At 48.5% G+C, this 54131-nt stretch carries 53 protein-coding genes (1 of these 53 cut by a window edge); 48 read left to right on the plus strand and 5 right to left on the minus strand.

Annotated features, from left to right (window positions below; translation table 11 throughout):
* The 4 genes from AC0MA3_RS05385 to AC0MA3_RS05400 all read left to right on the plus strand — a co-directional run.
* A protein-coding gene (locus AC0MA3_RS05385; protein ID WP_379161811.1) for a hypothetical protein crosses the window boundary here: on the plus strand, positions 1 to 694 show its 3' portion. It extends 8 nt beyond the left edge of the window; the window shows 694 of its 702 coding nt (coding positions 9-702); the start codon falls outside the window, past its left edge; the stop codon is at positions 692 to 694.
* Positions 695 to 908: 214 nt separating this feature from the next.
* The gene (nirB, locus tag AC0MA3_RS05390) at positions 909 to 3335 is read left to right on the plus strand and encodes a nitrite reductase large subunit NirB (RefSeq protein ID WP_379161814.1); all 2427 of its coding nucleotides are present in this window, start codon (positions 909 to 911) and stop codon (positions 3333 to 3335) included.
* Between the two features lie 30 nt (positions 3336 to 3365).
* Positions 3366 to 3686, plus strand: a complete 321-nt coding sequence (nirD, locus tag AC0MA3_RS05395; protein ID WP_379161817.1) for a nitrite reductase small subunit NirD — start codon at positions 3366 to 3368, stop codon at positions 3684 to 3686.
* A gap of 48 nt (positions 3687 to 3734) precedes the next feature.
* Positions 3735 to 4553: a formate/nitrite transporter family protein gene (locus AC0MA3_RS05400; RefSeq protein ID WP_379161820.1), complete on the plus strand. Its 819-nt coding sequence runs from the start codon at positions 3735 to 3737 to the stop codon at positions 4551 to 4553.
* A 213-nt stretch (positions 4554 to 4766) separates the two neighbouring features.
* Here the strand turns inward: AC0MA3_RS05400 and AC0MA3_RS05405 are convergent, their stop codons facing one another.
* The gene (locus tag AC0MA3_RS05405) at positions 4767 to 5486 is read right to left on the minus strand and encodes a Crp/Fnr family transcriptional regulator (RefSeq protein WP_379161824.1); all 720 of its coding nucleotides are present in this window, start codon (positions 5484 to 5486) and stop codon (positions 4767 to 4769) included.
* A 385-nt stretch (positions 5487 to 5871) separates the two neighbouring features.
* Here AC0MA3_RS05405 and AC0MA3_RS05410 point away from each other — a divergent pair, with 385 nt between their 5' ends.
* From AC0MA3_RS05410 to AC0MA3_RS05505, 20 genes are all read left to right on the plus strand, one after another.
* Positions 5872 to 6669, plus strand: coding sequence for an alpha/beta hydrolase (locus tag AC0MA3_RS05410; RefSeq protein WP_474655417.1), 798 nt, complete (start codon positions 5872 to 5874; stop codon positions 6667 to 6669).
* Positions 6670 to 6830: 161 nt separating this feature from the next.
* Positions 6831 to 7457 carry a hypothetical protein gene (locus tag AC0MA3_RS05415; protein ID WP_474655418.1) on the plus strand — a complete coding sequence of 209 codons (627 nt, stop codon included), beginning with the start codon at positions 6831 to 6833 and terminating at the stop codon, positions 7455 to 7457.
* A complete protein-coding gene (locus AC0MA3_RS05420) occupies positions 7450 to 7974 on the plus strand; it encodes an accessory gene regulator B family protein (RefSeq protein WP_474655419.1) in 525 nt (174 codons plus the stop codon). The genes AC0MA3_RS05415 and AC0MA3_RS05420 overlap by 8 nt, the downstream gene beginning before the upstream one ends.
* On the plus strand, positions 7971 to 8081 hold the full coding sequence (locus AC0MA3_RS05425; RefSeq protein ID WP_379161836.1) for an AgrD family cyclic lactone autoinducer peptide: 111 nt from the start codon (positions 7971 to 7973) through the stop codon (positions 8079 to 8081). Before AC0MA3_RS05420 ends, AC0MA3_RS05425 begins: the two co-directional genes overlap by 4 nt.
* A gap of 823 nt (positions 8082 to 8904) precedes the next feature.
* A complete protein-coding gene (gene adhE / locus AC0MA3_RS05430) occupies positions 8905 to 11526 on the plus strand; it encodes a bifunctional acetaldehyde-CoA/alcohol dehydrogenase (protein ID WP_379161843.1) in 2622 nt (873 codons plus the stop codon).
* Between the two features lie 262 nt (positions 11527 to 11788).
* The gene (gene pflB, locus AC0MA3_RS05435) at positions 11789 to 14050 is read left to right on the plus strand and encodes a formate C-acetyltransferase (protein ID WP_474655420.1); all 2262 of its coding nucleotides are present in this window, start codon (positions 11789 to 11791) and stop codon (positions 14048 to 14050) included.
* Positions 14051 to 14181: 131 nt separating this feature from the next.
* Complete coding sequence (gene pflA / locus AC0MA3_RS05440) at positions 14182 to 14919, plus strand: pyruvate formate-lyase-activating protein (RefSeq protein ID WP_379161849.1); 738 nt, start codon at positions 14182 to 14184, stop codon at positions 14917 to 14919.
* A gap of 251 nt (positions 14920 to 15170) precedes the next feature.
* The gene (locus AC0MA3_RS05445) at positions 15171 to 16574 is read left to right on the plus strand and encodes an extracellular solute-binding protein (RefSeq protein WP_474655421.1); all 1404 of its coding nucleotides are present in this window, start codon (positions 15171 to 15173) and stop codon (positions 16572 to 16574) included.
* Between the two features lie 97 nt (positions 16575 to 16671).
* The gene (locus tag AC0MA3_RS05450) at positions 16672 to 17556 is read left to right on the plus strand and encodes a carbohydrate ABC transporter permease (protein WP_474655422.1); all 885 of its coding nucleotides are present in this window, start codon (positions 16672 to 16674) and stop codon (positions 17554 to 17556) included.
* Positions 17556 to 18386 carry a carbohydrate ABC transporter permease gene (locus tag AC0MA3_RS05455; protein WP_474655423.1) on the plus strand — a complete coding sequence of 277 codons (831 nt, stop codon included), beginning with the start codon at positions 17556 to 17558 and terminating at the stop codon, positions 18384 to 18386. The genes AC0MA3_RS05450 and AC0MA3_RS05455 overlap by 1 nt, the downstream gene beginning before the upstream one ends.
* 28 nt (positions 18387 to 18414) lie before the next feature.
* Positions 18415 to 20277 carry a cache domain-containing sensor histidine kinase gene (locus AC0MA3_RS05460; protein WP_474655424.1) on the plus strand — a complete coding sequence of 621 codons (1863 nt, stop codon included), beginning with the start codon at positions 18415 to 18417 and terminating at the stop codon, positions 20275 to 20277.
* Positions 20255 to 21046 carry a response regulator transcription factor gene (locus tag AC0MA3_RS05465; protein ID WP_379161863.1) on the plus strand — a complete coding sequence of 264 codons (792 nt, stop codon included), beginning with the start codon at positions 20255 to 20257 and terminating at the stop codon, positions 21044 to 21046. Before AC0MA3_RS05460 ends, AC0MA3_RS05465 begins: the two co-directional genes overlap by 23 nt.
* A gap of 299 nt (positions 21047 to 21345) precedes the next feature.
* Positions 21346 to 23613 (plus strand): copper amine oxidase N-terminal domain-containing protein, encoded by a 2268-nt coding sequence (locus AC0MA3_RS05470; protein ID WP_474655425.1) that lies wholly within the window; start codon positions 21346 to 21348, stop codon positions 23611 to 23613.
* A gap of 159 nt (positions 23614 to 23772) precedes the next feature.
* Positions 23773 to 24234, plus strand: coding sequence for a Fur family transcriptional regulator (locus tag AC0MA3_RS05475; RefSeq protein ID WP_379162525.1), 462 nt, complete (start codon positions 23773 to 23775; stop codon positions 24232 to 24234).
* 2 nt (positions 24235 to 24236) lie between these two features.
* On the plus strand, positions 24237 to 24500 hold the full coding sequence (gene yidD, locus AC0MA3_RS05480; protein WP_379161869.1) for a membrane protein insertion efficiency factor YidD: 264 nt from the start codon (positions 24237 to 24239) through the stop codon (positions 24498 to 24500).
* A gap of 374 nt (positions 24501 to 24874) precedes the next feature.
* A complete protein-coding gene (metG, locus tag AC0MA3_RS05485; RefSeq protein ID WP_474655426.1) occupies positions 24875 to 26899 on the plus strand; it encodes a methionine--tRNA ligase in 2025 nt (674 codons plus the stop codon).
* 175 nt (positions 26900 to 27074) lie between these two features.
* Positions 27075 to 28049: a metal ABC transporter solute-binding protein, Zn/Mn family gene (locus tag AC0MA3_RS05490; protein WP_474655427.1), complete on the plus strand. Its 975-nt coding sequence runs from the start codon at positions 27075 to 27077 to the stop codon at positions 28047 to 28049.
* Positions 28050 to 28081: 32 nt separating this feature from the next.
* Positions 28082 to 28831 (plus strand): metal ABC transporter ATP-binding protein, encoded by a 750-nt coding sequence (locus tag AC0MA3_RS05495; RefSeq protein WP_379161878.1) that lies wholly within the window; start codon positions 28082 to 28084, stop codon positions 28829 to 28831.
* Positions 28832 to 29177: 346 nt separating this feature from the next.
* Positions 29178 to 29981, plus strand: coding sequence for a metal ABC transporter permease (locus AC0MA3_RS05500; protein ID WP_474655428.1), 804 nt, complete (start codon positions 29178 to 29180; stop codon positions 29979 to 29981).
* A 63-nt stretch (positions 29982 to 30044) separates the two neighbouring features.
* Positions 30045 to 30758, plus strand: a complete 714-nt coding sequence (locus AC0MA3_RS05505; RefSeq protein WP_379161884.1) for a cytochrome c biogenesis CcdA family protein — start codon at positions 30045 to 30047, stop codon at positions 30756 to 30758.
* A gap of 13 nt (positions 30759 to 30771) precedes the next feature.
* Here AC0MA3_RS05505 and splB read toward each other — a convergent pair whose 3' ends face one another.
* The gene (gene splB / locus AC0MA3_RS05510) at positions 30772 to 31848 is read right to left on the minus strand and encodes a spore photoproduct lyase (RefSeq protein ID WP_474655429.1); all 1077 of its coding nucleotides are present in this window, start codon (positions 31846 to 31848) and stop codon (positions 30772 to 30774) included.
* A 193-nt stretch (positions 31849 to 32041) separates the two neighbouring features.
* Between splB and mntR the strand changes: the two genes are divergently transcribed.
* From mntR to AC0MA3_RS05525, 3 genes are all read left to right on the plus strand, one after another.
* Complete coding sequence (gene mntR / locus AC0MA3_RS05515) at positions 32042 to 32467, plus strand: transcriptional regulator MntR (RefSeq protein ID WP_019909637.1); 426 nt, start codon at positions 32042 to 32044, stop codon at positions 32465 to 32467.
* Between the two features lie 235 nt (positions 32468 to 32702).
* Positions 32703 to 34352: a family 10 glycosylhydrolase gene (locus tag AC0MA3_RS05520; RefSeq protein ID WP_474655430.1), complete on the plus strand. Its 1650-nt coding sequence runs from the start codon at positions 32703 to 32705 to the stop codon at positions 34350 to 34352.
* Between the two features lie 59 nt (positions 34353 to 34411).
* The gene (locus tag AC0MA3_RS05525) at positions 34412 to 35359 is read left to right on the plus strand and encodes a patatin-like phospholipase family protein (protein WP_379161895.1); all 948 of its coding nucleotides are present in this window, start codon (positions 34412 to 34414) and stop codon (positions 35357 to 35359) included.
* An 84-nt stretch (positions 35360 to 35443) separates the two neighbouring features.
* Here the strand turns inward: AC0MA3_RS05525 and AC0MA3_RS05530 are convergent, their stop codons facing one another.
* Positions 35444 to 35785, minus strand: coding sequence for a hypothetical protein (locus AC0MA3_RS05530; RefSeq protein ID WP_379161898.1), 342 nt, complete (start codon positions 35783 to 35785; stop codon positions 35444 to 35446).
* A gap of 7 nt (positions 35786 to 35792) precedes the next feature.
* The gene (locus AC0MA3_RS05535) at positions 35793 to 36740 is read right to left on the minus strand and encodes a DUF1385 domain-containing protein (RefSeq protein ID WP_379162528.1); all 948 of its coding nucleotides are present in this window, start codon (positions 36738 to 36740) and stop codon (positions 35793 to 35795) included.
* A gap of 206 nt (positions 36741 to 36946) precedes the next feature.
* On the opposite strand from AC0MA3_RS05535, the gene AC0MA3_RS05540 reads away from it, so the two are divergent.
* The 4 genes from AC0MA3_RS05540 (at position 36947) to AC0MA3_RS05555 (ending at position 40632) form a co-directional block, all read left to right on the plus strand.
* A complete protein-coding gene (locus AC0MA3_RS05540; protein ID WP_379161901.1) occupies positions 36947 to 37438 on the plus strand; it encodes a YqhR family membrane protein in 492 nt (163 codons plus the stop codon).
* A 74-nt stretch (positions 37439 to 37512) separates the two neighbouring features.
* Complete coding sequence (locus AC0MA3_RS05545; protein WP_379161904.1) at positions 37513 to 38580, plus strand: M24 family metallopeptidase; 1068 nt, start codon at positions 37513 to 37515, stop codon at positions 38578 to 38580.
* Positions 38581 to 38625: 45 nt separating this feature from the next.
* Positions 38626 to 39183, plus strand: a complete 558-nt coding sequence (efp, locus tag AC0MA3_RS05550) for an elongation factor P (RefSeq protein ID WP_379161907.1) — start codon at positions 38626 to 38628, stop codon at positions 39181 to 39183.
* A gap of 195 nt (positions 39184 to 39378) precedes the next feature.
* Entirely contained in the window at positions 39379 to 40632 is a 1254-nt protein-coding gene (locus AC0MA3_RS05555; RefSeq protein ID WP_379161910.1) for an aspartate kinase, read from the plus strand.
* A gap of 55 nt (positions 40633 to 40687) precedes the next feature.
* On the opposite strand, the gene AC0MA3_RS05560 is transcribed toward AC0MA3_RS05555, so the two are convergent.
* Positions 40688 to 41554: a YitT family protein gene (locus AC0MA3_RS05560; protein WP_379161913.1), complete on the minus strand. Its 867-nt coding sequence runs from the start codon at positions 41552 to 41554 to the stop codon at positions 40688 to 40690.
* Between the two features lie 316 nt (positions 41555 to 41870).
* On the opposite strand from AC0MA3_RS05560, the gene AC0MA3_RS05565 reads away from it, so the two are divergent.
* The 17 genes from AC0MA3_RS05565 to xseA form a co-directional block, all read left to right on the plus strand.
* On the plus strand, positions 41871 to 42134 hold the full coding sequence (locus tag AC0MA3_RS05565; RefSeq protein WP_379161916.1) for a YqhV family protein: 264 nt from the start codon (positions 41871 to 41873) through the stop codon (positions 42132 to 42134).
* A gap of 83 nt (positions 42135 to 42217) precedes the next feature.
* Positions 42218 to 43222 (plus strand): stage III sporulation protein AA, encoded by a 1005-nt coding sequence (spoIIIAA, locus tag AC0MA3_RS05570; RefSeq protein WP_379161919.1) that lies wholly within the window; start codon positions 42218 to 42220, stop codon positions 43220 to 43222.
* A complete protein-coding gene (spoIIIAB, locus tag AC0MA3_RS05575; protein WP_379162531.1) occupies positions 43215 to 43733 on the plus strand; it encodes a stage III sporulation protein SpoIIIAB in 519 nt (172 codons plus the stop codon). The genes spoIIIAA and spoIIIAB overlap by 8 nt, the downstream gene beginning before the upstream one ends.
* A 13-nt stretch (positions 43734 to 43746) precedes the next feature.
* Positions 43747 to 43950: a stage III sporulation protein AC gene (spoIIIAC, locus tag AC0MA3_RS05580; protein WP_020426549.1), complete on the plus strand. Its 204-nt coding sequence runs from the start codon at positions 43747 to 43749 to the stop codon at positions 43948 to 43950.
* A 9-nt stretch (positions 43951 to 43959) separates the two neighbouring features.
* Complete coding sequence (spoIIIAD, locus tag AC0MA3_RS05585) at positions 43960 to 44349, plus strand: stage III sporulation protein AD (protein ID WP_039875230.1); 390 nt, start codon at positions 43960 to 43962, stop codon at positions 44347 to 44349.
* 51 nt (positions 44350 to 44400) lie between these two features.
* The gene (gene spoIIIAE / locus AC0MA3_RS05590) at positions 44401 to 45654 is read left to right on the plus strand and encodes a stage III sporulation protein AE (RefSeq protein ID WP_379161924.1); all 1254 of its coding nucleotides are present in this window, start codon (positions 44401 to 44403) and stop codon (positions 45652 to 45654) included.
* Positions 45655 to 45731: 77 nt separating this feature from the next.
* Positions 45732 to 46523 (plus strand): stage III sporulation protein AF, encoded by a 792-nt coding sequence (gene spoIIIAF / locus AC0MA3_RS05595; protein ID WP_379161927.1) that lies wholly within the window; start codon positions 45732 to 45734, stop codon positions 46521 to 46523.
* Between the two features lie 30 nt (positions 46524 to 46553).
* On the plus strand, positions 46554 to 47198 hold the full coding sequence (spoIIIAG, locus tag AC0MA3_RS05600) for a stage III sporulation protein AG (RefSeq protein WP_379161930.1): 645 nt from the start codon (positions 46554 to 46556) through the stop codon (positions 47196 to 47198).
* Positions 47199 to 47314: 116 nt separating this feature from the next.
* Complete coding sequence (locus AC0MA3_RS05605) at positions 47315 to 48205, plus strand: SpoIIIAH-like family protein (RefSeq protein ID WP_379161933.1); 891 nt, start codon at positions 47315 to 47317, stop codon at positions 48203 to 48205.
* A 179-nt stretch (positions 48206 to 48384) separates the two neighbouring features.
* On the plus strand, positions 48385 to 48891 hold the full coding sequence (gene accB, locus AC0MA3_RS05610) for an acetyl-CoA carboxylase biotin carboxyl carrier protein (RefSeq protein WP_379161936.1): 507 nt from the start codon (positions 48385 to 48387) through the stop codon (positions 48889 to 48891).
* Positions 48892 to 48947: 56 nt separating this feature from the next.
* Positions 48948 to 50291, plus strand: coding sequence for an acetyl-CoA carboxylase biotin carboxylase subunit (accC, locus tag AC0MA3_RS05615; RefSeq protein ID WP_379161939.1), 1344 nt, complete (start codon positions 48948 to 48950; stop codon positions 50289 to 50291).
* A 115-nt stretch (positions 50292 to 50406) separates the two neighbouring features.
* Positions 50407 to 50823, plus strand: coding sequence for an Asp23/Gls24 family envelope stress response protein (locus AC0MA3_RS05620; RefSeq protein ID WP_379161942.1), 417 nt, complete (start codon positions 50407 to 50409; stop codon positions 50821 to 50823).
* Positions 50824 to 50896: 73 nt separating this feature from the next.
* The gene (gene amaP, locus AC0MA3_RS05625; RefSeq protein ID WP_379161945.1) at positions 50897 to 51436 is read left to right on the plus strand and encodes an alkaline shock response membrane anchor protein AmaP; all 540 of its coding nucleotides are present in this window, start codon (positions 50897 to 50899) and stop codon (positions 51434 to 51436) included.
* Between the two features lie 15 nt (positions 51437 to 51451).
* The gene (locus AC0MA3_RS05630; protein WP_379161948.1) at positions 51452 to 51685 is read left to right on the plus strand and encodes a DUF2273 domain-containing protein; all 234 of its coding nucleotides are present in this window, start codon (positions 51452 to 51454) and stop codon (positions 51683 to 51685) included.
* A gap of 197 nt (positions 51686 to 51882) precedes the next feature.
* Positions 51883 to 52332 (plus strand): transcription antitermination factor NusB, encoded by a 450-nt coding sequence (gene nusB, locus AC0MA3_RS05635; protein WP_379161951.1) that lies wholly within the window; start codon positions 51883 to 51885, stop codon positions 52330 to 52332.
* A gap of 63 nt (positions 52333 to 52395) precedes the next feature.
* On the plus strand, positions 52396 to 53259 hold the full coding sequence (gene folD, locus AC0MA3_RS05640) for a bifunctional methylenetetrahydrofolate dehydrogenase/methenyltetrahydrofolate cyclohydrolase FolD (RefSeq protein WP_379161954.1): 864 nt from the start codon (positions 52396 to 52398) through the stop codon (positions 53257 to 53259).
* A gap of 9 nt (positions 53260 to 53268) precedes the next feature.
* Positions 53269 to 54131: exodeoxyribonuclease VII large subunit (xseA, locus tag AC0MA3_RS05645; protein WP_474655431.1), on the plus strand; the 863-nt coding region annotated here is incomplete at its 3' end.

Consider the following 54131-nt stretch of genomic DNA (forward strand, 5'->3'; position numbering starts at 1 on the left):
GAAGTGGGTGTGGCGTATTTTGCTGGGAATGATGATCATGGCAGCTTTGAGCAGTTGCTCTTCAGTTCTGGAGTCCCAGACCGATGGCAGCAATGCAGGAACCGGTAATGCCGGACCGGCGCTTTCGGTTCTGGTCGGCAACAGTGAGCTTGCCTCAAGCTCGGGCAGGCAGCTAAGCGAGGCCTATACAGAAGGATTGACGCTTATTGAACTGTTTAAGAGAAGTGGGGTAGTCACCTTTGCGGATGACGGCTACAATATCCTGGCAGTCAACAAAGTATCTTTAAGCCCGGAATGGGTCTGGGAGATTGAATTGAACGGCAAAAAAATAACGGATTGGAACACCCGCGTTGACCGCGTGGATAGCATTGTTGCTGAAGCAATCCCAGCAGCAAGCGGGGCCGAGCTGCAGCCGGTTATTTTCACGGTGAACGGTGGCAGTGAGCAGCCACAGATGACGCATTCTTACGTGCTGCCTTATTCCAGAGAGTTGTCTGTCCGGGGTGTGCTGCAGACCAGCGGAATGGTACAGCTCTCCGAGGACAATAAAACAATAATCAGCATCATGGAGTACAAGCCGCTCAGTAAGGAGGCATGGACGCTGAAGGTTAATGGGAAGCAATTGCTGGACACCGGGATTGATATGAAGCTTAGACCCCAGGATACTCTGGAGGTTGAGCTGGTACTGCGTTAAATTTAAGATCACTTCGCCATTTTCCCTAGTTTTACGACATAGGGGAAATGGCGATTTTTTTGTATCCAAACGTATGGGGAAGCAGTTAAGAAATTATGTGAAATACTTCACAAATAATGTGATTACAATCACAAATCCCTTTCAAATTTAAACAGTATAATTTCACTATAAAGTATGTTGTGAGGAAGTTCAGAGCTTGAAGGAGGTCATTACAGTGACAGTGGAGAGAGAAAAACTAGTACTCATAGGTAACGGTATGGCAGGGGTAGGCACAATCGAGCAGATTTTGAAGCTTGGCGGCGCTTATGATATTACTGTATTCGGAAGTGAGCCACATCCCAATTACAATCGCATTATGCTGTCATATGTTCTGGAAGGCAGCAAGACGATGGAGGATATTGTCCTGAATGACCGCCAGTGGTACGCGGATCATCATATTACTTTGCATACAGGAACTACTGTTATCCGTATTGATGAAGCATCCCGGCAGATTATCACGGATAATGGGCTGTCAGTTGCCTATGACAAAGCCATAATCGCCACAGGCTCGAACTCGTTCATTCTACCTGTACCGGGAAGCGACAAGGAAGGTGTAGTCGGCTTCCGCGATATCGCGGATTGCGATGCGATGCTTGCAGCAGCGAAGCAGTACCGTACGGCAGCGGTTATCGGGGGCGGACTCCTGGGACTGGAAGCGGCTAAGGGACTTGTGAATCTCGGTATGGATGTTACGGTTGTACATTTGCTGGAGGATCTGATGGAGCGTCAGCTGGATCATACAGCTTCCTCCATGCTTCAGGCGGAACTGGCCCGTCAGGGTGTGAAGTTTGCTATGGGTAAGCAGACTGTAGAGCTGACCGGAGAAGAACGTGTGAACGGATTACGCTTCAGTGACGGAACAGAGCTGGCGGCAGATTTTGTAGTGATGGCAGTAGGAATTAAGCCGAATACTCAGCTTGCCAAAGAAAGCGGTATTACGGTGAATCGCGGGATTGTTGTCGATGATTATCTGCAAACCTCGATGCCAGGTGTATATTCCGTTGGTGAATGTACGGAACACAGAGGGACCTGTTACGGTCTGGTAGCACCGCTGTTCGAGCAGGGGATGGTGCTGGCCAAACATCTGTGCAATGTGCCGACTCAGCCGTATGAAGGTTCTGTCGTAGCCACCAAGCTGAAAATTTCCGGAGTGGATGTCTTCTCTGCCGGTGAGTTCACGGAAACTCCAGAACATACCGTCATCTCTTCCAAAGATGAATGGAAACGGACCTACAAGAAGATTCTGCTCAAGAATAATACCATTGTTGGGGCCGTACTCTTCGGCGATGTCACGGAATCAGCCAATCTGCAGAAGCTGGTGAAGCAGGGTTCGGAAATGACGGATGAGATCTACGGCGAAGTTATGGGTACTGGTTGCTGCGGTGGAGGCGGAGCCAAAAAGGGCTTGTCGGTGGAAACGATGGCCGATGAAGAGATCGTCTGCGGCTGTAACGGTGTGACTAAAAAAGCCATTGTCGATGCCGTAACGGAGAATGGATTCACCACTGTGGATGAGATCAAGGCCTGCACCGGGGCTACCCGTTCCTGCGGCGGCTGTAAACCTGTAGTGGAACAAATCCTGCAATTTGTCCTTGGGGACAGCTTCCAGCAGAGCGCCAAGCAGGGAATCTGCGGCTGCACCACCCTGAGCAGGGACGAGATCGTAGCCGAAATCACCTCTAAAGGGCTGAAGACAACCAAAGAAGTCATGAATGTACTGGACTGGAAGCAAGCCGAAGGCTGCTCCAAATGTCGTCCGGCAGTGAACTATTATCTTGGCATGATCTATCCTGACACTCATGAGGATGAGAAGGAATCCCGTTTTGTCAACGAACGGATGAGTGCGAACATCCAGAAAGATGGTACCTTTACAGTTGTACCTCGTATGTATGGCGGTGTTACGACACCGGAGGATCTGAAACGGATAGCTGATGTCTCTTTGAAATATGATGTTAAGGTTGTGAAGGTCACCGGCGGACAGCGTCTGGACTTAATCGGCATCAAAAAAGAAGATGTGCCCAAGGTGTGGGAGGAGCTGGACATGCCATCCGGCTATGCCTACGCAAAATCCCTGCGTACCGTGAAGACCTGTGTAGGCTCGCAGTTCTGCCGTTTTGGCACACAGGATTCGATGGGAATGGGAGCAATGCTTGAACGCAAATACGAGCGCCTTGATTTTCCAGCCAAGTTCAAAATGGCAGTCAACGGCTGCCCGCGCAACTGTGCAGAATCCTGCACAAAGGATATCGGCATCGTCGGTAACGATGGAGGATGGGAGATCTTCATTGGCGGTAACGGCGGAATCAAGCCGCGTATTGCTGACGCCTTCTGCAAGGTGAAAACTGATGAGGAACTGGTAGAGGTCTGCTCCGCAGTCATGCAGTATTACCGTGAAACCGGCAACTACCTGGAACGGACTTCCGAGTGGGTGGAACGCATGGGACTTGAGCAGATTCAGAAGGTGATTCTGGAGAACGAAGAGCAACGTAAAGAGCTTGCTGCACGTATAGATTTTGCCCTGGCACAGGTTTCGGATCCCTGGAAAAAAATGTTGGATGACCAGGAGACACGTACCGCACTTTTTGAGCAGGCAAGAGTCTGACCTATACCCACTATGAGAGGAGAGAGCTTAATGCAAACCACTACACAAGAATATGCTGTAGGCACGGTGGAAGAGTTCCTGCTGCAGATCGGCCGGGTTGTTACCACCGGTGAGATTGAATTAGCCATTTTCCGTACCTCGGATGGGGCCGTTTATGCCCTGGAGAATCGCAGTCCGCATCCCAAAGGCGGTCCGCTGGCTGAAGGGATCGTCTCCGGCTACTATCTGTACGATCCATTGTATGACTGGAAAATTGACCTGCGAAGCGGCGAAGTGCAAGCCCCAGACCATGGTCAGGTGAAGGTCTATCCGGTTCTACTGGACGGCGGTATTGTAAAGGTCAGCCTGTAAATATATTGGATGAATAAATAATTATTTGGAGAATGGCGGGGTGGACGTGTGTTTACGCAAAGTGTAGAGAATATCGTAGAGACGGCAGTATCCAAACGGGATAAGATGAATGAAAGTCTGCCGAAATACTTTCTTGCCGCATTGCTGGCTGGAGCCTATGTAGGCATTGGTATTATTCTGATTTTTTCGCTCGGGGCGCCACTGGCAGCAGTGAAATCTCCTTTTCAGCCGCTGATTATGGGTATGTCCTTCGGGATAGCCCTGACACTGGTAGTCTTCGCGGGCTCGGAGCTGTTCACCGGGAACAATATGTTTTTCACTGTAAGCACACTTGCGGGAAGAACCAGTGTATGGGATACGGTTAAGAATTGGGTTCTCGTATTTATCGGGAATGTTGCCGGTGCGGTGATTCTGGCATTGCTGATCCGGGGGACAGGATTATTTTCAGCCGCTCCGGCTGAACATCTGATTTTTACAGCAGCGGCTAAAAAAATGAGCCTGCCGTTCTCTGAGCTGTTTTTCCGCGGTATTCTCTGTAACTGGCTAGTCTGTCTGGCACTGTGGATGTCCTCCCGTGCCAAAAGTGAGACAGCTAAGCTAGTGCTGATCTGGTGGTGTTTGTTCGCATTCATAGCAAGTGGCTATGAGCATAGTGTTGCGAATATGACGCTGCTGAGCGTAGCCCTGCTCCTGCCTAACCACCCAGAGACCATCACCCTAGCCGGATGGATGCACAACATGATTCCAGTTACCTTGGGTAATATTATCGGCGGCGGTGTGTTTGTCGGCATGGCGTACTGGATGATCTCCCCGGTACGGGCTGCACGGACTGGTGTTATTAACAAGACGAAAAAGCAAGTCAGCTAGATTCTTAGAGAGCCCTGTGGTCAATGACTGCAGGGCTTTTTTGCATGAGTGAATAAAATGAACGTGGCACGAAATTTGTATGAATAGCGAAACTGCCCTGGCAAGAAAAAAAGACGCCGGACAGGGCGTCTTTGACCACTCTATTAATTTATGCGAATTCTCCGGGTCATATATGATTCATTGAGGTGAATAGAGGGTATTAGTATTAGGACATTAAATGCGGCAAATTTCGTTAGGACACAATTCACAGTGGCAGATGTCTTGAAGCATCGACAGATCCTTAATCACAATCATGCCATTCTCATATTCCACAGCATCTTTTTTACGCAAATCGCTCAGCATCCGGTTGACGCTCTCACGGGTTGCGCCGATCATGTTGGAGAGATCCGTATGCGTGATTTTTTTGTTGATCAGAATGCTGTCCCCGGTCTTCTCGCCATAGGTATTGCCCAGTCGAATCAGGGTGGAGCAGAGTGCGCCAGGCTTGCCGTACATCATCAGATCACGGAATTTCGTCTGTGTGAGACGGTGATGGATACCCATCCATTTCATAAAGTCGATGGCAAAATCACAATGCTGGCAGATCAGAATCTCCAGATCCTTCTGCTCGATAACGCCAACTTCGCTTTCTTCAATCACTTCAGCGGTGAAGCTGTGCTTGGTGCTGAAGAAAGGATCTGCCTGACCTACCATATCCCCTGCCTGATACATATACAGAATGAGTTCTTTGCCTTCGTCAGTAGATTTGGTAAGCTTCACACGTCCACGTTTGATATAAAACAATTTATCCGAGTAGTCACCTTCCCAGAACAAATGAGAGCCCTCAGGTACCATACGCTCTTTCATTGTAACCAGAAGCCGGTTAAAGTTCTGTTCGGAGAAACAGTTTGTATTGCCGTGGGCCTCGATAACATTATAATGTTCCTTTATCATAATCGATATCCCCTTTATTCCCTCAGTTTTTCAGTAAATTTTAAATTAATTATACCTTGAAATTCCTCTTTATGGGTGATAATTTTCGTTAAAAAGTGTCGATTTTTTAACATTGTGATAATTTTCACTTCAAAGGTGTGAGATTTAATATTCTTTTGAGCTGAAATAGGGATCAAAAGCATTAATCACTCACTATTATAGCAGTAGTCACCTATTATGGACAGATAATGGGTGCTGCTGTTATTTTCTTTTTTAGCGAATATTGATTTTTTAGGATGCAACCCCAGGATTGCATGAATGGTAAGACCTTGATAGACTTGTTGCAGGGAAAGAAAGCGATTTCCTGAATGATTCTATCATAATGAGGAAAGCTTGAGGGATGAGTATGGAGACTTTATTGTTATGGCCTGAGGGGGCACCAGGGGCACAGGGGACAAGTGATGAGGATTGTCCGGCGATTACGCCTTATCTGGTGGAAGGTGATAAGAATGCTGCTGTGATCGTCTGTCCGGGCGGGGCCTATGCTATGCGGGCGGATCATGAAGGCGGGCCGGTTGCAGAATGGTTGAACTCGCTGGGAATATCAGCCTTTGTGCTGCGTTACCGTGTAGCACCTTATGGTTATCCACATGCATTACTGGATGCACAGCGCGCGCTCCGGATGATCCGGCACCATGCAGACGAGTTCGGAATTGATTCTGGCAGATTGGGCATTCTGGGATTTTCGGCAGGGGGACATTTAGCTTCTGCTGCTGGTGTATTATTCGATAAAGGTGATGAAGATGCTTTAGACCCTATGGAACGACAGTCCAGCCGCCCTGATCTGCTGATCCTGTGTTATCCGGTAATATCTATGGCTGAAGGTGTAACTCACCAAGGTTCAAAAGAAAATCAGTTGGGAAGCCATCCTGATCCCGAGCTTGAAGAACGGCTCAGCAGTGAGCTTCAGGTAACGTCAGCAACGCCACCAGCGTTCCTGTGGCATACCTCGGACGATGAGGCAGTGCCGGTGGAGAACAGCCTCCGATTTGCCGCAGCGTTAAGCCGTCATCATATTCCGTTCGATCTTCATATATATGCGCATGGAGAACATGGGCTTGGTCTGGCAGGCGATGAGCCTCATACCCGAAGCTGGACGGAGGCATGTGCCTCCTGGCTGGATTTACAAGGATATTGCAAATAGTTTTAACAGAAGAAGCTTTTCATGGGCCGATGCGGTTCTATGGAAGGTTTTTTTCTTTTGGTTCTATACTTTGTCATTTTCCAAAAATTAACTATACCAATGGGATAAAATTCAATATAATGGAAAATAAAAGGCGATAAATTGCAAGGCGGTGATGCTTTTTGTCATGGGGTCCGGCGGGATTTATATTCTTCTCGACTATTGAGGGGGTTGGGATTTTTGCCATGATGATGTCGTTCTTCAGGTTAAGGGCGACGGATTATATATGGCCTGCACTATTTACAATTTTGCTGATGAACCTCGAGAGCTTTGTACTGAGGAATAATTTTGATATAGGCTATCTGGTACCTCTGGTAAACATGCTTATTTTTATCTTTTTGCTGACTGCGATCATTAAAGTACCTCTTATTTGGTCATCGATTATAGTGATTTCCGGCTATCTTGCCTTTAGTATGATCCAGCTTACTTTGATCCTCTTCCTATTTGGCTCTATTTCTCATTCACAAACTTCATTGCTTAATGAATATTATGGGCAATTCATATCCGGCTTTGTCAGTATGGCTCTAGCATGGTTTCTTTATAAATTCGGCATAGGGTTTACATTTGATTTTGAAAAGCTGCGCTCCCGTTGGGAGGTTGTACTAATGATTGGTTGGATTTTACTGTTTTTACTGCTGTTTTCACTCATTATGTACAAGAGTGAGACTAGCTGGTGTCTTCTTTTTTTTCCCAGCGCTTTTGTATTCTTAATGTACTATTCCATGAAAAAGGAGAAAATGAATGATTGAAATGCTTGCGGCAAGAATGGCTGTAACTTTAAAACGCTCTGTACCAGATCATCCTTCTTCTGTTGAAGTTTTTACATTTGCCATTTCCATGATGCTCAACCTGTTATTTATTGTCGCAGCGACACTGGGCATATCCCTATATAACGGACGGACGGTAGATGTGGTTATTACACTGATCTCGTTTGCTATTCTTCGCCAGTTGACCGGAGGTATGCATCTGAGATCCAATCTGCGATGCGCTATAGCTTCCACCTTGCTTTTTACAGGTATTTCGCTTCTTTCACTGGGGCAGTTTTGGATTCTTACGGCAACAGCAGCAGCTATCATTATCATCTGTATTTTTGCACCGGTCGGTATTAGCCAGCAATCAACGATACCCTCCAAATACTATCCATATATGAAGCTGGCAGCGATAGTGCTTGTCGCCTTCAACTTTCTGATATTGTCACCTGCTCTGGCGTTCAGCTTTTTGGCCCAGAGCATTACACTCGTGCTGGGAAAGGTGGTGAGATCATGAATCTGGTTGCAAATGTACTGACCAAGGTTGCAAGTGCTGCTGTAAGCACAAACAGCTTTTTGTTTTTTTTCAAAGGCAATATTCCCGCTGAACTGTTAAAAAAATAAATAAGAAGGCAGGTTGATTCCATTGCGAACGTTATCCGTTACCGCAACCGCTGACGGATCTACCGGGATCATCGCTGTTTACTTCGAACACATCCTGTTTCTTAAATGCAATTCCAACGAATCACAGTCTATCCTGGTACATACGAGGGAAGGCGTATACTACATCATGGGACCCTTGCGGTACTGGGTGAACGCGCTTAACAGCACCGGATGCATTTTTAGCATCGTAGATCGGGGAACGGCGGTCAACATCGCTAACGTGGCATGTCTAGACAGGACCTTCAAGGTTGCTTATTTCGATCCTGTGAGCAGCCAGAACTCTCTAAGCTGCACAATAGCCTATCATCGTTACAGAGTTGTTGAACAAGAACTGACCCGAATGAATCCTAATATTATATTGTGCTAGATAATCTTGTGAGGGGACTGTCCGATGACAGTCTCTATTTTTTATTTTCACCTCAGTTCCTTACTATAGAATATAAATTTCACAAAGACAGACTGGTGAACCAACGATCTGTACTTAACGGAGGTGAAACCCTGTAGATGGATAGAGATAAGATAGAGGAGCAACAACAAGAAAAGCAGTATTACAGTGAAATATGTCAAGTGAAAAAATTCACGTTCGCATAAACGACAAAAATAGCGCTGATTATAAACATAATATGTAAGTAAAACCTTAATATGATCGAATGAAAGCGCTTTGAAAACAAATCAAAAAAAACTTTATACTTTGTGAAAGATTTCACTATACAACCCGTAAAGGATGTGATAAGATAAATGTGTAGAGAAAAACAACCTAAAAATTGACAGGAGGACGAGGGAGATGGCAGTTAAAAACGAAGTCGCCGCCCAAGTGAAACAAACCACCGCTGAAGAGTATATTCAGGCTTTGGTGGATAAAGCAAAGAAAGCTCAAGAGGCTTACATGGAGCTGGATCAAGAGCAGGTTAACACAATCGTTCATGCAATGGCGTTGGCAGGACTCGACAAGCATATGTACTTGGCAAAGCTGGCTGTTGAAGAAACAGGCCGCGGCGTCTACGAAGACAAAATTACGAAGAACATCTTCGCAACAGAATATATCTGGCACGGCATTAAGTATGATAAGACAGTAGGCGTAGTTGAAGACAATCAATACGAAAGTTTCCAGAAGATTGCTGAACCAGTCGGAATCGTAATGGGTATCACACCGGTAACCAACCCAACATCCACCACGATGTTTAAAGCATTGATCGCCGCTAAGACACGTAACCCTATTATATTCGGTTTCCATCCATCTGCGCAAGAGTGTAGCGCTGCAGCAGCTAAGATTCTTCATGACGCAGCTGTAAAAGCTGGTGCTCCTGAAAACTGCATTCAATGGATCGAACTTCCTACAATGGACAAAACAAACGCACTGATGAACAATCCGGACGTTGCACTAATCCTGGCAACAGGCGGTTCGGCAATGGTCAAAGCAGCTTACAGCTGTGGCAAACCAGCTCTCGGCGTAGGCCCTGGTAACGTACCTGCCTTCATTGAAAAGAGTGCTGATATCGATCAGGCAGTAACCGACATTATCCTTTCCAAAACATTCGATAATGGTATGATCTGTGCTTCCGAGCAAGCGGTTATCATTGAAGAAGCAATTTTTGACCAAGTGAAAAAGAAAATGATCGCTAATGGCTGCTACTTTGTTAATAAAGAAGAAGCTGCCAAGCTGACAAGCGGCGCAATGAACGTCGAAAAATGCGCAGTAAACCCTGCTATCGTAGGTCAATCCGCAGTGAAAATTGCTGAAATGTGCGGAATTCAAGTTCCTGCCGGCACTAAGATTCTGGTTGCTGAACTTGAAGGTGTAGGTACTAAATATCCGCTGTCCGCTGAAAAATTGAGCCCGGTTCTTGCTTGCTACAAAGTTAAAAACGCAGACCAGGGTATCGAACGTGCAGCACAGATTGTTGAATTTGGCGGTATGGGTCACAGCTCGGCCATTCACTCCAACAATGAAGAAGTTATTATGAAGTTCTCGCACCGTCTGCAAACCGGACGTATTCTCGTCAATTCGCCTTCCACACATGGCGCAATCGGCGATATCTACAATACGAATATCCCTTCACTGACTCTGGGCTGCGGATCTTACGGCCGCAACTCTGTATCGCAGAACGTAACTGCCATTAATCTGATCAACGTGAAAAGGGTGAACCGTCGTACCGTGAATATGCAATGGTTTAAAGTACCTGACAAAATTTACTTCGAAAAAGGATCCACTCAGTACCTGGCTAAAATGCCTGACATCACACGGGTAGCTATTATCACTGACCCAATGATGGTTAAACTGGGCTATGTAGAAAGAGTTGAGCATTACCTGCGTCAACGCCAGACTCCAGTAGCGATCGAAGTGTTCTCGGAAGTTGAACCAGATCCATCGACTACTACTGTAGAAAAAGGTACTGCAATGATGAACAGATTCCAACCGGACTGCATCATCGCACTCGGTGGCGGTTCCCCAATGGATGCTGCCAAAGGCATGTGGTTGTTCTACGAACACCCAGACGCTGACTTTAACGGTTTGAAACAGAAATTCATGGATATCCGCAAACGCGTATACAAATTCCCTAAGCTTGGTAACAAAGCGAAATTCGTAGCGATTCCAACTACTTCGGGTACTGGTTCGGAAGTAACTTCTTTCGCGGTTATCACTGACAAAACAACTGCAAATAACACGAAATATCCATTGGCTGACTATGAGCTGACACCAGACGTAGCTATCATCGATCCTGAGTTTGTATACAGCTTGCCAAAAACAGCTGTAGCTGATACAGGTATGGACGTATTGACTCACGCTATCGAAGCATACGTATCCGTAATGGCAAGTGATTATTCGGATGGTCTGGCTATCAAAGCTATCCAATTGGTGTTCCAATACCTTGAAAAATCAGCATTGCAAGGCGACAAGCTTGCTCGCGAAAAAATGCACAACGCATCTACGCTTGCTGGTATGGCATTTGCTAACGCCTTCCTGGGTATCAACCACAGCTTGGCGCACAAATGGGGCGGACAGTACCACACCGCTCACGGCCGCACCAACGCCATTCTGATGCCGCACGTTATTCGTTACAACGCTAAAAAACCTACAAAGTTCGCTTCGTTCCCTAAATATTCGCACTTTGTAGCTGACGAACGTTATGCCGAAATCGCACGCATTCTGGGATTGCCAGCACGCACTACTGAAGAAGGCGTAACAAGCCTGATCAACGCAATCCGCGACATGAATAAAAAACTCGGCATTGAAGAGTCGTTCCAAGCACTTGGTTTCGATCCTAAGGATTTCGAATCCCGCGTAGACTACTTGGCTGACCGTGCATTCGAAGACCAATGCACCACTGCCAATCCTAAGCTGCCGTTGGTTAGTGAACTTGCTGATGTATACCGTAATGCTTTCTACGGCAGATTCGATAACTAATTGCCGGTTGTATATCAAAAAATGAGTTTGTAGGATAATCTGGGACTGGATGGAAGTGACAAATATCACCGAAAGAGTGATATTTGTCACAGTCCTTTTTCAGAAAATAAACTAAAATGTTTATATAAATAACGGTCCCTGTTATGAAGATGCAATTGTGAATTTTATAACAACCAGATCTTTTTGGGATCACGAGACACGGGATTAACCTTCAAGCCCGCGATCTCTACAAATATACTAAATATAAATGGAGGGATTTAGCATGTCGGTGATTGAAAAAGATGTACAAGAGGTTAAGTCTGGATGGCGCGGTTTTGCAAAAGGCAAATGGTCCAGAAAAGTAAACGTTAATGATTTTATCGAGAAGAACATCAAGCCTTATCTGGGCAAGGAAGATTTCCTTGCAGGTCCTACTTACAATACTACTGAACTTTGGAAAATCGTTTCTGAAATGACCAAGCAAGAAATTGCTAATGGTGGTGTGCTGGATGTGGACGTTAACACTGTATCCACTATTGTATCGCACAACCCTGGTTATATTGACAAAGACAAAGAACAAATTGTTGGCGTTCAGACAGATGCACCTTTTAAACGTTCCGTTCAACCGTTTGGCGGAATCAAGATGATGATCGATGCCACCAAAGCTTATGGTTTCGAACTTCCGCAAAACATTGTTGACATGTTTACGAACATCCGCAAAACGCATAACCAAGGCGTATTTGATGCATATACCTCTGAAATGAGAGCAGTTCGTAAAGCAGGTATCATCACTGGTCTTCCTGATGCTTATGGCCGTGGCCGTATTATCGGTGACTACCGTCGTGTAGCTCTTTACGGTATTGACTTCCTGATCAAAGAAAAGAAACAAGACCTTAACAACCTTGAAGTTGATTCCATGACTGAAAGTGTTATTCGTCTTCGTGAAGAAATTTCCGAGCAGATTCGTGCACTTGGCGAATTGAAGAAGATGGCTGAAATGCATGGAATGGATATTTCCAAACCTGCAAACAATGCTAAAGAAGCTTTCCAATGGGTGTACTTCGGTTACCTGGCTGCTATCAAAGAACAAAACGGTGCGGCAATGTCCCTCGGACGCGTATCCTCGTTCCTTGATATCTATGTAGAACGTGACCTTGCAGAAGGAACATTGACTGAAGAGCAAGCACAGGAACTGACTGACCATTTCATCATGAAACTTCGTATCGTTAAGTTCTTGCGTACTCCTGACTATAATGAACTGTTCAGTGGAGACCCAACTTGGGTTACTGAGTCTATTGGTGGTATGTCTGTAGACGGAACTACCCGCGTAACTAAGAACAGCTTCCGTTTCCTGCACACCCTGTACAACCTGGGACCAGCTCCAGAACCAAACCTGACTGTACTGTGGTCTGAAAAATTGCCAGAAGGCTTCAAAAAATACTGTGCTAAGGTTTCCATCGAAACTAGCTCAATTCAATATGAAAATGACGATTTGATGCGTCCAATCTACGGTGATGACTACGGTATCGCTTGCTGCGTATCTGCAATGCGTATCGGTAAGCAAATGCAGTTCTTCGGAGCACGTGCCAACCTGGCAAAAGCTTTGCTGTATGCTATCAACGGTGGTGTGGATGAAAAGTCCGGCGTACAGGTAGGTCCTGAACTGCCACGCATCACTTCTGATGTACTGGATTATGAAGAAGTAATGAAACGCTTCAAACCTATGATGGAGTGGTTGGCTAAGACTTACATGAACACTCTGAATGTTATCCACTACATGCATGATAAATATTCTTACGAACGTATTGAAATGGCTCTGCATGACCGCGATATCCTGCGGACTATGGCTTGTGGTATTGCTGGTCTGTCCGTTGCGACTGACTCCCTGAGCGCTATTAAATATGCTAAAGTTAAACCAATCCGTAACGAAGAAGGCATTGCGATCGACTTCGAAATCGAAGGCGAATTCCCTTGCTATGGTAACAACGACGATTCCGTTGATAACATTGCAGTTGAACTGGTTGAATCATTCATGACGATGATCCGCAAACACCACGCTTACCGTGATGCTCTGCCAACTCAATCGATCCTGACGATTACTTCTAACGTAGTGTATGGTAAAAAGACTGGTACTACTCCTGATGGACGTAAAAAAGGCGAACCATTCGCTCCAGGTGCTAACCCAATGCACGGACGTGATAAGAAAGGCGCTTTGGCTTCCTTGAGTTCCGTAGCTAAACTGCCGTACGAAGATAGCTTGGATGGTATCTCCAACACCTTCTCCATCGTGCCAAAAGCACTGGGTAAAGAAGAAGAAGGACGCAAATCCAACCTGGTATCGATGCTTGATGGATACTTCGCAAGCAAAGGTCACCACCTGAACGTTAACGTATTTGCCCGCGAACAATTGCTGGATGCTATGGAGCACCCAGAGAACTACCCACAATTGACTATCCGCGTATCCGGCTATGCTGTTAACTTCATCAAGCTGACTCGTGAACAACAAATGGATGTTATCAACCGTACATTCCATGGTGCAATGTAATATACAAGCATTTGCTTGAGCTCTAGGTATACAGTGAAATAGCTGCAAGGTGATACCGCCCTTGTCTCAAGGGCGGTAATCTCTTGTTCAAAATTAATTAAAATTTTAAATTTTCGAAAGGATGACATCATATGGCTAATGGACATATACACTCCTTAGAAACCTTCGGAACCGTTGACGGGCCAGGTATTCGTTTTGTCTTATTCATGCAGGGCTGTCTCTTGAAATGTCAATACTGCCACAATCCCGATACTTGGGGTCTGAATGAAGGCAGAGAAATGAGTATTGAAGAGGTTTTAGCCGAAATTGAGCCTTACTTAAATTATTATCGTTCCTCCGGTGGCGGTTTGACCGTATCTGGCGGTGAACCGACTTTGCAGGCACATTTTGTCAAGCAGCTGTTCACCGAAGTGAAGAAACGCTGGAATTTGCATACCACACTTGATACTAACGGATACAATGAAGGCGACAAAATCAATGATTTGCTCGAACAGACGGATCTGGTCTTGCTTGATCTTAAGCATATTGATGATGAAGCGCATATCAAACTTACCGGAAAGTCCAATGAACGTACGCTGAAGCTGGCCCGCTGGCTGTCTGATCATAACCGCAAGATGTGGATTCGCCATGTTTATGTGCCGGGTATTCATGACCGTGAAGAGGATTTGATCAATTTGGGACGCTTTATCGGGACATTGAATGGTGTCGAAAAATTCGAAATTCTCCCGTATCATCAGATGGGTATCTATAAATGGGAAGTTCTTGGAAGACCATATGAGCTTGAAGGAGTACCTTCACCCACAGAAGAAGAAGTTCAACGCGCCTACCGTTTGATTGAAGAAGGCCGCAAGCAAACCGCCTTGGTCTAAGGATTCGCCATATCAAAGCCGTTCCAATAGTGCAATTACTGTTGGTACGGTTTTTTTGTGTAAAATGAACTGGAGTGAGGTATTCATCTTAAGTTATATTTCATGACATGTCTTGAATGTGGATTATCATGGTTTCGCTTACATAAGAGGTTTTTATCCCTATAGTGGATGAATCTTAACCTTACAGTTCCAAAACATGTTTTCTATAATAAGAAATGTAAGGGAAATCAACATAGGGAGGGTCACCCATAATGAAAAAAAATGTAACATTGCTATTGTCCCTGCTGTTTGTTAGTTCGGCAGTAATGGCTGGCTGCAGCAACAACAATAATTCTGCAGGTAGTAAAGATGATGCGGCCGCTACCAATACTACGAATGCTACGAACGCACCTGCTACCGAGGAACCGGCCAGCAGCGAACCTTTTGAAATGACCATTCGTCATACTCAGGTAGGTGCCGATAAACAGAAACGCTTGGCTATTCTAGAGGATGTCGTAGGGAAAGTACAGGCGGAAGTGCCGGGACTCACTTTTAAGCTGGATGGTGTGGACTCTGATGTTAACCGTAAGGAAAAGCTGCGCGGTGAAATGGCAGCGGGGAATCCGCCTGAGATTTTTGACCTCTTCGGTAGCCCTGACTCTAAAATATATGCCAAAGAAGGTAAATTGCTCGATCTCACACCGATCCTTGAAGAACTGGGCATCAAAGACAAATTCTCAAATCTTGATCCTTTTACGTATGAAGGTAAAATATATGGGCTTCCGATCGGTGGCTCAGGTGAAGGTTTCTTCTATAATAAAGAATATTATGCGAGCAAGGGCTGGAAGGCTCCTACAACTTTCGCAGAATTAGAACAGCAGCTGGCAGATATCAAAGCCGACGGCAAAGTGCCGCTGGCGGGTGCTTCCAAGGCGGGCTGGGTACCACTAATGTTGGCTAACCATCTCTGGTCCCGTTATGCGGGGCCGGATATAACAGCAAAGTTTGCTACTGGGGAAGCCAAATGGAGTGATCCAAATGTAGTCAAGGGTTTTGCCAAGTATAAGGAATGGGAAGATAAAGGCTATTTCAAAAAGGGCGAGCTTGGTTTTGAATATGCTGAATACACAACCCAGTTCACCAGCGGTGAAGCGATTCTGATGTATGATGGCACATGGAAATCCTCCGTGTTCAAGCCAGGACAATCCGGTGAAGGCCTGATCGGAAAGGTTGGTTTCTTCAATATTCCGCCAGTAGATGGAGGAGTCGGCGATCAGACGGCATTGATGCGTGACGTGAATAATGGTTATGGCTTCTCTGCTTCTGCTGGTGAGGATGAACGGCAGCTAGCGGCAGTGAAGTCTTTTATCAAAAATATGTACAATGAGGAAATGCAACTGCGCGGATTGGTTGAAGATGGGGTGCTGCCAGCGATGAAGATTGATCAGGCAGTATTAAATAAAAATATCACGGATGATCTGATGAGTGAAATTGTAGCTGTTCTGAATAGCTCCGAATCTTCCTTTCCGGCCTTCGACTCTCTGGTACAGGCAGATGTAACTACCGAAATAAGCAATATTCAGATTCAAAAGCTGATCGGCGGTCAGACGACACCTGAGAAAATGGGCGAGGCTCTGCAAAAGGTTCAAGAGGAAGCCAACGCAGCAGTGGAATAAGGAATGATGAATGGAATGTGCCCTGGTGCTTGCTCCAGGGTGCATTTTTTACAATCGGCCCAGAGCTCCTTGATTCTCAAGCAATCGGAGGAAAGTCATGAATAAATCACTCAGAAATCCGCTGGTGTTCACCTTGTTTATTTTGCCTGCGTTAATCTTGTTTTTGATGTTCTTCATTTATCCAATATTCAGCTCGTTGTACTACAGTATGACTAGTTGGAACGGCGTTTCAGACACCGTTAAGTATACTGGAATAAGTAATTTCAAAAAAGCCTTGGGCGATGATCGCTTCTGGGTATCAGTCAAGAATAACGGATGGTTTATATTGTTTTCCGTATTCATTCAGGTACCTCTCATTATTCTGTTCTCTCTGCTGATTGCCAATGTTAAAAGACTGAAGGGACTCTACAAGACAGCGGTGTTTATGCCTTCCATTATGTCAACAGCGGTAATTGGTATTCTGTGGGGGTTCATCTATGAGCCCAATATCGGGCTATTCAATAAATTGCTGGGGGTTGTCCATATTGAACCGGTATATTGGCTGTCAGATGAGCGTTTTGCTATGCTGTCCATTCTGATCACCAATGCCTGGCAGTGGACCGGATTCTACATTGTAATGGTGCTGGCAGCCATTCTATCAATTCCCCGTGAACTGGATGAGGCGGCGGCTATTGACGGTGCTACGGGTTTCCAGCGGGCTACGCGCATTACATTGCCGCTAATCGTCCCAATTATCTCCGTTGTGATCATGCTATCTATTGCCGGAGCCATGAAAGCTGCGGATATCGTTATCGTTATGACAAAGGGTGGCCCGGCAGGTTCAACTGAGGTAATGGCCACCTACATGATCAAGTATGCCATCACCAACTTTAAATACGGGTATGGGAATACCATTGCCATTCTGATCTTTATGTTCACGCTCGTGGTTACGGCTCTTTATCAGCTGCTGTTTGCCCGGCGTAATGAAAGGATTGAATACTAATGGTGCGCACCTTGAAAAAAAGCATTCCGCATATCGCATTGCTGGGTTATCTTGTAGTGGTGTTGTTTCCGTTTTTGTTCGTACTGTTCTCATCGGTGAAGAAGGATAATAACGCGATAGCGCTGAATCCTTTTGGAATTCCGAAGGGATTTGAGTTTAATAATTATGTTGAAGCCTGGGTAAATGCCAAGATCAGTACGTACTTTTTTAACAGCCTGTACATTTCTGTGCTTTCTTCTGTAGTATCCATCCTGCTGGCTTCCATGTTCGCTTTTGCGGTTACGCGGATGCGTCATGGCAAATGGAATACCACACTCTTTTCCCTGGTGCTCATCGGAATGCTGATTCCGAATAATGCGCTGATGCTGCCGATTTATACCATTGTGCGCAAGCTCCACATCCTGAATACCCACTGGGCGCTGATCATTCCCTATATCGCCAATGCGATTCCGTTCACCATTATCATTTTGGCTGCGTTCATGCGCTCCCTGCCTAGTGAAATTGAGGAAGCAGCTGTAATGGATGGCTTGAAGGCACCTGGTATCTTTGCTAGAATTATTGTACCTTTGACGGTTCCCGCCATGGTTACAGTATTCATTGTTAATTTCCTGGGAAATTGGAATGAGTTTTTGCTGGCCAATTATTTTCTTTCGAATGACGAGCTGCGCACGCTTCCGGTGGGGATGGTCCAATTCCGTGATCAGTATCAGATGAACTATGCGCAGATGTCCGCAGGCATTGTCTACAGTGTGCTTCCGGTCGTAATTATTTACGCCATTTTGCAGGAGAAGATTATTGAAGGGGTTACAGCGGGCAGCGTAAAAGGATAATCCTATTCACAGTCAGGGGCACTAGCCAATGAATTTGCGCTACAAGTTATTTACGGCGTTTTTGGGCCTGATTATCATTCCTCTGTTTATTCTTGGCATGATTATGTTTTTTGTGACTTATAATTCAATTGAGAAGAAATACAGCCAGCAATCCGAGTATTCGCTCAAAGCAATCAGCTACAGTATATCCAGTGTCTTGAAGGACATGGACAACGTCACCGATAACGGAATCGCCACCTCGGTATTTCATATGGCACTTAGCGCAGAGGACCCTTCCAAACAAGATTTGACCGATGCCGAACAGCTTAGTCTGAACGCCAGCCAGCGCAACTTCCGCAGTCTTTTGTACAATCATCCATCGATCAGCTATGCTTTTCTCTATAATTTCAATGGGAAAGGGAGCTCTGAGATTGTCTCTATTTTCAATAAGGAGAATTTCCGTACACTCCCCTACGACAAGTTCAAGGGAAGTGAGTTGTATCAGGAAGTCATGAAGCTGAATGGAGTCCCCAAATGGATTGCGCCTCATGAATACCCGGAACTGACCGGAACGGAGCCTGTTTTTACGCAGATCCGGCTGGTGAAGGAGCTAAGTTTTTTTCAGAACATCGGTATTCTGGTGGTGCAGATCAAAAACTGGGAATTCGAATCGATCTTCCGCAATCTCAAAATCGGGGATAGTGACCAAAAGGTTTCCTTTATGCTGGTGAACGACGATGGCATGATTCTGTTCGATCCGGACCGCAAACTGGATGGCGGGGATTTACATTCCTTAACTACGAAGAACTTCAGTTTTCAAAAAGGTTTCCAGAGCTTCAGAACAGAGTTTGATGGGGAGAAAAGTATTCTCTCGGTCTATCATCTTAAGGATTACCCATGGAGTCTTGTCTCCGTTACCTCTTGGGATTCCCTATCCCGTGAAGTCACGGTGTTTGCCCGTTGGTTTGTTGTTGTGATCTTCCTGTGCCTGCTGGGTGCAGTCATTTTTAATCTGTTTTTTATGAACCGGATTACGGGTGGTATTGCGGTTATAGTCCGGTTTATGCGACGGGTTGAGGATGGGGATCTCACGACGCGTGTGGAGGAGAAGGGCAGTGATGAGATGACATTGCTTGCTCGGGGCTTCAATGATCTGATGGACAAAATCAATAGCTTATTCAATAGGGTGCATGTGGAGCAGCAACGCAAAAACCAGGCTGAAATGCGGGTGCTGCAGGCTCAGATCAAGCCGCATTTTCTGTTCAATACACTGGAATCGATCAATGTGCTCGCCGTGCAGAATGAAGGCCGCAAGGTAAGCGAGATGGTCTACAGGCTGGCCGGTATTCTGCGCATCAGCATTCAGGATAGAGATGAAATTACACTGGAAGAGGAAGTCACGCACCTGCGCAATTATTTGGACATTCAGAAGTTCCGCTTCGAGGATATATTTGATTATGAGATTGATATTCCCCAGGAGCTGTTAGGTTGTGGCGTTCTTAAGCTTACCCTGCAGCCGCTTGTCGAGAACAGCATCCAGCACGGCTTCGAGGGGATTGAACACAAGGGCTTGGTTAGTGTGAAAGGCTGGGAGGAGCGGGGGAATCTAATCCTGCAGATTAAGGATAACGGGATTGGAATGAGTCCAGCCCAATTGTCGATGTTCCAGTATATGGTAAGTGAATCAGGAGAGGTTGCTGAATCCATCACGGAGGACACACCGGAGCATGGTATTCATCTGGAGCGGCGCGGGTTGGGTGTACGCAGTGTAGCTGACCGCATCCGAATCGAATATGGAGACAGATATGGGATTTTCATCTGTTCCAGTCCTGGAGAAGGCACCATCATCCAATGCGTCATTCCTAAATACGGGCAGGGAGAAGATCACTATGCTAAAAGTATTATTGGTTGACGATGAAGCTCCTATACTGGGCAATCTGCGTCGTGTACTGCCATGGCAGGAGATGGGGATGGAGATCACAGGCATGGCCCGCAGCGGGATGGAAGCGCTCCGCATCGCTGAGGAACAGGCTCCTGATCTTGTACTCTGTGATATCCGTATGCCCGTCATGGATGGGCTAACGTTCATTGGCAAGCTGCGGGAGATGGGACTGGACAGTGAGGTTCTGCTGCTTAGCGGCTATCAGGAATTTGATTATGCACGGGAGGCCATCCGGCTAGGTGTGAAGGAATATATCTGCAAGCCGATTCATTATGAGGAGCTGGGCAACAAGGTACGGGAAATGGGCACGCGTATCCGGAGCAAACAATACAAGGATAAGCTGTACAACAGCATACCACTGTTTCAGGAGCAACCTCCGGCAGAGGATTCTGCCAGGAAAACATCCGATCAGCTGATGAATCTGGCGGTCCAGTATATCATGGAGCGGCTGAATTATGATCTGGGTATTGAGGAAGTGGCGAATAGAATAGGCATCAGCAGCAGCTATTTCTGCCTTCTTTTCAAGAATCGGTTTGCAATGACATTTGTAGAATATGTAACCCTGCAGCGTATGGAGGCAGCGAAGTTCATGCTGGCGAGCAGTGAGAAGAGTATTACTGCAATCAGTGCTGGAGTTGGTTATCAGGAGCGCCGTTATTTTACAAAAGTATTCCAAAAACATACAGGCATGACCCCCAAGGAATACCGTGATAAGCATAGAATGTCGGAGACCCCGTAAGCTTATGATATACAGCTGGGGATTTATTTGAAGAGGCGGCTACCTTGTTCGTAAGGTATGCGTCTCTTTTTTTGCAACTTGTTCATGTGAATAAATGGAAATCATTTTTAATCTTTTCTTTACATTTAATGAAACTTTTTAGTATGTCATGCGTCTAATACTATGTTTTGTAAATGAACGTGGCAAAAAACACCATGCCTTCCCTTGGAGGGCAAGTGCGTTTTGCGGAGAATATAAGGAATGCAGAGAGAGACTTACCTTCCTTATATACTACTAATAGGAGCAGAAGGAGTCATACCATGAATTTGAAAAAACTATCGTTAGTTGCAGTCCTGGCTATATCGCAGATTGCAGCAGCAGTGCCGGCGTTTGCCGTCCCTGTAAGCACCTCGACAACATCAGGAACAGTAGTTCAAGCAACCGAGGCGACTCCTGCCCCTGTGACGGTGTCTGAGCCCGAGGCTACGGATCCGCTGCCCCCATTGGGTACTCCAGGAACAGTATCTCCGACACCAACACCAATATCTGCACCGACGCCGACACCGGTGCCTACTGCATCATCTACACCAATTGCAACGGTAGCCCCTTCGGCGACACCACTGCCGACGCAGTCAGCAATTCCTGCGACTGCAACACCAGCCACTGTTACACCCCTTGGCAACACAGGGGGACAAATCATCCCGACTACTGGTGCGAACCAGCTTATACTGATGATGAATAGTAATAAAATGTATAAGAATGGTACACCCTATTTGGCCAATCAGCCGATGGCAGTCAAGTATGGCGTCTCCTATGTTTCGATTCGGGCCATGGTAGAAATGGTTGGCGTTAAATTTACTTATGATGCAAAGACAAAGGAAGTTATTGTAACCAAAGGCGACAGCATCATGCGCTTTAAGACAGACAGCAAGATCTACACTGTAAATGGTAACAAAGTGACCATGAAAGGGCCTGCCTACCAGTTCAAGGGCACATTTATGATTCCTTTGACCTCCATTACCGGTGCGTTATCCATTCCTTATAGTGTAGATAATGTGGGGAAACGTGTCATTCTTACCCTGAACACGAAACCAACGGCTTCATTTACCGTGCAGCCTACAGAAATCTATGCCGGACAAACGACAGTGAATTATGTAACCAAAAGTTCCTCGCCGAACGGCACTGCTATTGTTAATGAGCAGTGGGGCGGTAACAAAATGGATATTTACGATCAGCCCGGCTATTATACCGTAACTTATTCTGTGATGGACGCTTCCGGACAATGGAGTGATCCTTATTCCGTAACCATTCAAGTCCTCCAGCCGAACCAACCGCCGGTTGCCAATTTCTCTACAGATAAGGAAGAATACAAAATGGGTGAGCCGGTAACCCTAACTGACCTTAGTTTTGATCCGGAAGGCGAAGAAATGACAGTGGAGTGGACGAACCGCGCACTGGCCTATTTTAACCCGGGACCTGTTTCGATCCAGCTCAAGGTAACAGACAAACACGGCCTAAGCGGAACATTCGAGAAAACTATCAATATTACAAGCGAGCAGATGTACACCCAAGATGAGGTAGCAAAGCTGTTCACGGCTCCTGGTGACATCATCTCCATGGACGGCGGAATGATTCCGGGATTGCCTAATCTACAGTACAGTCTGTCTTCCGAGGGATATAAGCTAATTCGCAGCAATAGTCCGGAGACAGTTAACGCAGAGGGTGTGTTGTACCGCGAGACCTCGGTTGGATTAACCCGTTTCTTGGTTCACCACATGAACAATATGTCCACAAGACAGAAGCTGTATGTAATCGCAACAAACAACAACCTATACCCTACTACAATCACGACCCAGTATTTGGGGATAGCAGGTCCGGCTACATCACCGGAATACACAGGCAAAATTTCAATCCAGAAATATTACCAATCCATGCTCAATAACTCCAGCTATGGGTCGATTACACTCCAACCGGGGCAAAGTATACCTATCATGACTGATATTAGCAAAACAGCCATGAAACCTGGTGAGGTGCTCTCTCTAAGCGCTGACCTGTCCAGTGATTTGACAGTGCAGTATGACGTTGTAATGGTGGAACAGACCAAAGATCCGGTAGCACTGTTGCCAACGCTGCCTCTTCTGGACCGTGATGGCGTACACAACCGGGGAACGTACGATGAATCCACCCGTGTAATCAGTGTCTTCGATCAGATTGGGGCTACACAATCCAAACTTGTGCTTGGTGACAACAAAAACGACCTGAATCTGATTGGTGTTGATCCGATGAGCGGAACAGCAGCTTCGAACTCAGGAAACTTCGGGGTTCTATACAAAATCAGACTTGAAAGTGTTGCGAAGAATACACTGATCACCTTCAATCCGCGCGGAGGAAATTATCTGGGATCTATTATGATCAACGGTTCGATTATAAATCTGCCGAACAAAGGGAATCTATCCAACTCTGATATGAACGCTGTGCTCTATCGATCCGGCGAATATACAGGTCCAGTGGATATAGTATTCTCAGTAGCTTCCGGCAGCAATCTTCCGGTGAACCTGGTCTTTACACCTATTCCGGCTAAAAAATAAACCGGACAGATTCTTCAAAAGGCCCGTGAGCATTTCCCGCAAGGGGACGGCTCACGGGCCTTTTGCGCCATGAGATGTGAGGCTTTATTGACGGGGCTTTTGTTTTGGGGCATTATAAAGAGAGTGCAAAACACAGACCATGATATGGGAGATGAGCAAATGCTGTCGACAGATCAAATACTGGAAACCATGTCGGGGCAGGGACTGCGAATCACCGATCAGCGCAAAACGCTTGCCAAGTTATTCGGCGAAACTACGGGATATTTATCCGCGAAGGATGTTTATGAGCATATGGGCCGCAAATACAGCGGTCTCAGCTTCGATACAGTGTACCGCAATCTGCGGATCATGGAGGAGCTCGGGGTACTGGAGCAGGTGGTATTTGAGGAGGGTGTCAAGTTCAAGGGCAGCTGTAATCAGGATCATCATCACCACCATATGATTTGCCTTCAATGCATGAAGACTTACCCGATCAATTTCTGCCCGATGAATCTTACGGATGCACCCGACCAGTTCCGGGTGGTCAAGCATAAATTTGAGGTGTTCGGTTACTGCAAAGATTGTGAACAGAACCGTGAAGAGGAAACGGCCCTTGCAGTTCACGGCAAAGAAGGTCACTGAACATGGATATAGGACGCAGAACGATTCAGGCTCCAATTCGTGTATACCGGAAGTTCATTTCACCGATTAAACCGGCCACCTGCCGTTTTTATCCTACATGCTCAGCCTATGCACTGGAAGCGGTCGAAGTCCATGGTCCAGTGAAAGGTTCTTGGCTTGCAGCCAAGCGAATCGCCAGATGTCATCCCTTTCATCCCGGAGGGCTTGATCCTGTGCCTCCAAGGGATGAACGACGAACTGGTGGAGGATCGGTTAAGACAACTTGACATGTTGGCTTGACATGGGTATATTTTGAATAATACGATGAATTCCAAGGAACGGATAAGTAAATCGCGACAACCATGACAGAGAGCCGGGAAGTGCTGAAAGCCGGTATGGTGAGAAGGTTGAAGATGGTCCGGGAGGAACTGTGGGCGAGCGGTAGTCCGTGTAATGCGGCTGCGTAAAGTCACGGCGTGTTCCAGCGATAATGGACAGTTCCTTAGGGGAACTGGCGAAGCCTGTGCTCTGCGAAGAGCCGGGGAATTTTGGGTGGTATCGCGTGAGTTAATCCTCTCGCCCCATATGGGGGCGGGAGTTTTTTGTGTTTGAAATGTAAGAATTTATAGGTTTGAGGCTTATGACGAAAGGATGACAAGAAATGAGCGACAAGAAAACATTTTATCTGACAACCCCGATCTATTATCCGAGTGACAAATTGCATATCGGTCATGCCTATTCAACGGTGGCTGGGGATGCCATGGCCCGTTACAAGCGGTTGCGCGGCTATGCCGTACGTTATCTGACGGGTACGGATGAACACGGGCAGAAGATTGAAGAGAAGGCTGCCAAGGCCGGGAAGACCCCCCAGGAGTTTGTTGACGGGATCGTTGCTGGCATCAAAGATCTGTGGCGCAAGCTGGACATCTCGAATGATGATTTCATCCGTACAACTGAAGAGCGTCATAAAAAAGTGGTGGCGGATATATTTGACCGTCTGCTGAAGCAAGGCGATATTTACAAAGGGGAGTACGAGGGCTGGTATTGTATCTCGGATGAGACCTTTTACACCGAGACCCAGCTGGTGGACATCGAACGTGATGCGGATGGTAATATAATTGGAGGGAAAAGCCCTGACAGCGGACATCCTGTCGAACTGGTTAAGGAAGAAAGCTATTTCTTCCGGATGAGTAAATATGCTGACCGGCTGCTTCAGTTCTATGACGAGAATCCGGAGTTTATTTTACCGGAATCGCGTAAGAATGAAATGATTAACAACTTCATCAAACCGGGTCTGGAGGATCTTGCTGTTTCCCGGACAACGTTTGATTGGGGAGTCAAGGTCAAAGGTGATGACAAGCATGTGGTCTATGTGTGGATCGATGCGCTGACTAACTATATTACCGCTCTTGGATATGGCTCGGAGGACCGGAGCCTGTATGATCAGTTCTGGCCTGCAGATGTACACATTGTAGGTAAGGAGATTGTACGTTTCCATACCATATACTGGCCGATCATCCTTATGGCTCTTGGTGAGCCGCTGCCTAAGAAGGTATTCGCACATGGCTGGCTACTGATGAAGGACGGCAAAATGTCAAAGTCGAAGGGGAACGTGGTGGACCCTGTGACGCTGATTGACCGTTATGGTCTGGATGCACTGCGCTACTACCTTCTGCGCGAGGTTCCGTTCGGCTCGGATGGGACCTTCACTCCAGAAAGCTTCGTCGACCGCATCAACTATGACTTAGCCAATGACCTCGGTAATCTACTGAATCGTACGGGGGCAATGGTAGAGAAGTATTTTGATGGTGTGCTTCCAGCTTATGCAGGTAATGTGACGGCTTTTGACAGTGAGCTCGAAGCTGCAGCCCGGAATACCTACGGCAAAGTGGAAGATGCTATGGAGAAAATGGAGTTTTCCGTAGCGCTTACCGCGATTGGCGCTTTCATCAGCCGGACAAATAAATATATTGACGAGACCCAGCCTTGGGTGCTTGCGAAGGATGAGAGCCGTAGCGGCGAGTTGGCTTCCGTGATGAGACATCTCGTGGAAGGTCTGCGGACAGCTTCAATCCTGCTGCAGCCGTTCCTGACTGAGGCACCGGCAAAGATCTGGCAGCAGCTTGGCATTGAGCCGGGTGAACTGACCACCTGGGATAGCGGTAAATCCTTTGGCCTCATTCCAGCCGGAACCAAGCTGGCCAAGGGTGATCCTATTTTCCCGCGTCTGGACGTTGCACAGGAAGTGGCCTACATCGCTGAAGCGATGGGCGCAGGCAAACCGGCAGAAGCCGAAGCTGCACCAGCTCCTGATACAGGATCTGCATCAACGGCAGCAGACGAGCCGGAGGAGGAACACAAGGAAGAAATCGGTATAGATGATTTCGCCAAAGCCGAACTGCGTGTGGCTCAGGTTATTGCCGCCGAGCCGGTCAAGAAAGCGGATAAACTGCTGAAGCTGCAGCTGGATCTGGGGTATGAACAGCGCCAGGTCGTCTCCGGGATTGCCAAATTCTATACGCCGGAGGAGCTGGTAGGACGTAAGGTAATCTGTATCGTTAACCTTAAGCCGGTTAAGCTGCGGGGTGAGCTGTCTCAAGGGATGATTCTGGCTGCCTCCAAGGGCGACCAGCTGACCATTGCTACCGTGCCGGACAGTATGCCAAACGGTGCAATTGTAAAATAGGCGGCTATATTGATCCCGTCTGAACATCGTTGATTAATTGCAAGGAACACCTGCTGCGAAGGGCGGCAGGTGTTCTTTTGTGTGGATATAATCGAAGTGGTTTATTGACTTATCGTAACGATTACTATTATAATTCAAATAGTAAAATTTACGATTTGAGGAGTCGATCAATCAAATGTTATTCAAAAGCCTGCACAGGGGCGTGCTGCTTACGCTGACTTTGCTGGTATTTTTGCTGCTTACAGCCTGTGGTCCGAAGAGCAGCGGAAGTATCGTCGAAGGTAAAGTGAATGTGATTACTACTTTTTATCCTATATATGAGTTTGCCAGTGAGATTGGCGGGGATGATATTAATGCCATCAATCTGCTGCCGGTTGGCGTAGAGCCACATGATTGGACACCGCGAAGCCAGGATATTATCAATACATCCAAAGCTCAGCTGTTCCTGTATAATGGTGCCGGGCTGGAAGGTTGGGTGCCGAATTTCCTGAAGAGTCTGGACAGTGACAGCGAGGTCACAGCGACTCAGGTCAGCAAGGGTATTGACTATATTATGACTGATGAAGAAGATGGACATGACCATGGTGGAGAAAGTGAAGCAGGGGCGGAAGAAAATACAGATAGTCTGCACACCGACCCCCACACTTGGGTAAGTCCGAAGTCAGCACTTATTATGGCTGAGAATATCAAAGAAAGTCTTCAGTCCGTGGACCCTGCACATAAGGACGGTTATGAAGAACGTTATACCCAGCTTGCCGAACGGTTGAAGGCACTGGATCATAAATTCTCCACGGAGCTGACCAAGCTGCCTAATCATGAGATCGTGGTATCCCATCAGGCATTCGCCTATTTGGCGCGTGATTACGGATTGACACAGCATGCTATTATGGGGCTGTCGGCAGACGCGGAGCCGCGAAGCCAGGATCTTCTAAAGCTTGCTGATCTGGTGAAGGAAAAGGGAATCCGCTACATTTTTTTCGAAGAGCTGGTGTCAGACAAACTGGCTAAGACCCTCGCAGGAGAAGCCGGAGTGTCCACTATGGTGCTTAATCCAGTCGAGGGATTGACAGAAGCGCAAGAGAAGAATGGGGATAACTACTTCACATTGATGGAGAAAAATTTGCAAAATCTGATTCTGGCCTTACAATAAAAAGGAAAGTATAAGTGAAAGGCGGTACTCACATGCAATCGGTATCCCTGGACTGCCATCAGCATATGATCGAAATACAGGATTTATCCTTTTCCTATGGGGAGCAGAAGGTGATTACAGACCTTAACTATACCGTGAAGGAACGGGATTTCTTGGGTATAATTGGTTCGAACGGCGCCGGTAAGACTACTCTACTAAAAATGATTGTCGGCCTGCTCCCTGCAACGAGCGGTGAAATCAAGCTGTTCGGACAGCCGGTCAGAAAGTTCAAGGATTGGGAGCGGATCGGCTATGTACCACAGAAGAATGCCTTCAATCCCCTGTTTCCTGCGACGGTGCGGGAGGTAGTGTTGTCCGGATTATACAATAATAAAAATCTGATCCGCAGAGTATCCAGAGCGCAGCAGCAGAAATGCGATGATGCGCTGGAAGTAATGCGGATACAGGATATAGCGGAGAAAAGAGTAGGCCAGTTGTCGGGCGGCCAGCAACAGCGCGTCTTCTTGGCCCGGGCGCTGATCAACCATCCGGACCTGCTGATTCTGGATGAACCTACAGTAGGAATTGATGCCGAGACGCAGGCTGGATTCTTCGAATTGATTATGCATATGCATGCGCATCACCATATGACGTTCCTGATGGTATCGCATGATATCGATATGATCAAGAACTACCTGGGCGAGGAGCCTGTGCAAAAAAACGGTAAAATCAACTTCTATTGCCGCCATTCCCATGACGCTCAGGATTGCGTAGTAGACAATCTGCAGCATACACTTTCCTAGACTAAGGTTGTCCATAGTACAACATAGGACGAACTGGTCTTTGTTCTAGTCTTTTGCACTTACGTTCATTGTCTTTAATCATTTAATCTAAGGCTTAAGCTCTTAGTCTTGTAATCTTTACTCGGACCTAGATCCCGCATAAGTATAGCGTGTCCCGTCAGGGACGAAAAGTGATCCTTCCCCTCACATCTCCAGGACCAATAACCATAACTGTTACGCCAGTAGCACTTACCGGGTGTCCAGAGGGCAGAGCCCTTGGGGCCCTCCCTTGGAAGGGAGGGATTGGGAGGGATCGAAAAGGGGTTTGAATAAACGCCTCATACGATATTTAGAGGAGATTGTAATTTTGGACATCCTATTCAGTGATTTTTTTCAGCGGGCGCTTGCGGGCGGGCTGATGATTGGCATTACCGCACCGCTCATAGGTGTGTTCCTGGTGCTGCGCCGCCTGTCCATGATCGGTGATACTCTGGCGCATGTGACGATCGCTGGGGTAGCGCTCGGGTTTCTGACAGGCTTTTACCCGCTCGGTGCGGGACTGATATTTGCGGTGGTGGCGGCATTCGCCATTGAGAAGCTGCGCAAAGCCTACAAGAGTTACGCTGAACTATCTATTGCCATCATTATGTCAGGCGGTGTAGCATTGGCCTCGCTTTTTTTCACTTTGGGCAAAGGGTATAATGCGGATGTAATGAGCTACTTGTTCGGTAGCATTTATACACTCGATAATACGGATCTAATAGTAGTGGGCATTGTGACCATTGCGGTTGTGGCTGTGGTAACCCTGTTCTTCAAAGAATTTTTCCTGCTCAGCTTTGAAGAGGATGCTGCCAGTGTGAGTGGTCTGCCCGTAAAGCTGCTTAATTTGCTGATTACGGTTCTGACTGCGCTTGTCATCAGTACAGCAATCAAAATTGTAGGCTCTCTCCTGGTATCGGCTCTGCTGACCATTCCCGTGGCAATCAGTCTATTGCTCTCCCGTAGCTTCAAGTCTTCTGTGATGTTGTCAGTTATCATTGCTGAGATTGCTGTTGTGGGCGGACTAGTTGTTGCTGGGGTTTGGAATCTGGCACCTGGTGCGACAATTGTTCTGCTGCTGATTGCACTTCTGACCCTGACACTGATTGGTAAAAAAGGGCTGCCTACGTAAACAGTCTGTAAAAGTGTTCCCTACATACGAAGTGACCCCGAACCCGAAAGGAGAGAAGCCACTTTGTCCAACCTGAATGTTGGAATTGCTTTTGCCGCTGGAGTTGCTTCATTTATTTCTCCATGTTGTCTGCCGCTGTATCCGTCCTATTTGTCTTATATCACCGGATTGTCCGTTCAGGAATTGAGAGCAGGCGGAAATACCAAAAGGGCCCGCATCCGGACCCTCAGCCATACTTTGGCTTTTATTCTTGGATTGTCTGCGGTGTTCTATACGATCGGTTTTGGAGCTGGCTTGTTTGGAGAAGTATTCCAGGAGCAGCGCGACTTGATCCGCCAATTATCGGCTATCCTTGTGATTGTGATGGGACTGTTCCTGCTGGGTATCTTCCAGCCGAAATTTCTCCTCCGTGAACATAAACTTAATATGAGATGGAAGCCTGCCGGATATTTGGGCTCTTTTATTCTGGGAATTGGCTTCTCGGCTGGCTGGTCCCCATGCATTGGGCCGATTCTGACACCGATTATTGCGCTCTCAGCGAGCGATCAGGGTGCCTGGTTTGCGTTGATCTCAGCCTATTGCATCGGATTTGCTCTGCCCTTCTTTGTACTGGCTTTCTTCCTCGGTGGAGCCCGCCGGATCCTTAAATACTCGAATCTGCTTATGAAAGCAGGTGGCGGACTCATGATTTTCATGGGCCTCCTGCTGTTCACGGACCAGATGTTCCGCATCACAATATGGCTGCAAGGGATCACACCTGACTGGCTGAAGTTTTAAACTCCCACTCGGGTTAGGTGAAATAATCGATTCCGGCTTCTGGGAAATGTTCAAAGATCCGCTCTGTGATGAATTCCCGCAGGGCGGTTTGCTGTTCATCGGGATAGACGTATTTATGCTGGCCCCAGCGGCCCCATTTCTTTTTACGTTTTTCGATATCCATTTCCAGTTTCGATTTGGGATACCGTTTCTCGATTACGGTCTTGGCCGTCTTGGTGAACCGGTGCTGTATCATTTCAAAAGTGAGGCCTTTGCCCGTCTCAGGCGGCAACGCTTGGGCCAGTTTCTCAAGCAGCTCGGCATAACCCTGCTGCCAGCCCTCATGCCAAATGATTGGGGCGATGATGAAGCCCAGTGGATATCCGGCACGGGCAATTTTTCCGGCGGCCTCAATCCGTTCTTCGAAGCGTGAAGTCGCCGGCTCGAAGTTTTTAATCACATAATCGGCGTTTACGCTGAACCGGATCCGTGTATGTCCGTTATGCTTCAGGTGGAGCAGGGGCTCGACATGCTGGTACTTGGTTACAAAGCGGAGCCGTCCCAGGGGCTCACCTGCGATGAATGTAATCAGCTCCGCAAGGGAACCGGTAATGTGCTCAAGTCCCAACGGGTCAGATGTACACGCCGCTTCAAAAGAAGTAATCTCGGGTGCCCGATCCTCTATATATTTTTTGGCGGCAGCGATAACATCACCTGTATTTACATAGACACGGATATACGGCTTGGCGCCCAGCGTAGTCTGCAGATAGCAGTAATGACAATGTCCCATACAACCGGTAGCAATAGGAATGGCATAGTCGGCAGAAGGTTTGGACTGGTCAAAGGTCAAGGTTTTGCGGATGCCCACCACAAGGGTGCGTTTGGCAATTTTATATTGCTCGACCTCAGTTTCCCCTGGAAGATTGGTGATCCGGTTATGTGAGGTTGTCATGCGGTACGGGATATTCTGTGCTATGACCCATTCCATAATGCGTGCGCCTTTGGGAAACTTCAGTGCCTCCGGCTCAAAAAAAACAAGTTCCGGAATGAACAGTTCGGTAGGCTTTCTTGGTTTCTTGGCGGACGGGCGTTCTGGGGCTGCTATAGTCATGAATTCACGCTCCTTATGAATGAGAATACTTCTATTGTGCCAAATTTAAGCCTGCAGAAATCGTGGTAAACATCGCTAATGGTTCATGGAACTGTTCCGCAGGACTTGCCAAGGAGCGGCAGGAACATGTATCATTGTTAGAGCAAGGCACGGCCCCCGCGCCACGCTCATTATAGAAAAGAGGTAAAGTTTAATGCCAACACCCAGCATGGAGGATTATTTGGAGCGCATATACAAGCTCATCGACGAGAAGGGTTATGCGCGGGTCTCGGATATTGCCGAGGGACTGGAAGTACACCCCTCCTCTGTGACCAAGATGATCCAAAAACTGGATAAGGACGAATATCTCATCTATGAGAAATATCGTGGGCTTGTCCTAACAAGCAAAGGGAAAAAAGTGGGAAAACGTCTCGTTGACCGTCATCAGCTGCTGGAGGAATTCCTCGGCCTCATCGGAGTGCAGCAGGAGCATATTTATAAGGATGTAGAAGGAATTGAGCATCATTTGAGCTGGGACTCCATTACGCGTATCGAGACGCTGGTGGAGTATTTTCGCCGTGATGAAGCGCGTCTGCAAACCTTATATGATATTCATCTGGAACTCGTCAGCGACTCATAAATGATGCAGTTTTTGTATGTACACCGCAACCTTTCCAGTTTTTTTACGTCATAACGGATACCGTTCTTTATGATTTCTTGCTGATTAGGTACCGTTCTTATTAAAGGACGGCAATACCGTTTCGCTTGATTTCAGGACTCCGTTTGACAACAGAAACGGCCGTCTCCCTTTCACAAGGACGAGAAGGCCGTTTTTTTATTTATATACTAAATTCACATTATACCGGGGAGGAAATATGAATTATCGTAAATGGTTGTTAGGACTGGTAGTACTTCTGTTGTGCCTGCCTATAGGGATGACAGGTGTTCGTGCGGCAGCCTTGCAGATCACCATAGAGCTGGATGGCGAGTCATTGAGCTCTGATGTGCCGCCTTATATTACAGCATCGAACGTTACCATGGTACCTGCAGGCGTGGTCAGCAAGGGGCTAAGTGCGGTGGTAGAGTGGGATCAGAGCTCCAGGACGGCGACGATCCGCAAAGGTGAGAATGTGCTGAAGCTGACGAGCGGTAAGAAGACAGCGGTCGTGAACGATACAGCCGTGGCACTCGATACCTCCGTGCAAATTGTGCAGGGGCGGGTGATGGTGCCTTTGCGCTTTGTAAGTGAGCAACTTGGTCTGCAGGTAGTATGGAATCAAGCTACAAAACATATCGCGCTATATTCTAACGTTGAGATTGGCGGACCATCAGCACCGTCAGTACCTGTAGTGCCCACACCAACCGTACCGACACCAATCATGCCGACACCAACGGTGCCTTCGGTTCCTGGAGCAAAAGTCTCCAAAGAAATGAGAGGTGCCTGGATCTCCACCGTATTCAATCTGGACTGGCCCTCTACTGCATCTGCAGGCAATGAGGCCAAACAGAAGAGGGAGTTCGATACTTTACTGGACAAGCTTCAGAGCACAGGCTTCAATGCCGTATTCGTTCAGGTCAGACCATCTGGCGACAGCCTGTATCCTTCTGTGCTCGTTCCCTGGTCCAAGGTACTGACCGGGACACAGGGCAAGAATCCTGGATATGATCCTCTGGAATATATGGTTAGTGCCACCCACAGCCGCGGTATGCAGTTCCATGCCTGGTTCAATCCATTCCGTGCGACCACAGATTCCAGCACCTCTGGCCTTGCCAGTAATCATGTCGCCAAAGCTCATCCGGAATGGGTCGTTACGGCAGACAGCAAGTTATACATCAATCCAGGTATTCCGGAAGCGCGTCAGCATATCATTGATACCGTAATGGAAGTGGTAAAAGGCTATGACATTGATGGAGTTCATCTGGATGATTATTTCTATCCATCCGGTGTGTCTTTTACTGATGATGCGGCATTCAAGGCCTATAATCCCAAATCGATCAGTTCCAAAGGCGATTGGCGGCGGGATAACATCAATGACTTCATCAGCCGGCTGGGTCAAGCGATTCATGGAGTGAAGGCGGATGTGTCTTTTGGAGTCAGCCCGTTCGGGGTCTGGCGCAATAAGAAAGCGGACAGTACGGGTTCCGATTCCACAGCAGGTGTATCCGCCTATGATGACATGTATGCAGATACGCGGACCTGGATACGCAGCGGCTGGATTGACTACATTGCACCACAAATTTATTGGAGCCTCTCCTTCAGTGCTGCCCGGTACGACAAGCTGGTGGACTGGTGGGTGAATGAGGTGAAGGGCACAGGTGTCAAGCTGTACATAGGACAAGCCACCTACAAAGTAGGAACAGACAAAAGTGCAGAATGGCAAAGCGGAGACCAGATTATCAACCAGTTGAAATATAATGAGAAATACACTGAGGTAGCCGGCAGTATCATGTTCAGAGCGAATGATATTGTGAACCGTGATCCGTTTGGATTAGACAGCCTGCTGACCTTTTATTTCAAGTCATGAAATTTCCCCCGTGCTCATAGATAAGAGGGTAGAATCTATGGAACGGGGGATAGCTGTCTATGGAGATCAATGCCGTGTTTGAAGGCGGTGGTGTCAAAGGGATTTCGCTCGCGGGCGCGGTGCAGGCTTCGGAGCAGGCGGGGGTGGTATTTAAGCGGGTAGCCGGGACCTCTTCAGGCTCTATTATCGCCTCACTGCTTGCGGCGGGTTATGACGGAAGAGCGATGAGCCAGATCATTAAGGCCACAAGGTTCACTGCTTTCCTAAAACGTGGAGTGCTGTACAATACGGCTTATGTAGGCCCTGCCATGCGTGTATTGATCAAAAAAGGGCTATATTCCGGAGAAGCGCTGGAATCGTGGATACGCGGGATTCTAAAGGAAAAAGGGCTTGTCACCTTCAGGGATCTGCCCCGCGGCAAGCTATCCATCATCGCCTCCGATATCACCAACGGGCGCCTTATTGTACTGCCTGACGACTTGGAGCAGTATGGTATTTCACCGGATAGGTTCGAGGTGGCCAAAGCAGTGCGGATGAGCTGCAGTATTCCGTATTTCTTTGATCCGGTGAGGTTGAGGATGAACGACGAGGCATCCAGAGGAAGGCCATTTGCTGAACAATTTGTCTACATGGTAGACGGAGGCTTGCTGAGTAATTTCCCACTGTGGCTATTCGATGAGAAAGAAAAAGGCTTCAAAAGTCCGGGAAGCAGGACCCCTACTGTGGGCTTTCAGCTGATCGGCAAGACAGAGCCGCAGCCCCACCGGATTACCGGGCCATTCAGTATGCTGCAAGCGATAGTAGGCACCATGCTGTCTGCCCATGATGAACGTTACATTGAGACTGAGAAATTCAAGCGTACCGTCAAAATTCCTACTTTGGGTATCTCGATGACCGATTTTAATATTTCAACGGAGAAAAGTGACGAGCTGTATGTCGCCGGGTTCAAGGCTGGAGAGGATTTCTTCAAAGATTGGCGGCCGATTCCGAAACCGACAATTTTCTAGACGCTTTATTTGCATAAAAAGGGCCTTCTCACATTTGCTCAACGTGGGGAGGCCCTTTAACTGTATCATTTTTTTTGAACTTAATTAATGATATTTGGGAAGCTGCTCGTCGTTCTTGCCCTTGCTGCCTTCAATCACCTGGAAGGGATAGGACTTGCGTTTACCAGATGGAACTGGCTGTGTCTTGCGTAGGCCGGCCACCTTAGCCATGGTTCTTTGAGAAGGTTTCACTTTGGTCTTGGTTCTGCCGGCACCTTGTCTATTGCCCGTCTTAGCTGACCGGTAAGCATAATACACGATCCCTAGAAGCAGTAACGGTATAATCAAAGACGTTAGTGCCCGTAAGCCAAACATCATAAACTGTGTTACCACACCCAGCACCGCAAGCGACACTGTTATCCAAAAAATCAAAGCATGCTTGATCATAGACCACTCATCCTTTCGCAGGATCCAAAATTCCACCTGTAACACTAGCTTCAGTATAAGCCCCTGCTTCGATTGCGGCATCCAGCTCCCGCATCCGGTTGAACGAGGCGATGGAGACTTCGACCATTTCATCTTTGGGTTCCTTGGTGGTTAGAAGCTGCAGCCACAGTCCGGGATAGCCCAGGTATTTGAGTCCAGGAATATCTCTTACGGCATTGGTTCCTTTGAGAACTTCGAAGGAGATACCGATGACCACCGGCAGCAGAACAATACGCTGCACAATGCGCTGTACCAGATTATCCCAAGGGAACACGGAGTAGATAATGACGCCGAGAATGATCGTCAGCATCATGAAGCTGCTTCCGCAGCGGTAATGCAGACGGCTATATTTCTGGACATTTGCTACAGTGAGCTCTTCACCAGCTTCGAAAGCGCTAATGACCTTGTGCTCGGCTCCATGGTATTGGAACAATCGTTTGACCACTGGGGTCTGAGAAATAGCCCACAAGTAGACCAGCAATAGAATCAGCTTAATTCCGCCTTCTACGAGGTTGTGCAGAATGTAGCCATCAAATGCATCCTTGAATAAAAAAGTTTCCACAAAGACAGGAACAAGAGTGAAGATCAGCTTACCGAAGAGGAATGATAAAATACCCATAACCGCAACGCCAAAAATCATCCCCAGGCTCCAGCCTTCTTCTTTCTTCTTGGCTTTCTCCTGTTGTTTGGCCAAATCTTCCGGCTCTGTCTCATCTTCTGCGTATGATTCTGCAGAGTAATTCAAATGTTTGGAGCCTTTGGCGCTGGAATCTATAATACTGACAAGGCCGCGGAGAAGCGGAATCTTGCGCAGCTTGACGACCCAGCTCTTATCGCTTCTCGGCACCTCCAAAAATGTGATTTCCTGATTCTTCCTTCTTACGGCTGTTACGTTGATATGCTTGCCGCCGAACATAACGCCTTCAATGACGGCCTGCCCGCCGTAACTTGGAGTTTCCTGGGACAACCAATTCACCTTCCCGTGTATTAATGTGATTTATATAATACATTGTAACTAATTTATGCTGACATTGCTAGTTGGATTGCCTTTTGCTGTACATACTAGGAACAGGCAACAGAGTGACAACAATGCATTCTATCTATTGAAAGCGGGGCAGCAGAATGAGCAAATCAAACACACAACAATCAGGGCATACCAACCTGTGGACATTCGCTTTGGAACTGGGTTATTTTGCCGGACTGATCTGGGGAGGAGCGCGCTGGTTGATGTATGCGATGCATTTTACTAAAGTGCTCCCGGGATTTTTGGCCGAGCCATTTTTTAAGCATGATTTTTTGAAGACCTCAGCAGGACATCTTATAGGATATCTGTTTTTTATAGCCTTTTCGGTTATAGTGACCCTGCTTTATGTGCTGATCTTCCGTAAGCTGAAGGGACCTCTGCCGGGAATGATATACGGGGTACTGTGGTGGTCGGCGATCTTCCTTGCCGGATCATGGCTGTTCCTGCAACAGCGCCCATTTCGGCTGCCGTGGAACTCTGTAATCAGTGAGTTCTGCATCTTTTTATTGTGGGGATTGTTCATTGGATATACGGTGGCAATCGAGTATACGGATGAACGGAAACGTGAACAGCAGACAAAGCTTGCCTGAACGCCCGAAAAAACTTCTCAAGGGCATGACCCTATGTTAAAATACAATGTGGCTATTTCGAGAGGAGAATGAAAATGGGCAACAAGCGTGTCTCCAAGCTGCGGAAGGTTTTGCAGGAACAGGGATTGGATGCAATCTTAATAACCAGCGGCATTAACCGCCGCTATTTGAGCGGATTCACCGGTTCTTCCGGTTATGTTCTGGTTACCGGGGATGACAGCTATCTGCTGACTGACTTCAGGTATATGACGCAGGCGGCTGAACAGGTAACTGGCATGAAAGTGGTTCAGCACGATTCGAAGTTTATTGATACTGTCCGCGAGCTGCTGCAGGGTGCGAATGTCCGTATCGGCTTCGAGCAGGATGATGTAACTTTCAGTGCTTATACTGCCTATGCTGCTGCACTTCAGCCGGCGGTGCTGGTACCGGTCTCCAAGGCTGTAGAGAATCTTCGGTCATTCAAGGATGAAGACGAATTGGCGGTTATGCAGCGTGCTGCTGATCTGGCAGATGCTACGTTCAGCCACATTCTGAATGTGATCAAGCCCGGCATGACCGAACGTGATGTGGATCTGGAAATGGAATTCTACATGCGCACCCATGGCGCAACCTCTTCTTCATTCGATACGATTGTCGCTTCCGGTGAACGGTCAGCGATGCCGCATGGTGTGGCAAGCAGCAAGGTCATTCAGAACAATGAATTCGTAACCTTCGATTTCGGCGCGCTGCTGGACGGCTACTGCTCGGACGTAACACGTACCATAGCTTTGGGCTCTCCGGATCCCAAGCTGAAAGAGATTTACGATATTGTGCTTGAAGCCCAGCTACATACGCTGGCAAACATCAAGCCGGGTATGACCGGAAGGGAATGCGATGCACTGGCGCGTGATATTATTACCCGCTATGGCTACGGCGAGTATTTCGGACACAGCACAGGGCATGGTTTGGGTATGGAGGTTCATGAATACCCGCGTTTGTCCAAGCTGGCGGATGAAATTATGCAGCCGGGTATGGTCGTGACTGTAGAGCCGGGAATATACTTGTCAGGGCTTGGCGGTGTGCGGATCGAAGATGATATCGTGATCACCGAGAGCGGCATTTCGCTGCTGACTCATTCTTCAAAGGATTATTTGGTACTGTAAGACTGCATCAATAGGGTAAATTATGGATTCCAGGAGGGATTTTTAGTGATTTCAGTTAACGATTTCAAAACAGGCTTGACCGTAGAAGTAGAGGGTGACATTTTTACCGTCATCGATTTCCAGCACGTAAAGCCAGGTAAAGGTGCCGCATTCGTGCGCTCCAAGCTTAAAAACCTGCGTAACGGGAACACCGTTGAGCGTACCTTCCGTGCCGGTGAAACCATTGGCCGCGCCATCATCGAAAACCGCGGAGTACAATATCTGTATGCCAGCGGATCGGACCATGTATTTATGGATAATGAAACTTATGACCAGTTCGAGCTGTCCGCCAAACAATTGGAGTGGGAGCTTAACTTCCTCAAAGAAAACATGACTGTAAATATCGTCAGCTTCAAAGGTGAGATCTTAGGCATTAATCTGCCTACCAGCGTTGAGCTGAAGGTTACAGAAACAGAACCGGGTGTTAAAGGAAACACGGCTCAAGGTGCAACCAAAGCGGCTGTACTGGAAACAGGCCATACGGTTCAGGTTCCGCTGTTCATCAACGAAAACGATGTTCTGCTGGTTGATACCCGTGAAGGAAAGTACATCTCCCGCGCGTAATGCTTGTCCAGTAGAGATGCTATTTTTCTTAGCGAGCCTCCCCGCGTATGCGGCGGGGGCTTTTCTTGTTCAGAAAATAGGCGGATTTTTTTGTGAAACCATTAACGCATAACACGTCTTTCGTATTATACTGGTTTAAAGCACGAAATTATTTCTTAGCTGTTACTTAGACCGAAATAGGGAGTGAAATGGACTTTGTCACTTTATGTCATGAAATTCGGAGGCAGCTCCGTCGGCGACATTGAACGAATGAAACGCGTTGCGAAGCGCATTGCAGACAAGCAGGATGAGGGTCACCGCTGCGTCGTGGTTGTATCCGCTATGGGGGATACTACGGATGAATTGATCGATCAGGCCAAGCAGCTGAACGGGCAGCCGCCTGCACGGGAAATGGATATGCTTATGACTACCGGAGAACAGATCTCCGTAGCACTTCTCTCCATTGCATTACATGGGATTGGCCGCAGCGCAGTATCCTATACGGGCTGGCAGGCAGGATTCCGGACGGATGAGACGCATGGGCGGGCGCGGATTAATGAAATCGTCCCGCGCCGCGTACTGGAGTCTCTGGAGCGGGAACAGATCGTGATCGTGGCCGGTTTTCAGGGGATGACCCTGGACGGAGAGATCACCACACTGGGCCGTGGAGGCTCGGATACAACGGCCGTTGCCTTGGCTGCAGCTATCAAAGCGGATGTCTGTGAAATCTATACAGATGTGGACGGCATTTATTCCACAGATCCGCGTATTGTGAAGACAGCGCGTAAGCTGAAGGAAATCTCATATGACGAGATGCTGGAGCTCGCTAATCTGGGAGCTGCTGTGCTGCATCCGCGGGCTGTAGAATATGCAAAGCGATACCAAGTGAAGCTGGTCGTCAGATCAAGCTTTAATCATAATGAAGGTACTGTTGTGAAGGAGGAAGCAAGCATGGAGCAGGGTGTAGTAGTTAGCGGAATTGCTTATGACAAGAACGTTGCACGGGTAAGTATTCTGGGTGTGCCTGATGAGCCGGGTGTACTGGCCCAGGTTTTCGGCAAGCTGGCCGAAGAAGGCGTTGACGTTGATATTATTGTACAGAGCGGTGTTCAGAACGAGAAAGCTGACTTTTCCTTCACCGTTGCATTGAGCGAGCTTGGACATGCCAAAGAAGTTATCGAGGGGCTTCACAGCGAACTCCCTTACCGCGAAGTCACCTCTGAGGATAATCTGGTCAAGGTGTCTATTGTCGGAGCAGGTATGGTCAGCCATCCTGGTGTAGCTGCACAAATGTTCGAAGTGATCTCGAAGGAAGGTGTGAGCATCAAGATGGTCAGCACCTCCGAGATTAAAGTGTCCTGTGTCATTGAGTCCGGCAATCTGCAAAAGATCATCCAGGCGCTTCACACCGCCTACAATCTGGATACAGAAGAGCAGGCGTTTGTAGGTGGACCCAAGGACCGCCGATAGAAGTCTGGTTCATATGAAATGCCCCGATGCCTTAAATGGCGTCGGGGCATTTTTTTTATCCCAGCCTTCTGAAGCGGCCAACAATCTCTACGGTCTCCAACACGTTGACGAATGATTTCGGGTCGGTCTCAAGGATGGTTTTGCGCAGCTCGGCCAGCTCGTAACGGGTAGTAACGGTCATGAGCATCGTGTTACCTTCATGGCTGTACCCGCCTTCTGCATTCACTACAGTGACACCATGGGGCAGACAAGTGAGACGGTTCAGCATCTTTTCGCGCTCCTTGGTGACAATGAAGCAGGTTAGCTTGATGTGGCGGATATGAATCATATCGACTACGCGGCTTTTGACGAAGATACAGAGCATGGCGTACAGGGCGGAGTCCCAGCTTTTGAAGAAACCCAGACTCAGAATGACCAGCCCGTCCATCACAAACAGCACGGTGCCCATCGGAATATCACGTTTGCGGGTAATGATGGAGCCCAGGATATCGAATCCCCCGGAAGAACCTCCTGCACGAAGGGAGAAGCCTACACCCCCTGCAATGATGACTCCTCCAAAGATGCTTGCCAGAATTGGGTCCTTGGTCAGCTTGATTAACGGAATAATGTTGAGAAACCATGTGGTTGATACGACTGACAGCAGACTATAAAAAATGTATTTTTTCCCCACTGCAACAAAACCCCAAATCAGAATGGGCAGATTGATGCCGAAATAATACAGCGAAATGTACTTTGGATGGGTCAGATAACCGATGACAGATGCTGTTCCCGCCACCCCGCCGCTCAGCAGCTGATGGGGAATGAGGAACAGACGGAGCCCGCTCGCCACTAGAAATGCCGAGAAAATGATGATGGCGACTTCCTTCACTTGCTTGGCTACGGGCCCTGATATGAGCGGTACTACTACATTGCGAACTTGCATGACATAAATCCCCTCTTCTTCCGATGTCTATATCTGCATTTTAGATACTTCTTGAAAAGATAAGGAGGTCTTAGTCTGTCCAACAACCCACACTTATATTTTCCAGATCAGCCTGTTCAAAACGCGCAAAATATATTTTATCATACCGATGATATTTTTTTATAGAGGGGTACACTATGATTTCTTTCACACCTTGTTTAGTATATTCGTTCATTTCTTCTTGTCTAAAGTGAGCCCGTCCCGCATATCCATGGATAACAGCACGAAATATCTCAGGAATCCTAGCGATAGATTTTTTTTAAGGGAGTGAAGCAGATTGGACAAGTATGTAAGCTGGATGGCGGCATTACGGCTGCTCTCAGGCAGTGTTGAAATAACAGCGGCCCTGATCATGCTGAAGCTGAACCAGGTGGACAAAGCGCTGGTGGTCAATTCCGGGTTGGCTTTGGTAGGGCCGACCATTCTGATTCTGACCACTGCAGTCGGTCTGACAGGGATGGCGCAGGAGCTGTCGTGGGGCAAACTGGGATGGATTGGCTGCGGGGTAGCCTTTCTCTTAATCGGAATTCTAAAAAAATGATAGATGATAGTCATAAAGTACACGTACAAGCATAAGTATGGAATAAAGCTATTAAAGTAGAGGACAACTTGGGGGTACTCTGTATGGCTAATGAATGGCTGCAATTGTTTCCTGAAAAAGTAAGAGCGCTCCTGCGGGGCTTGCCTGCGTCGCTGCTTGAAAAGGTGGAGGAGATCCGTGTTCGCGAAGGGCGTCCGCTGGAGGTGAATTATTCCGGGGGCAAATACCATTTTCTCGGTGCGGGCGGAAGCCTGACACTGAATCCCGGAGAAGCGTACAAGCCGGACCGGGAAGATACGCACCGTCTGCTGGACCTGATCAGCAATCACTCGCTCTATACCATGGAAGAGGAGCTTCGTAAAGGGTTCATTACAATCCCTGGCGGGCACCGGATCGGACTGGCTGGGCGGACTGTGCTGAGCGGCGGGGGGGTAGAGCATCTGCGCGACATCACCGGTTTCAATGTGCGGATCGCACGGGAGATGCAGGGCCTTGCCGATGGTGTACTGCCTTACCTGCTCGACAAGGGACGGCAGCGGATTATGCATACGCTGATTCTCTCGCCCCCGCAGCATGGCAAAACCACCCTGCTGCGAGATCTGGCTCGGCAGATTTCAACAGGCGGAAAGAACATGCGCGAGGGCAACCGGCCGGGCCTGAAGGTTGGCATTGTCGATGAACGCTCCGAAATCGCCGGTAGTCGGCGCGGAATTCCCGCTTTTGATGTCGGGCCGCGGACGGACATCCTCGACGGGTGCCCCAAAGCTGAAGGCATGATGATGATGATCCGTTCGCTCTCACCCGATGTGCTGATCGCGGATGAGATCGGCCGCCTTGAGGATGCCGAAGCAGTGACCGAGGCGCTGCACGCAGGCATCTCGGTAGTTGCTTCAGCCCATGGCAAAGAAGTGTCCGAGCTGGCCCGGCGGCCTGGACTAGGTGCACTGCTGGAGCACCGGATGTTCGAGCGTTATGTCATTCTTCACCGGACAGAGGCGGGACTGACCTTCCGGATATTGGACGGGCAGAAGCGCAGCCTGCTGCTGGTCCCGCCCGGGGAAGCGCTTGGCGGTGAACGCCATGCTTAAGCTCTTCGGAGCAGTGCTAATTGTTCTTGCAGGCACGATGGCCGGCTTCAAGCGGGCTGCCCAGTACGCAGACAGGCCAAGGCATATCAGAGGACTCATCGCAGCCCTGCAGCGGCTGGAGACCGAGATCCAGTACGGCTACACTCCGCTGCCGGAGGCACTGCGCCGGATCGGAGTCCAGTCGAAGGAGCCGCTGAAAGCATTTTTCACTACTGCGGCTGTAGAGATGAGCCCCCCGCTGGACCGCAGCGCCGAGGAAGCGATCACGAAGGCGATGGAGGAGCACTGGAAGGCGGCTTCGCTGAAAGGGACGGAGAGGGAAATCCTCCGGCAACTCAGCTGTACGCTGGGCACCAGCGACAGGTCGAATCAGAGCACCCATATTGCGCTCGCTTTGCAGCAGTTGAAACAGGAGGAGACAGTGGCCAGGGAAGATCAGGGCAAATATGAAAAAATGAGCAAAAGCCTGGGTCTGCTGCTTGGAGCATTGATCGTCATATTGATCTTTTAGCGAGGTGCCAGGAATGAATATTGAAGTCAACGCGATCTTCCAAATAGCCGGCATCGGCATCATTATCGCCATGATCCACACGGTGCTTAAGCAAATGGGCAAGGAAGACATCGCCCACTGGGTAACCATTGTCGGCTTTATCATCGTGCTGTTTATGGTCATCCGCATGCTGGACGGCCTGCTCCAGGAAATCAAAACAATTTTTCTTTTTCAATAGGCCAAGGCTATGGAAATCATTCAAGTGGTGGGAATTGGGCTCTTGTCGACTGTCCTAATACTCGTATTAAAGGAACAAAAGCCGATGTTCGCCTTTCTGCTGACCACTGCCGCAGGCATTCTGATCTTCCTGTTCCTGATCGGCAAGATCGGAACGATTCTGGGGACGCTGGAGCGGGTGGCAGAGTCTTCGGGAATGGAAATGATCTACATCAAAACCGTGTTCAAAATCATCGGGATTTCCTATATCGCTGAGTTTGGAGCGCAGATTGTGCGCGATGCCGGTCAGGAATCGATTGCTTCCAAAATTGAGCTCGCCGGTAAGGTGCTGATCATGGTGCTGGCCGTGCCGATTATCAGCATTATTATCGAGACAGTAATGAAGCTTCTGCCGGCTTGAACAAACATTAGGGCAGGAAGAAAAGTTAGAAACAGGGCGGGGGGAAAAGGTATGTGTGCGCGCAATGTTTTTCGGCCACCAAGACTGGCCACCCTCCTGCTCCTGCTGTCCTGCCTGCTGCTGTGGTGTTCAGGAACGGCATTCGCTGCCGCCACAGTTCCGTCGCCGGTTCCATCTTCACAGCCTTCTAGCCAGGGAGGCTCATCCTCTCCGGTAGATCATTGGGTTAAAGGGCAGGTAGAGAACCTGCCCACAGGTGAGGTGGAGTCCTACTGGAATCAGCTGATGAAGGACTATGGGGGATTTTTTCCGGAAGGTGCAACGCCTTCGCTGATGGATATGCTTCTGCCGGGTGACAATGGGCTAAGCTTCAAAAGCGTGCTGTCCGGGCTGACCTCCTACATGTGGCATGAGGTGCTTTTTAATGGCAAGCTGCTGGTTACGATCGTTATGATCAGTGTGCTCAGCATGATTCTGGAGACGCTGCAGACTGCCTTTGAACGCAAATCGGTCAGCAAAATCGCCTATATGCTCTGTTATATGGTTGTGCTGGTCATTGCCGTTAATAGTTTTAATGTAGCTATAGGATATGCCAAGGATGCCATAGACCACATGACTGACTTTATGATGGCCATGATTCCGCTGTTATTCGCACTGCTGGCATCGATGGGGAATATCGTGACCGTCTCTGTCACGCACCCGCTGATTGTATTCATGATCCATACCGTGAGCACGCTCATTCACACTGTGATTTTTCCACTGTTCTTCTTCTCGGCGGTACTGCATCTGGTGAGTGCGATGTCGGAGAAATACAAACTGACCCAACTCGCCAATCTGCTGCGGAATGTTGGTGCCGGACTGCTGGGTGTGCTGCTGACGGTGTTCCTGGGAGTCATCTCTGTAAGGGGAATTACCAGCTCAGTAACGGACGGAGTGACTCTCCGTGCCGCCAAATACATTACGGGAAATTTCGTGCCGGTCATCGGCAAAATGTTCGCGGATGCCACCGATACGGTGATTTCTGCATCGCTCCTGGTGAAGAACGCCATTGGGCTTTCGGGTGTCATTATCATTTTGTTCCTTTGCGCATTTCCGGCCATAAAAATACTCGTGCTCGCCCTCATCTACAATGTGGCTGCGGCTGTCATGCAGCCCTTGGGCGATACTCCGATTGTTGCTTGTCTGCAAACGATCGGCAAAAGCATGATCTACGTGTTCGCCGCACTTGCTGCCGTTTCGCTCATGTTCTTCCTGGCGGTCACCATCATGCTGACCGCCGGAAATGTCACCGTCATGATGAGGTGATGCTGTATAGATTCGCTGCTGTTATGTAAAAAGGTTACTGCAGGATGCAGTGCTGCACAGAACGAGGAGGAAAGACGATGACCTGGTTGGGCGGTTGGCTCAGGGAGCTTATTCTGGTGGTCCTGCTGGCTGCTTTTGTGGAAATGCTATTGCCGAGCAAATCCATGGAGCGGTATGCCAGGCTGGTGCTCAGCCTCCTGGTCCTGCTGACCCTGCTTAGTCCAATTGTGACCCTGCTGAAGGGCGATGTCACCGGGGAGCTTAGCCTGGCCCTGAACCAGCAGGAGAAGAATGGCGGAGTATTATCGGGAGCAGTAAAAGGTGCCGGTTCCCTGGAGAAGATTCTGGCAGACGGACGGATGCTGGCCGCAGGAGTACAGGAGCAGAGCCTGAAGCTTGCTGCGGAGGAGGTAGCAGGAGAGATGCGGGACCAGATTGCCGGGAGCACGGGGGTTCAGGGAGCTAAGGTTACGGTGACGCTGGGGATGGGAAAAGCCTCCGAAAGTGCCGGAGGTGAAGCGGTACCAGTGATTGCATCGGTGAAGGTTTTCCTTCCGGATGCTGTCCCTGCTGCCTCAAGTGGCAGCGGAACGCAAGCGGGCGCCACAGACAGCTTGCCCGCGGAGCCGATTATTATCCCGCCGGTAGAGCCGGTACAGGTTAACTTGGACGCTGATCCCGAAGCTGAATCTGCCGCTGCATCCGCAGCCTCCCCGGCTGATGTACCTGCAGACGGCACTACCGCTGCGGGTAAGGGAACGGACAAAGATCAGGACGAGTCGGTCATCAGGCTGCTGGAGCAGAACTGGAATCTGAGCCGCGAAGTCATTCAGGTGCAGAGGAGCAGTTCCGAGGAAGCAAAACTATAAACCCAGGCAATTCTGCAGGAGGGATAAGAGATGGGCAACTGGCTGAAAAAACTGGAGCAATGGGCAGGCGGCGGTTCCGGCAGTCCGAAGCGGAGTCATACTTTCCGCTGGCTGATCATTCTTGGACTGCTCGGCGCTGCAATTATGCTGTTCAACTCCTTTGTAAATGTGAAGAAGCTGGACAGCGAGAATACGGGGCGTGAGCCGCCCCCAACGATCGAAAGCTCACAGGCGGCATTGCAGCAGGGAGACGGAGCAGCCTCCGGTTCTTTTGACAGCATTGAGCAGGCATTGGAGAACCGCACCAAAGAAATTCTGGAGAAAATCGTCGGCGTCGGTACAGTGGACATTATGGTTACTGTAGATTCTACAGAGGAAATCGTGGTACAGCGCAATATGAACGACTCACAGCAGCAGAGCGAAGAGACGGATGCCAGCGGGGGCAAGCGTCATACTACCCAGTACACAAGGGATGGAGAAATTGTCACCTACAGCCAGTCGGGTGATGAAACCCCGATTATCACCAAGCGGATCAAACCCCAGGTGCGCGGAGTGCTGGTTGTGGCCAAAGGCGCAGAGAACAAAATCGTCAGAGGTCTGATTGAAGAAGCGATCGAAAAAGGCCTGAACGTGCCCAGCTACCGGATTTCCGTAGTTCCGCGCAAGCAGGAATAGCAAATTCATTCGTATGAAGTGCATGCTAATAAACTAAGCGTATGCTTCCGGAGCGAGTTTTGTACGAAGTGAATCCAGGGAGTATATGCTAACAAAACTTTTAGGAGGAATTAAAAATGAAGGGCAAACGGCAGACAATTTGGTTGGTTTCCATGCTCAGCTTGATGGTGGTTCTCTCGGCTTACTATTTATTCACAGAAGATTCTGGAGCTTCCATTCCCAAGGAAACGGCTGGCAGTGTGCAGGTGGATAACATAAAAGGCGGAGCCGATGGAGCCCAGTCTCCTGCTCTGGACAGCGGACTGGTCATCAACGAAGTCACTACGCAAGGGGTTAGCGAGGATGCGGCCAATGCCGCAGCGAAGGATGACAGCAGTGCAGCCGTAGCTCCAGATAATAGTGACAAGGCAGCGGCTGCGGTAACAGACGAAGACAGCACATCTGCCAGTGCCGGCAATGCCGTAGAAGATGCGGTTACAGCAGAACCGGATAAGACCGCGGATCAGACCATAGACCAAACCGCAAAAGCCTCCCAGACAGACAAAAAAGACTCCAAAGCAGACAAAGACACTGCAGCCGCCGCTACAGAAAAGACTCCAGCCAAAGACGATGCCGCAATTCTGGATGAAGTGGCTTCACAAAGTGTTTCGGCCAGCAGCCTGTTCAACAACTACCTGTATGAACGTGAGCAGAAGAACCTGAAGAACCAGAATGATCTGCTTGCCGCAATCAATGATATGGATAAAACCCCTGCTGAGAATGCGGCAGCCAGTGAGCAACTAAACAAGCTTGAAGAAAAAGAATCCAAAATCACCAGCATTGAAGATCAGCTGCAGCAAAAGTATGGTGAAGCTATCGTCAAAGAGGAATCCGGCGATAATTATACTGTTGTAGTCCTCAGTGACAAGCTTGATGTGAAGCAAGCCGTTGGAATTGTTGACCTAGTCATGAAGGAACTGAGCGTCACACAGGATAAGATCAGAGTCCAATATGTATCCGAGCAATAATATCCGCTTGAGAAAAATAACAGAATATGCCGAAAGAGCTCGGGTTGTCCCGGGCTCTTTCCATTTCTAGCGTTTGTGATATAATACATAAAGTTATCTTGGAATACGCTTCCTGAGAAGAACGGAGAAGCCTTTTTTGCTTGTGGCTTCGAGAGAAAGCTGAAGGAGTGAACTATTGAATGTTCAAGTTAAGCGAGATTAAGGAATTGATTAAATTACTGGACCAAACCTCCTCCGTACACGAACTGGAGATTGAAAGCGAAGGAATGAAGCTTGCGATCCGCAAACCGGACCGCTCTGAAACGGACGGAATGGCGATTCAGGCGACTCCTTATGCCTACCCCTTTACGCAAGCCCCTCAGGCGCATACCCAGCAGTATGTTGTACCTGCTGCAGTGACTGAAATTCCCGCAGCAGCTCAGCAACCCGCCACCACTGAAGGCACACTGCATAAAATTGTCTCCCCGATGGTTGGGACCTTTTATAGTGCCGCTTCGCCAGAGACCCCATCCTTTGTGAATGTGGGCGACCGGGTTAGTGAGAAGTCAACGGTCTGCATCATTGAAGCCATGAAGCTGATGAATGAGCTGGAAGCGGAAGTTAGAGGCGAGATCGTGTCCGTACTCGCGGAGAACGGCCAGCTTGTTGAATATGGACAGCCGCTGTTCCTGGTGAAACCGGAGTAACAGCCGCGAGAATCATGAGGAGCTAGCAAGCTTCGTTAAACTTTGGGAGGAAATGCATGAACATTCAAAAAGTGTTGATTGCCAACCGTGGTGAAATCGCGGTCCGCATTATCAGAGCTTGCCGTGAACTGGGCATATCCACCGTTGCGGTATACTCGGAGCCTGACCGGGATTCACTTCATGTCCGGCTAGCTGATGAAGCGTACTGCATTGGCCCGATGCCAGCCAAGGACAGTTATCTGAACTTTACCAATATTATGAGTGTGGCCACTTTGACGGAGTGTGACGCTGTTCATCCCGGTTATGGATTTTTGGCCGAGAATGCGGATTTCGCGGAGATTTGTGAATCCTGCAACATCACTTTTATCGGTCCTTCGCCCGATGCCATTACCCGCATGGGTGACAAGGCAGTAGCCAAGGAAACGATGAAGCTGGCAGGCGTTCCGATTATTCCGGGCTCAGACGGGCTTGTGGGCGATATTGAGGAAGCCGTTATGTTGGGACGCGATATCGGCTATCCGATTATCGTTAAGGCAACTGCAGGCGGCGGAGGCAAGGGTATCCGCATTGCCGAGGATGAAGAGTCTCTGGTGAAGCAGATTACAGCTGCCCAGCAGGAAGCGCAAAAGGCATTCGGCAACGCCGGGGTATACCTGGAGAAATTCCTGACGGGTATGAAGCATGTAGAGATTCAGATTATTGCCGATAACCATGGCAATGTAGTGCATCTAGGTGAACGGGACTGTTCCGTACAGCGCCGCCGCCAGAAGTTACTTGAAGAAGCACCTTGCTCGGTTCTGACTCAGGAGATTCGCGATGCCATGGGCCAGGCTGCTGTACGTGCCGCACAAGCCGTGAATTACTCTGGTGCGGGTACGCTCGAATTCCTGCTTGGACCGGATGGACAATTTTATTTCATGGAAATGAACACCCGCATTCAGGTCGAGCATCCGGTAACGGAAATGGTCACAGGTGTAGACCTGATCAAAGAGATGATCTCTGTTGCGGAAGGCAATCCATTGTCCTTTACCCAGGAAGACATTCATATCAATGGATGGTCGATTGAATGCCGCATCAATGCTGAAGATCCCGATAAGAACTTTATGCCTTCACCGGGCAAAATCGGCTTTTACCTGCCGCCGGGAGGTTTGGGAGTACGGGTGGACAGCGCAGCATATCCGGGGTACACAATCTCTCCTTTTTATGACTCCATGATTGCCAAACTCATTGTATGGGCCCCGACCCGCCAGGAAGCTGTCGCCAAGATGAAGCGTGCGCTCTCCGAATTTGCTGTGGAAGGCATACATACCACGATTTCATTCCACCAGAAATTACTGGAGCATCCGGTGTTTTTGGACGGTAATTTTGATATTAAATTCCTGGAAGAATATGAAATTTAGGACGGCTGTGCTTTGTTTGTCATAAAGTTCGCCAAATGATATAGTATGTTTAATAAGAGACGTGCTTGGCGCTTGAAATATTGAACAACTTTTCTTTGAAAGGTGTGAGTCCACAATGAGTACATTGCCGACAGAATACGAACGTACGGAAATCGGTGAAATCCAGATCGCTCCTGAAGTGATTGAGGTGATCGCAGGTTTGGCAACCGTGGAAGTAAAAGGCGTAGCAGGCATGAGCGGCGGATTTGCCGGAGGCATCGTTGAACTCCTCGGCCGTAAGAACCTCTCCAAAGGTGTAAAGGTTGAGGTTGGACAACGCGAAGCTGCAGTGGACGTATCCGTAATTATCGAGTACGGTAACCGTCTTCCTGAAGTGGCTGCTGAAATTCAGCGCAACGTGAAGCGTTCGATCGAGACCATGACCGGTCTGACGGTAGTTGAAGTGAATGTGCATATTCATGATGTTCAGTTCCGCAGCAACACTACTGTAGACAAGAACGAAGAAACGGATGCGGTTCTCCGCGTGAAATAAAGACAGATTTCTTCCATAAACCCCCGACAGCACCGTCGAGGGTTTACTCTAATTTAAGGAGGTTATGAGACTCGTGGCAAAAATTTTGGACAGGCTCCTGCTGTTCCTCTACAGCTTATGCATCGGAATATTATCTGTAATTGCCATCCTCCTGTTAAGCGGTGCCATTCCGGACTCTTTTGACATGCTGGACAAACCTGAGGCCTATATCGCCGCCATCGTTGTGGCTGTTATTCTGTTCCTGCTCAGCATCCGTTTCTTCTACATCTCGCTGCGCCGTGACCGGGCTTCCATGCCTTCAGTCGATCAGCGTACAGAGTACGGGGATATTCAGATCTCCATGGAAACCATTGAGAACCTGAGCCTGAAGGCTGCCGGCAAAGTCAAAGGCATCAGAGACCTGAAGTCTCGTATCCGTGTCTCACAGGCAGGCCTTGAGATTATGATCCGCGCAGTGGTGGACGGAGAGCATTCTCTTCCGCTGCTGACCACCGAGGTTCAGCGGCAGGTGCATGATTTTGTGCAGGATACTACCGGAATTCCGGTTGCGGACGTCTCAGTATACATTGCTAACCTCACACAGTCTCCAAGCTTCAAAAGTCGAGTGGAATAGAGGTGAGTTTCCCTTATGTCGTGGAAAGCAGTATGGGAAAGTCACGGGGGTAGAATTGCCGGAGTCACCTTCGGTGTCGTTCTCGGGTTGATTTATTTAATTAGCGGTTTTTGGGATATGCTGTTCTTTGCACTGGTTGTGTTCATAGGTTATACGCTTGGCAAAAGAAAGGACACCGCACAGCCCCCGCTGTTTCAGTGGCAGGAGTTGATAGAGAGGTTGTCCGGACGCTGGCGCCCCTTCAAATGAACCGCGATAGCTTTTCTTCCGGAGCCTGGAACCCGTATGTATGAGTTGCCTGATGCCGGAAGGAGGGCCACGCGGTTTTTTTTGCAGCAGCGGCTCTCAGAGAGGATAGAATCTGCTCCATTAAGCTTACAATAGTTGCAAGAAGAAACAATGAAACACCAATATAAGCAATCCAGATAAGATTGTAGGAGGAACACATGAAAAGACGTTTAGCAAGAGAGATTATTGTCCAAAGCCTGTATCAGATGGAAATGAATGAAGTGGAAAGTGCAGAAGCGGTAGAAATGCTGATCGCTGAAGCTTCGGAAGAAAATGAGACCGAGCGTGTGATTACAGATGAAATTGAGCTGAAGACTTATGTAGTAGCGCATGTGAACGGCGTGTGGGAACATAAGATGGCCATTGATGATATGCTGGAGCATTACCTGAAAGGCTGGCAGATGAGCCGTCTGTCGCGGGTGGACCGCCAGATTCTCCGCCTTGCCACCTTTGAGATGGTCTTTGGGAATGATGTGCCAGCCAAGGTTGCTGTCAATGAAGCCATTGATCTGGCCAAACATTTTGGGACAGAGGATTCAGGTAAATTTGTTAATGGTGTGCTTGGCAAGATGATTCAGGAGATTGATACGCTGAAGACCGACCTGTAGGATTATAATCAAGTGATGGATTTGCAGATCATATTTCAGGATAGATAAAGGGGAGAGAATTACATGACAGCAGCAATCATCAGCGGTAAACAAGTATCTGACGAAATTCGTATCGACATTGCCCGGGAAGTTGCCTTATTAGCCGAACGGGGCGTAAAGCCTGGTCTTGCTGTTGTGCTCGTTGGTGAAGATGCTGCATCTCAGGTCTATGTCCGTAATAAAGAGAAATCCAGCACCGAGCTGGGCTTCCATTCCGAAGTGCATAGACTGGATGCTGCGACTAGCCAGGAAGATTTGCTGGCACTTGTAGCTGAGTTGAACCGCAGGGATGAAATTGATGGCATCCTGGTTCAGTTGCCGCTTCCTAAGCATATTGACGAGAAGGCTGTAATTAATGCCATTGCTGTGCAGAAAGATGTAGATGGCTTCCATCCGATCAATGTCGGCAACCTCGTTATTGGGGATGATAGTCTTTTGCCTTGCACGCCTGCAGGTGTAATCGAGCTGATCAAGCGTACAGGCACAGGAATGTCCGGCAAGCATGCGGTTGTCATCGGACGCAGCAACATTGTCGGCAAACCGGTATCCCTGCTGCTCCAGCGCGAGAATGCTACGGTAACCATGTGCCACTCGCGGACTGCGAATATGGCTGAACTAAGCCGCCAGGCAGATATTCTGGTTGTGGCGATTGGCCGGGCTAACTTCATTGACGGCTCTTTTGTGAAGCCGGGTGCGGTAGTTATCGATGTAGGTATGAACCGTTTGGACAACGGCAAGCTGGCTGGAGATGTGGATTATGAAAGCGCGAAGGAAGTAGCAGGATACATTACCCCGGTACCTGGTGGTGTAGGACCGATGACCATTACCATGCTGATGGCCAACACGCTGACTGCAGCCAAACGCCGGCGCGGCCTGGATAAGGAATAGGTAGCGCCCATGGCGGCAGAGCGGCAGGTATATTCAATCAAGGAGCTTAACCGTTATATCCGTATGAAGCTGGATTCGGATGTGGTGCTCTCCGATGTATGGGTTCGCGGGGAAATCTCCAATTTTACCCACCATGGCAGCGGTCATATGTATTTTACGCTGAAGGATGAGAGCAGCAGGATCAAGTCGATCATGTTCGCTTCCCATAACCAGCGGTTACCCTTTACCCCTAAGGAAGGGACCAAGGTGATCGCCAGAGGCAATGTGACTGTATATGAACGGGACGGGCAGTACCAGTTCTATGCCACTCATATGCAGCCTGACGGCATCGGCAGTCTGTATCTGGCGTATGAACAGCTGAAGAACAAGCTGGAGTTGGAAGGCCTGTTCGCGGCGGCACGCAAACGTCCGCTCCCGCGGTTTCCCCGCTGCATAGGGGTAGTAACTTCTCCGACAGGCGCAGCCGTACGGGACATTATCATCACGCTTCAGCGGCGGTTTCCGCAGGTTGCTATTGTGCTGTATCCTGTTCTGGTACAGGGGAAAGGTGCAGGGCCTTCCATTGTGAAGGCCATCGAGCACCTGAACACCATGGGCGAAGCCGATGTGCTCATTGTCGGCCGCGGGGGCGGCTCCCTTGAGGAGCTGTGGGCTTTCAATGAGGAAGCCGTAGCACGCGCGATTGCGGCCTCCCGCATTCCGGTCATCTCGGCCGTAGGCCACGAGACCGATTTCACGATCGCCGACTTCGCCGCCGATCTTCGGGCGGCAACCCCGACGGCGGCGGCCGAGCTGGCTGTGCCGCACGCCGCCGAGCTGGCGGCGCAGCTCCGCACGGCGCAGCAGCGCCTGCGCCAAGGGCTGCTGCGCCG

The organism is Paenibacillus sp. LS-5 (assembly GCF_056121505.1).

Coding starts and splice junctions, on each gene's coding strand:
- AC0MA3_RS05545 (WP_379161904.1), top strand. CDS start 37,513: ATGGGCAACAAGCGTGTCTCCAAGCTGCGGAAGGTTTTGCAGGAACAG.
- spoIIIAC (WP_020426549.1), top strand. CDS start 43,747: ATGAATATTGAAGTCAACGCGATCTTCCAAATAGCCGGCATCGGCATC.
- AC0MA3_RS05520 (WP_474655430.1), top strand. CDS start 32,703: ATGAATTATCGTAAATGGTTGTTAGGACTGGTAGTACTTCTGTTGTGC.
- AC0MA3_RS05475 (WP_379162525.1), top strand. CDS start 23,773: ATGCTGTCGACAGATCAAATACTGGAAACCATGTCGGGGCAGGGACTG.
- AC0MA3_RS05525 (WP_379161895.1), top strand. CDS start 34,412: ATGGAGATCAATGCCGTGTTTGAAGGCGGTGGTGTCAAAGGGATTTCG.
- AC0MA3_RS05630 (WP_379161948.1), top strand. CDS start 51,452: ATGTCGTGGAAAGCAGTATGGGAAAGTCACGGGGGTAGAATTGCCGGA.
- AC0MA3_RS05540 (WP_379161901.1), top strand. CDS start 36,947: ATGAGCAAATCAAACACACAACAATCAGGGCATACCAACCTGTGGACA.
- AC0MA3_RS05490 (WP_474655427.1), top strand. CDS start 27,075: ATGTTATTCAAAAGCCTGCACAGGGGCGTGCTGCTTACGCTGACTTTG.
- AC0MA3_RS05410 (WP_474655417.1), top strand. CDS start 5,872: ATGGAGACTTTATTGTTATGGCCTGAGGGGGCACCAGGGGCACAGGGG.
- accC (WP_379161939.1), top strand. CDS start 48,948: ATGAACATTCAAAAAGTGTTGATTGCCAACCGTGGTGAAATCGCGGTC.
- spoIIIAF (WP_379161927.1), top strand. CDS start 45,732: ATGACCTGGTTGGGCGGTTGGCTCAGGGAGCTTATTCTGGTGGTCCTG.
- AC0MA3_RS05620 (WP_379161942.1), top strand. CDS start 50,407: ATGAGTACATTGCCGACAGAATACGAACGTACGGAAATCGGTGAAATC.
- folD (WP_379161954.1), top strand. CDS start 52,396: ATGACAGCAGCAATCATCAGCGGTAAACAAGTATCTGACGAAATTCGT.
- AC0MA3_RS05605 (WP_379161933.1), top strand. CDS start 47,315: ATGAAGGGCAAACGGCAGACAATTTGGTTGGTTTCCATGCTCAGCTTG.
- AC0MA3_RS05560 (WP_379161913.1), bottom strand. CDS start 41,554: ATGCAAGTTCGCAATGTAGTAGTACCGCTCATATCAGGGCCCGTAGCC.
- mntR (WP_019909637.1), top strand. CDS start 32,042: ATGCCAACACCCAGCATGGAGGATTATTTGGAGCGCATATACAAGCTC.
- spoIIIAE (WP_379161924.1), top strand. CDS start 44,401: ATGTGTGCGCGCAATGTTTTTCGGCCACCAAGACTGGCCACCCTCCTG.
- AC0MA3_RS05495 (WP_379161878.1), top strand. CDS start 28,082: ATGCAATCGGTATCCCTGGACTGCCATCAGCATATGATCGAAATACAG.
- nirD (WP_379161817.1), top strand. CDS start 3,366: ATGCAAACCACTACACAAGAATATGCTGTAGGCACGGTGGAAGAGTTC.
- nusB (WP_379161951.1), top strand. CDS start 51,883: ATGAAAAGACGTTTAGCAAGAGAGATTATTGTCCAAAGCCTGTATCAG.
- AC0MA3_RS05450 (WP_474655422.1), top strand. CDS start 16,672: ATGAATAAATCACTCAGAAATCCGCTGGTGTTCACCTTGTTTATTTTG.
- AC0MA3_RS05445 (WP_474655421.1), top strand. CDS start 15,171: ATGAAAAAAAATGTAACATTGCTATTGTCCCTGCTGTTTGTTAGTTCG.
- AC0MA3_RS05420 (WP_474655419.1), top strand. CDS start 7,450: ATGATTGAAATGCTTGCGGCAAGAATGGCTGTAACTTTAAAACGCTCT.
- accB (WP_379161936.1), top strand. CDS start 48,385: ATGTTCAAGTTAAGCGAGATTAAGGAATTGATTAAATTACTGGACCAA.
- AC0MA3_RS05470 (WP_474655425.1), top strand. CDS start 21,346: ATGAATTTGAAAAAACTATCGTTAGTTGCAGTCCTGGCTATATCGCAG.
- AC0MA3_RS05405 (WP_379161824.1), bottom strand. CDS start 5,486: ATGATAAAGGAACATTATAATGTTATCGAGGCCCACGGCAATACAAAC.
- AC0MA3_RS05460 (WP_474655424.1), top strand. CDS start 18,415: ATGAATTTGCGCTACAAGTTATTTACGGCGTTTTTGGGCCTGATTATC.
- spoIIIAA (WP_379161919.1), top strand. CDS start 42,218: ATGGCTAATGAATGGCTGCAATTGTTTCCTGAAAAAGTAAGAGCGCTC.
- yidD (WP_379161869.1), top strand. CDS start 24,237: ATGGATATAGGACGCAGAACGATTCAGGCTCCAATTCGTGTATACCGG.
- pflB (WP_474655420.1), top strand. CDS start 11,789: ATGTCGGTGATTGAAAAAGATGTACAAGAGGTTAAGTCTGGATGGCGC.
- spoIIIAD (WP_039875230.1), top strand. CDS start 43,960: ATGGAAATCATTCAAGTGGTGGGAATTGGGCTCTTGTCGACTGTCCTA.
- AC0MA3_RS05465 (WP_379161863.1), top strand. CDS start 20,255: ATGCTAAAAGTATTATTGGTTGACGATGAAGCTCCTATACTGGGCAAT.
- spoIIIAG (WP_379161930.1), top strand. CDS start 46,554: ATGGGCAACTGGCTGAAAAAACTGGAGCAATGGGCAGGCGGCGGTTCC.
- spoIIIAB (WP_379162531.1), top strand. CDS start 43,215: ATGCTTAAGCTCTTCGGAGCAGTGCTAATTGTTCTTGCAGGCACGATG.
- AC0MA3_RS05425 (WP_379161836.1), top strand. CDS start 7,971: ATGAATCTGGTTGCAAATGTACTGACCAAGGTTGCAAGTGCTGCTGTA.
- adhE (WP_379161843.1), top strand. CDS start 8,905: ATGGCAGTTAAAAACGAAGTCGCCGCCCAAGTGAAACAAACCACCGCT.
- AC0MA3_RS05455 (WP_474655423.1), top strand. CDS start 17,556: ATGGTGCGCACCTTGAAAAAAAGCATTCCGCATATCGCATTGCTGGGT.
- metG (WP_474655426.1), top strand. CDS start 24,875: ATGAGCGACAAGAAAACATTTTATCTGACAACCCCGATCTATTATCCG.
- AC0MA3_RS05535 (WP_379162528.1), bottom strand. CDS start 36,740: ATGTTCGGCGGCAAGCATATCAACGTAACAGCCGTAAGAAGGAAGAAT.
- splB (WP_474655429.1), bottom strand. CDS start 31,848: ATGACTATAGCAGCCCCAGAACGCCCGTCCGCCAAGAAACCAAGAAAG.
- AC0MA3_RS05530 (WP_379161898.1), bottom strand. CDS start 35,785: ATGATCAAGCATGCTTTGATTTTTTGGATAACAGTGTCGCTTGCGGTG.
- pflA (WP_379161849.1), top strand. CDS start 14,182: ATGGCTAATGGACATATACACTCCTTAGAAACCTTCGGAACCGTTGAC.